41 protein-coding genes, 1 tRNA gene and 1 pseudogene are annotated in these 52243 nt (G+C 65.4%); 24 read left to right on the top strand and 19 right to left on the bottom strand.

From position 1 onward, the window contains the following. Positions 1–212 (top strand): annotated as a pseudogene (locus tag VRZ08_RS22790) (IS481 family transposase); the annotation flags it as partial. A gap of 43 nt (positions 213–255) precedes the next feature. On the opposite strand, the gene VRZ08_RS22785 reads toward VRZ08_RS22790, so the two are convergent. Beyond that, positions 256–345, bottom strand: a tRNA-Ser gene (locus VRZ08_RS22785). Between the two features lie 12 nt (positions 346–357). On the opposite strand from VRZ08_RS22785, the gene VRZ08_RS22780 reads away from it, so the two are divergent. Next, positions 358–486: a hypothetical protein gene (locus VRZ08_RS22780; protein ID WP_414533990.1), complete on the top strand. Its 129-nt coding sequence runs from the start codon at positions 358–360 to the stop codon at positions 484–486. 59 nt (positions 487–545) lie between these two features. Here VRZ08_RS22780 and otsA read toward each other — a convergent pair whose 3' ends face one another. The 5 genes from otsA to VRZ08_RS22755 form a co-directional block, all read right to left on the bottom strand. Then, positions 546–2039 (bottom strand): alpha,alpha-trehalose-phosphate synthase (UDP-forming), encoded by a 1494-nt coding sequence (gene otsA / locus VRZ08_RS22775; RefSeq protein WP_414533989.1) that lies wholly within the window; start codon positions 2037–2039, stop codon positions 546–548. Positions 2040–2195: 156 nt separating this feature from the next. Beyond that, positions 2196–2993 carry a trehalose-phosphatase gene (otsB, locus tag VRZ08_RS22770; RefSeq protein ID WP_263989892.1) on the bottom strand — a complete coding sequence of 266 codons (798 nt, stop codon included), beginning with the start codon at positions 2991–2993 and terminating at the stop codon, positions 2196–2198. After that, positions 2993–4483, bottom strand: a complete 1491-nt coding sequence (locus tag VRZ08_RS22765; protein WP_414533988.1) for an MFS transporter — start codon at positions 4481–4483, stop codon at positions 2993–2995. Before VRZ08_RS22765 ends, otsB begins: the two co-directional genes overlap by 1 nt. A gap of 177 nt (positions 4484–4660) precedes the next feature. Then, positions 4661–6703 carry a methyl-accepting chemotaxis protein gene (locus tag VRZ08_RS22760; RefSeq protein ID WP_414533987.1) on the bottom strand — a complete coding sequence of 681 codons (2043 nt, stop codon included), beginning with the start codon at positions 6701–6703 and terminating at the stop codon, positions 4661–4663. A 97-nt stretch (positions 6704–6800) separates the two neighbouring features. Further along, positions 6801–7568, bottom strand: coding sequence for an AraC family transcriptional regulator (locus VRZ08_RS22755; protein ID WP_414533986.1), 768 nt, complete (start codon positions 7566–7568; stop codon positions 6801–6803). 336 nt (positions 7569–7904) lie between these two features. Here VRZ08_RS22755 and leuA point away from each other — a divergent pair, with 336 nt between their 5' ends. From leuA to VRZ08_RS22730, 5 genes are all read left to right on the top strand, one after another. Further along, positions 7905–9566 carry a 2-isopropylmalate synthase gene (gene leuA, locus VRZ08_RS22750; RefSeq protein WP_414533985.1) on the top strand — a complete coding sequence of 554 codons (1662 nt, stop codon included), beginning with the start codon at positions 7905–7907 and terminating at the stop codon, positions 9564–9566. Positions 9567–9863: 297 nt separating this feature from the next. After that, positions 9864–10349: a (2Fe-2S)-binding protein gene (locus VRZ08_RS22745; RefSeq protein ID WP_012497796.1), complete on the top strand. Its 486-nt coding sequence runs from the start codon at positions 9864–9866 to the stop codon at positions 10347–10349. Between the two features lie 110 nt (positions 10350–10459). Continuing rightward, positions 10460–12814 (top strand): xanthine dehydrogenase family protein molybdopterin-binding subunit, encoded by a 2355-nt coding sequence (locus VRZ08_RS22740; protein ID WP_107357135.1) that lies wholly within the window; start codon positions 10460–10462, stop codon positions 12812–12814. A gap of 173 nt (positions 12815–12987) precedes the next feature. Then, positions 12988–13788 carry an FAD binding domain-containing protein gene (locus VRZ08_RS22735; RefSeq protein WP_114356765.1) on the top strand — a complete coding sequence of 267 codons (801 nt, stop codon included), beginning with the start codon at positions 12988–12990 and terminating at the stop codon, positions 13786–13788. A gap of 185 nt (positions 13789–13973) precedes the next feature. Continuing rightward, positions 13974–15089, top strand: a complete 1116-nt coding sequence (locus VRZ08_RS22730; protein ID WP_414533984.1) for a CaiB/BaiF CoA transferase family protein — start codon at positions 13974–13976, stop codon at positions 15087–15089. Between the two features lie 57 nt (positions 15090–15146). On the opposite strand, the gene VRZ08_RS22725 is transcribed toward VRZ08_RS22730, so the two are convergent. From VRZ08_RS22725 to VRZ08_RS22695, 7 genes are all read right to left on the bottom strand, one after another. After that, positions 15147–16106 carry an IS110 family transposase gene (locus tag VRZ08_RS22725; protein ID WP_142884215.1) on the bottom strand — a complete coding sequence of 320 codons (960 nt, stop codon included), beginning with the start codon at positions 16104–16106 and terminating at the stop codon, positions 15147–15149. A gap of 247 nt (positions 16107–16353) precedes the next feature. After that, complete coding sequence (gene fahA, locus VRZ08_RS22720) at positions 16354–17622, bottom strand: fumarylacetoacetase (RefSeq protein ID WP_414533983.1); 1269 nt, start codon at positions 17620–17622, stop codon at positions 16354–16356. A gap of 144 nt (positions 17623–17766) precedes the next feature. Continuing rightward, positions 17767–18423: a maleylacetoacetate isomerase gene (gene maiA, locus VRZ08_RS22715; protein WP_414533982.1), complete on the bottom strand. Its 657-nt coding sequence runs from the start codon at positions 18421–18423 to the stop codon at positions 17767–17769. After that, complete coding sequence (gene hmgA, locus VRZ08_RS22710) at positions 18420–19766, bottom strand: homogentisate 1,2-dioxygenase (protein WP_414533981.1); 1347 nt, start codon at positions 19764–19766, stop codon at positions 18420–18422. Before hmgA ends, maiA begins: the two co-directional genes overlap by 4 nt. A 57-nt stretch (positions 19767–19823) precedes the next feature. Then, a complete protein-coding gene (locus tag VRZ08_RS22705; RefSeq protein ID WP_414533980.1) occupies positions 19824–20777 on the bottom strand; it encodes an MBL fold metallo-hydrolase in 954 nt (317 codons plus the stop codon). A gap of 227 nt (positions 20778–21004) precedes the next feature. Continuing rightward, entirely contained in the window at positions 21005–21220 is a 216-nt protein-coding gene (locus VRZ08_RS22700) for a DUF2783 domain-containing protein (RefSeq protein ID WP_414533979.1), read from the bottom strand. Beyond that, positions 21217–22833, bottom strand: a complete 1617-nt coding sequence (locus VRZ08_RS22695; protein ID WP_414533978.1) for an FAD-dependent oxidoreductase — start codon at positions 22831–22833, stop codon at positions 21217–21219. The genes VRZ08_RS22700 and VRZ08_RS22695 overlap by 4 nt, the downstream gene beginning before the upstream one ends. A 126-nt stretch (positions 22834–22959) precedes the next feature. Here VRZ08_RS22695 and VRZ08_RS22690 point away from each other — a divergent pair, with 126 nt between their 5' ends. From VRZ08_RS22690 to VRZ08_RS22660, 7 genes are all read left to right on the top strand, one after another. Beyond that, entirely contained in the window at positions 22960–23457 is a 498-nt protein-coding gene (locus VRZ08_RS22690; RefSeq protein WP_107357144.1) for a MarR family winged helix-turn-helix transcriptional regulator, read from the top strand. A 170-nt stretch (positions 23458–23627) separates the two neighbouring features. After that, entirely contained in the window at positions 23628–25049 is a 1422-nt protein-coding gene (locus tag VRZ08_RS22685; protein ID WP_414533977.1) for a caspase family protein, read from the top strand. 124 nt (positions 25050–25173) lie between these two features. Then, positions 25174–25824: an OmpA family protein gene (locus tag VRZ08_RS22680; protein WP_414533976.1), complete on the top strand. Its 651-nt coding sequence runs from the start codon at positions 25174–25176 to the stop codon at positions 25822–25824. A 159-nt stretch (positions 25825–25983) separates the two neighbouring features. Next, a complete protein-coding gene (locus tag VRZ08_RS22675; RefSeq protein ID WP_414533975.1) occupies positions 25984–26871 on the top strand; it encodes an efflux RND transporter periplasmic adaptor subunit in 888 nt (295 codons plus the stop codon). Beyond that, positions 26871–30020 (top strand): efflux RND transporter permease subunit, encoded by a 3150-nt coding sequence (locus VRZ08_RS22670; protein WP_414533974.1) that lies wholly within the window; start codon positions 26871–26873, stop codon positions 30018–30020. The genes VRZ08_RS22675 and VRZ08_RS22670 overlap by 1 nt, the downstream gene beginning before the upstream one ends. A gap of 69 nt (positions 30021–30089) precedes the next feature. After that, positions 30090–31880 (top strand): AsmA family protein, encoded by a 1791-nt coding sequence (locus VRZ08_RS22665; RefSeq protein ID WP_414533973.1) that lies wholly within the window; start codon positions 30090–30092, stop codon positions 31878–31880. An 81-nt stretch (positions 31881–31961) separates the two neighbouring features. Further along, positions 31962–32858, top strand: a complete 897-nt coding sequence (locus VRZ08_RS22660) for an efflux RND transporter periplasmic adaptor subunit (RefSeq protein WP_414533972.1) — start codon at positions 31962–31964, stop codon at positions 32856–32858. Between the two features lie 62 nt (positions 32859–32920). Here the strand turns inward: VRZ08_RS22660 and VRZ08_RS22655 are convergent, their stop codons facing one another. After that, positions 32921–33175 (bottom strand): superinfection immunity protein, encoded by a 255-nt coding sequence (locus tag VRZ08_RS22655; RefSeq protein ID WP_414533971.1) that lies wholly within the window; start codon positions 33173–33175, stop codon positions 32921–32923. A 554-nt stretch (positions 33176–33729) separates the two neighbouring features. Between VRZ08_RS22655 and VRZ08_RS22650 the strand changes: the two genes are divergently transcribed. Further along, positions 33730–35409: a methyl-accepting chemotaxis protein gene (locus VRZ08_RS22650; protein ID WP_414533970.1), complete on the top strand. Its 1680-nt coding sequence runs from the start codon at positions 33730–33732 to the stop codon at positions 35407–35409. A 40-nt stretch (positions 35410–35449) separates the two neighbouring features. Here the strand turns inward: VRZ08_RS22650 and VRZ08_RS22645 are convergent, their stop codons facing one another. Continuing rightward, positions 35450–37087 (bottom strand): lysine--tRNA ligase, encoded by a 1638-nt coding sequence (locus VRZ08_RS22645; protein ID WP_414533969.1) that lies wholly within the window; start codon positions 37085–37087, stop codon positions 35450–35452. A 33-nt stretch (positions 37088–37120) separates the two neighbouring features. Next, on the bottom strand, positions 37121–38077 hold the full coding sequence (locus VRZ08_RS22640) for a transporter substrate-binding domain-containing protein (protein ID WP_414533968.1): 957 nt from the start codon (positions 38075–38077) through the stop codon (positions 37121–37123). A gap of 40 nt (positions 38078–38117) precedes the next feature. Between VRZ08_RS22640 and VRZ08_RS22635 the strand changes: the two genes are divergently transcribed. Beyond that, complete coding sequence (locus VRZ08_RS22635) at positions 38118–40169, top strand: glycosyltransferase (RefSeq protein WP_414533967.1); 2052 nt, start codon at positions 38118–38120, stop codon at positions 40167–40169. Position 40170: 1 nt separating this feature from the next. Here the strand turns inward: VRZ08_RS22635 and VRZ08_RS22630 are convergent, their stop codons facing one another. Next, on the bottom strand, positions 40171–40770 hold the full coding sequence (locus VRZ08_RS22630) for an SCO family protein (RefSeq protein WP_107346223.1): 600 nt from the start codon (positions 40768–40770) through the stop codon (positions 40171–40173). A 175-nt stretch (positions 40771–40945) separates the two neighbouring features. Further along, positions 40946–41404: a hypothetical protein gene (locus VRZ08_RS22625; protein WP_107357156.1), complete on the bottom strand. Its 459-nt coding sequence runs from the start codon at positions 41402–41404 to the stop codon at positions 40946–40948. 734 nt (positions 41405–42138) lie between these two features. On the opposite strand from VRZ08_RS22625, the gene VRZ08_RS22620 reads away from it, so the two are divergent. Then, positions 42139–44109: a methyl-accepting chemotaxis protein gene (locus VRZ08_RS22620; protein WP_414533966.1), complete on the top strand. Its 1971-nt coding sequence runs from the start codon at positions 42139–42141 to the stop codon at positions 44107–44109. Between the two features lie 148 nt (positions 44110–44257). Further along, on the top strand, positions 44258–44635 hold the full coding sequence (locus VRZ08_RS22615; protein WP_107346226.1) for a hypothetical protein: 378 nt from the start codon (positions 44258–44260) through the stop codon (positions 44633–44635). Between the two features lie 189 nt (positions 44636–44824). On the opposite strand, the gene VRZ08_RS22610 is transcribed toward VRZ08_RS22615, so the two are convergent. Further along, on the bottom strand, positions 44825–45988 hold the full coding sequence (locus VRZ08_RS22610; RefSeq protein ID WP_164573811.1) for an NADH:flavin oxidoreductase/NADH oxidase: 1164 nt from the start codon (positions 45986–45988) through the stop codon (positions 44825–44827). A gap of 228 nt (positions 45989–46216) precedes the next feature. On the opposite strand from VRZ08_RS22610, the gene VRZ08_RS22605 reads away from it, so the two are divergent. The 6 genes from VRZ08_RS22605 (at position 46217) to VRZ08_RS22580 (ending at position 52189) form a co-directional block, all read left to right on the top strand. After that, the gene (locus VRZ08_RS22605; RefSeq protein WP_414533965.1) at positions 46217–47152 is read left to right on the top strand and encodes a tripartite tricarboxylate transporter substrate binding protein; all 936 of its coding nucleotides are present in this window, start codon (positions 46217–46219) and stop codon (positions 47150–47152) included. A 21-nt stretch (positions 47153–47173) separates the two neighbouring features. Next, the gene (locus tag VRZ08_RS22600) at positions 47174–48076 is read left to right on the top strand and encodes a LysR substrate-binding domain-containing protein (RefSeq protein ID WP_414533964.1); all 903 of its coding nucleotides are present in this window, start codon (positions 47174–47176) and stop codon (positions 48074–48076) included. 127 nt (positions 48077–48203) lie between these two features. Further along, on the top strand, positions 48204–49361 hold the full coding sequence (locus VRZ08_RS22595; protein ID WP_414533963.1) for a 4-oxalomesaconate tautomerase: 1158 nt from the start codon (positions 48204–48206) through the stop codon (positions 49359–49361). A 166-nt stretch (positions 49362–49527) separates the two neighbouring features. Further along, a complete protein-coding gene (locus VRZ08_RS22590; RefSeq protein ID WP_414533962.1) occupies positions 49528–50556 on the top strand; it encodes an amidohydrolase family protein in 1029 nt (342 codons plus the stop codon). Positions 50557–50558: 2 nt separating this feature from the next. Then, positions 50559–51254: a 4-carboxy-4-hydroxy-2-oxoadipate aldolase/oxaloacetate decarboxylase gene (gene ligK, locus VRZ08_RS22585; protein ID WP_414533961.1), complete on the top strand. Its 696-nt coding sequence runs from the start codon at positions 50559–50561 to the stop codon at positions 51252–51254. After that, positions 51254–52189, top strand: coding sequence for a DUF1932 domain-containing protein (locus tag VRZ08_RS22580; RefSeq protein ID WP_414533960.1), 936 nt, complete (start codon positions 51254–51256; stop codon positions 52187–52189). The genes ligK and VRZ08_RS22580 overlap by 1 nt, the downstream gene beginning before the upstream one ends. Positions 52190–52243: the final 54 nt, after the last annotated feature.

The following is a 52243-nucleotide window of genomic DNA, read 5'->3' as shown; positions in this document are numbered from 1 at the left end:
TCGTCACCGCCTGCGGCCGGATCTGCATGCATCGCAAGAAGATCAACATCTCAACCGTGATGGCCGGTCAGCGGCTCGGCATCAAGGAAGTCGACGACGGCATTTGGCTGGTCAGCTTCATGCAATATGATCTGGGATACATCGACCTGGAACAGAAAACCTTGCAGACCATCGACAACCCGTTCGGCACGAGGTTGTCACCCATGTCTTAGGAACGTTCTGTCACCGATGTCTCAGGTCCGGACAGGGCCGAAATGGCGGAGAGAGAGGGATTCGAACCCTCGATACAGTTTCCCGTATACACGCGTTCCAGGCGTGCGCCTTCAACCACTCGGCCACCTCTCCGGGTGCCCTCTCATGACCGCGCCGCGCGGATTTGGCAAGCGGTTGCGCCAACCGGCGGCGGATTTCACGTCAAATATTGCCGGAAATGGCCCTGACCAGATGGCCGACGACCGCCCGAGCGAGGCCCGCCGGTTCGGTTGACCGGCGGCGGTGACGGCCGGATCCGCCTCGCCCCTCGGGCGGACGCCCCACGCGCTCCCCTATTGGAGCACAGCGCCGCCGACGGCCCGGGGCGTGCGACGCGACCAGCCGCCTGCCATCATGATCGAGGACGGCTGCGCCGGGGGCGCCAGCGGAATCGGTCCGGCGCTGCGGTTGGCGGCGTGCGCGCCTTCCAGCGAGGTGACGAAATCCGAGAACCAGCGGCGGATGCTGTTGTCGCGCAGCTTGGCCATCATCGCCTCCCAGCGCAGCCGCCGCTCGGTCAGCGGCATCGCCAGCGCGGTGGCGATCACGCGCGACATTCCGTCGATGTCGTGCGGGTTCACCTGCAGGGCCGTATCGAGTTCGTTGGCGGCGCCGGCGAATTTCGACAGCACCAGCACGCCGGGATCGATCGGGTTCTGCGCGGCGACGTATTCCTTGGCCACCAGGTTCATGCCGTCCTGCAGCGGCGTGACCAGTCCGACATGAGCCGAGCGATAGAGGCCAGCCAGCACGCTCTGGCGATACCCTTTGTTGAGATAGCGGATCGGGGTCCAGTCGACCTCGCCGAGCCGGCCGTTGACGTCGCTGACCAGCTTGGCGAGATCGCCCTGCAGATTGCCATAGGCCTCGATCGTGCCGCGGGACGGAGTCGCGATCTGCAGCAGCGACACCGCCCGCTGTAACGCAGGCCGGTCGCTCAGCATCTTGTCGAACGCTTTGACGCGGTTGATCAGCCCCTTCGAGTAGTCGAGACGATCGACACCAATCACCAGCTTCTCGCCGTGCAGGCTCTTGCGGAGGCGGGAGACTTCTGGGTGAGTCATCGCCTTCTGCGCCTGGGTGGCGAATGCGTCGGCGTCGATGCTGATCGCGAACACGTCGCAGCGCGTGGTGCCGTGTGCGGTTGTCACAACGCCGCCTGTTACCTTCAGGCCGAGCTCGGAGGCGACATAGCCGAGGAAATTGCCGCGATCTTCTTCGGTTTGGAACCCGATCAGATCGTACGCCAGCATCGCCTCGATCAGTTCGCGGTGATGCGGCACGCAGCCGATGGTCGCCCGCGACGGCCACGGCGTATGCAGAAAGAACCCGATCGGATGCTGGACGCCGAGCTGGCGCAGTTCCGCGCCGAGCGCGAGGAAGTGGTAATCCTGGATCCAGAACGCCGCGTCCGGCTTGCGAAAGCGCAGCAGCGCCCGCGCCATGAAGGCGTTCACTTCGCGGTAGGATCGATAATCATCATGGGAAACCCGGATCAGATCCGGGCGGGAGTGCAGCGCCGGCCACAACGCCGAATTGGCAAAGCCTTCGTAGTAACCGCCGTAATGCGCGGCGGGCAGATCGAGCATCGCCAGAGCGCCAGTGCCGAGCGGCTCGATCTCGGCGAAAGGTTCGCGATGAACACCATCACGAACCCGACCGCTGGAGCCGACCCAGATCGCTCCGGATTTTTCCACCACCGGCAGCAGCGCTGCTGCCAACCCTCCCGTCATCGGCTCGTTTCCCGACGCTCGGGCAACTCGGTTCGAAACCACGACCAGGTTCACGTTTCCCTCCGACTCCCCAACTGTCTGGTGCGTCTATGCGACGCTGCGGAGATTAACATCCATTCATCGTGATCGTTCCATGGCAAGTCTGGAACTTTTCTGAGAACTAAGCGTTTTACGATGTTTTTTGGTCCGGAACCGTACTCAACGCGCGAACTAACTGCTCGGTTCGAGCAGACGTGCGAGCCAATTGCGCACATCTCGCGGCTCGTCGAAGTGACCCGCGGTGAGTTCGCTGTGACGTCCGACTGAAAATGCGAGGCCGTCGAGTTCCGGCATGATTGCGAATACCGTCTCGTCGGTGACGTCATCACCAATGAAAATCGGCCGGCGGCCTTTGAATGGCGCGTATTTCATCAGTTCCAGCACGCCGGTTGCCTTGGTGAAGCCTGAATGTTTGATCTCGCACACAGCCTTGCCAGGCAGCACTTCGAGCGGCGCATCGGGATTCTCAGCGCGAATCGCCGCAACTGATTCGTAGATCGCTTTCTCAGTGTGCGGTGCGAGACGATAATGCAGCGCCAATGAGTAGCCCTTGTCCTCCAACAAGATACCAGGACTGATCCGCGCAATCGCAGCGAGCCGGCTCTTGAGTTCCGGATCGAGCGGCGGTGCTTGCGTCGCCACCGCGTCGCCATTGCCCGACAGTCGCATTTCCGCACCATGACCGCCGACCGCCGGCAGTCGCATCGGCGCGAAAATCAAGTCGATGTCGTTGATCGAGCGGCCACTGACCAAAGCCAACGCCCCCGACGTTCTGGCGAGCAGATTTTTCAGCGTCTGCTCCAGTTCCGGCGGCACCCAGACTTCGCGCGGTGTCGGCGCCAGGTCCAGTAGCGTACCGTCGATATCGAGCAACAACGCACACTTATCGAGATGCGGGACCAAGGCGCCCGGAACCGGAACCTGATCCGAGGTGGCCGGCTTGGACGGTTGTTCGATCTTCGTCGTCATCAAGTATCCTCTGTAGCGGCCAGCGGCCGCGCAACCTGTTCGAGGGAGCGGCGCTCAGCCGCGATAGCATAGCGCCAGCCGATGACGGCTGCGCCCATCATCAGCACAGAACCGAACAAATAGCCGGCGAATACGCTGGCGCGCGAACCTGTGTCGATCAGCGCACCAAATAGCGCCGGCCCCGCGACGCCGCCGATGCCGGTGCCGATCGCGTAGAAAATTGCGATCGCCAGCGCACGGACTTCGAGCGGAAACGTCTCGCTGACGGTGAGATAGGCGGCACTCGCCGCCGGCGAGGCGAAGAAGAAGATCACCATCCAGGCAATCGTCTGGCTCTGCGCGCTGAGTGCGCCGATCGAAAACAGATAGCCTGACACGGCGAGCAGAATCGCCGACACGCCGTAAGTGAAGCCGATCATGGTGCGGCGGCCGAGCGTATCGAACAGCCGGCCGAGCAACAGCGGCCCGAGGAAGTTACCTGCCGCGAATGGCAGGATGTACCAGCCGACGTGATTGGCCGAGATGCCGAAGAAGTCGGTCAGGATCAGCGCGTAGGTGAAGAAGATCGCGTTGTAGAAAAACGCCTGCGCGGCCATCAGCACCAGCCCAACCAGCGAACGCTGCCGATAGGTCGAAAACAGCGTCCGCGCGACTTCGAGGATCGGCGTGTGCGTGCGCATCCGTAGCCTGATAGTCGGCAGCACGCGCGGCCGATCGGGTGCGTGGCGTGCATGCCGTTCGATATCGGCAACGATCGCTTCGGCGCGTTCGGGCTGACCGTGGATCATCAGCCAGCGCGGACTCTCCGGAATCCACCAGCGCATCGCGAACACCACGAGGCCGATGATCGCGCCAGTGAGATAAGCCAGCCGCCAGCCATAATCGGGATCGATCACCACAGGGTCGAGCAGCACGATGGCACAGACCGCGCCGATTGCAGCGCCGATCCAGAAGCTGCCGTTGATCACCAGATCGGTCCAGCCGCGATAGCGCGCCGGCACCAGCTCCTGGATGGTGGAATTGATCGCGGTGTATTCGCCGCCGATGCCGGCACCGGTGAGAAACCGGAACAGCGCGTAGCTCATCACGTCCCACGATGTCGCCGTCGCCGCGGTTGCGGCGAGGTACAAAGCCAGCGTGATGAAGAACAGCTTCTTGCGTCCGATCCGGTCGGTCAGCCAGCCGAACCCGATCGCGCCGATCACCGCACCGGCCAGATAAGCGCTGTTGGCCAGCCCGATATCGAGATTGGAGAAGCGCAGGCTCGGGCTGTCCTTGAGCGCGCCCGCCAGTGCTCCGGCGAGCGTGACTTCGAGACCGTCGAGGATCCAGGTGATTCCAAGCGCGCCGACCACCCGGGTATGAAAGCCGCTCCAGAGCAGACCATCGAGCCGGGCCGGGATATCGGTGTCGATCACCCGGCCGTCGGCGGTCGCCAGGACCGGAGCCTGCGGCGGCTCGTTGATCGCGGCACTGACGCTGTCGGCCATACACTCCCACTCCGGCTGCGGTGTGCCACGCCGCCAGCGCCGAACGTGGCGATCCACCGGCAAGCGATGGACCGATTTGCTCCGGGTCAACGGGAGAGCGCCGGATCGGTTCCAATGCACGCGCCGAACCTGCGGCGGCCTGCCGCAAGTTCAGGAGGCTGCGCGGAATGGAAGCGATCAGGCAGCGCGGATGTTCGCCATGAATCGGTCGAGTTCGGTGCGCAGCCGAGCACTTTCGGACGACAGGCTGCGCGCGGATTGCAGCACCTGGGCGGAGGCCGCCCCGGTTTCGGCGGCGCCGCGATTGACCTCGGCGATATTGCCGGCGACGCGCTGGGTTCCCTGGGCCACGCCCTGAACGCTGCTGGCGATCTCCCGCGTCGCGGCGTCCTGCTGAGTGACGGCGCTGGCGATCGACGCGGAGATCGTCGAGATCTCGGCGATCGTGCTGCCGATCTTCTGGATCGACGTCACCGAATCGCGGGTCGCTTCCTGCATCTCGGCGACCTGCGAGGAAATCTCGTCGGTCGCCTTCGCGGTTTGGGTGGCGAGCGACTTCACTTCGGCCGCCACGACCGCGAAACCACGCCCGGCTTCGCCGGCCCGCGCGGCTTCGATGGTCGCATTGAGGGCCAACAGATTGGTCTGCTCGGCGATCGTGGTGATCAGCTGCATCACCTCGCCGATCTGCTGCGCCGCCTGCGTCAGCTTGCCGATGCGGTCGTCGGTCTCGTGCGCCTGCGCCACCGCCGCTTCGGCGATCGCGCTCGACTGTCCGACCCGGCGACCGATCTCGCCGACTGAGGCCGACAGCTCTTCGGTCGCCGAAGCCACCGCCTGCATGCCGGACGACGCCTGCTGGGAATCGCCGGCGACCTGGCCGGAGAGTGACTGGGTGGTTTCGGCGGTGCGGGTCAGCGTCGCCGCGGCGCTTTCGAGCTGGGCTGCAGCATCGGAAACATGCGCCACGATCGCTCCGACAGCGCTTTCGAATTCACTGGCAAAGCCGATCAGTTCGGCACGGCGGGCTTCGCGGCCCGCCTCCGCCTCGCGCTCGCGGGCAATCGCGTCCTGCTCGGCCTTGCGGCCCGCCTGAACTTTGAATTCCTCCACTGCGGCCGCCATCTCGCCGATTTCGTCGCGGCGGCCGAGCCCCGGCAGCACCACGTTGAAGTCGCCGCCGGCGAGCCGGCGCATCGCCGCGCACATCGCCTGCATCGGACGCGATATGCCGCGGCCGAGCAGCACCGCCAGCACCGCACCAAGCAGGAAGCCGCCGATACCGAGCATCGCCACCATCCGTTCGGTAGTGGTGACGGTTGCGTCGGACTCCCGCTCGAGCCGCTGCTGATCGGCGAGCAGGTCGGCCTTGATCGCTTCGGCAGCGCGGATGATCTCCGCGGCGGAGCCGACCATGGTGGCGCCCTTGGCGTCGATCGCCTTGGCGTTGTCGGAGAGCTTGACCAACGCCTGGCGGTACTCGCCCAGCATGGTAAAGATCTCATTCACGGCTGCGGCGATCTCGCCGTCGGCCTTGACGATGTTCAGCGAGTTTTCGACGAATTTCAGCCGCGCCAGCGCGTTGTCGGCGACCGGAATGCTGGAATTGATCGTGAACGTATTCGCCAGCGTCATTGCGCCGGCATATTGCTCGGCGGCGCGCTTGGCGCCGAGTTCGGCGCTGGAATCTTCACGGTCGCTGGCCGCGCTCACCAGATCGTCGAATTTATAGCGCAGGTTCAGGCCGCCGCGGGTCACCCCGTTCTGAATTACCAGGGCGCTATCGGTCTTCAGCGCGACGATGTCGGCGAACAGTTTGGTGAAGGTGGAGAACTCAGTGGAGAGACGGGTCAGCGCCTCGCGCTGCGCCGGTTTGGTCGCGCCCTGCAGCGACGCGGCGATGGCGTCTTTGAGACGGGCTTCGGCGGCCAGCGCCGCTTTGGCATCGTCTTCCTTGCCGGTCAGCACGTAGTAGCGCGCACGCGCCTCATAGCCGACCATCTCGCGATCGATGTTGCGGGCAAGATCCGACTGCCGAACGCCGTCGCGGTAGGCGACGACACCGTCCGAAACTCGTTCGAACCCGAGGTAGGCCAGCCCCATGCTGATGGCGGTAATACCGAGCACCACCGCGAAGCCCAGCGTCACCTTGCCACGAAAGCGCAAAGCCGGCAGCGCAAAGGATTGATCCCGCGCTCCGGCGGCTGTCGTACCACTCACTTGATTACCTCGTCGAAAGCGCCCTACCCCGGAACCGTACCGGGTACTCCGAAACTACGCGGCATTGTCTAAGGCTGCGTAAATCGAGGCCCGAGGCTCAAGACATCGACTTTAGTTCAACGGGGTCGAAGTACTCACTTGGTGATTTCCCGAGGACTCGCCGGAACATCGCCGAGAAAGCGCTCGGACTATCATAGCCGCAGGCCAGCGCCACGTTCAGGATCGATTGTCCTTCGGCGAGCAACGACAAGGCGTGCAACAAGCGCGCCTGCTGCCGCCAGCGCAGAAAGCTCATCCCCGTCTCGCGCTGAAACAACCGCATGAAGCTTGCCCGGCTCATATGCAGCGCACCGGCGGCTTGTTCGAGTGACACAGCAGCAGCAGGCTCGTCGCGGATCTGCTCACAAAACCGAGCGAGCTGTACATGCTGAGGCCGCGGAAGACTGAGCGGCTCGACCGGCAGACTTGCGAGTTCCATCAGCAGGAGCTGAGTGACAACGTCCCTGAGTTCCACGCGCCCGGGCGCCTCCGCAACGGCGACAAGCCGCAGGATCAATTCGCGCAGCAAGGGCGTCACTTCGATTGCGGTGCAGACGACCGGCAGTCCCGCAACCTCCGCCGGGTCGATCAGCAGCGAGCGGAACTGGACGGCCGAATGACTTCTGGTGTCGTGTTCGACACCGGCCGGCACCCACACGGCGCGGCTCGGCGGCACAACCCAGGTGCCATCGGCGGTGGTGACCGAGACGACGCCGGTGATGGCGTAGATCAGCTGCGCCTGCGGATGGGAATGACGGCGGCTGGAGAAGCGCGGCGCATCCTGGCTGACGACGGCAACATGATCGGTGACCGCCTGCGCGCGCATCGTCCACCTGATCCTTTCGCGACGATCATTGATCTTTCCGCGCGAGATTATCACAAGTGTCTTGATTTAAGTAAGGGGACAGTCCCACAGAGGTCCGTGGATACCCCCGTGTTCTCGATCGCTCCTATCGTCCCCAGCCTTGCCCGACCGCCTTACGCGGTGTCGGCGGCTGTCGAGACGTGCGGTCCGAGCACCCGCGCCCTCCCGGCTCACCACGACCAGCTTCTGTCCGTTGCGCTTCGACTTACTGGCGGTCGCCGGGACTGACGGCAGCCTGGCGGCCGTATCCAGCCGTGCCCGCTTTGACCTTTCCTCCGCGCGCAACGGATATCGATCATGTTGAAGAATCCCGAAACCAAATACCGCCCCTTTGTCACGCCGGTCGGCCTGCCGGACCGGCAATGGCCGTCCCGTCGTTTGACGTCGGCGCCGCGCTGGCTGTCCACCGACCTGCGCGACGGCAATCAGTCGCTGGCCAATCCCATGGGGGTCGAGCGCAAGCAGCGCTTCTACGACATGCTGATCGCGATCGGCTTCAAGGAGATCGAGGTGGCGTTTCCGTCGGCCTCGCAGACCGAATTCGATTTCGTCCGCAGCCTGATCAGCGACGACCGGATTCCCGACGACGTCACGATCCAGGTTCTCACCCAATCGCGCACCGACCTGATCGCCCGGACCTTCGAGTCGCTGGAGGGGGCGCAGCGCGCGATCGTGCACCTGTACAATGCCACAGCGCCGCTGTTCCGGCGCGTGGTGTTCGGCATGGAGCGGCGCGACGTCGTCGATCTGGCGATCACTGGCGTCACGGCGATGCTCGATGAGAGCCTGAAACGCACCGGCACCGACTGGACCTTCGAGTATTCGCCCGAAACCTTCTGCTTCACCGAGCCGGACTTTGCGTTGGAGATCTGCGAGCGCGTGCTCGACGTCTGGCAGCCGACCCCGGAGCGCCCGGCGATCCTGAACCTGCCGGCGACCGTCGAAGTCGCGATGCCGAACGTCTATGCCGACCAGATCGAGTGGTTCTGCCGCCATATCTCGCGGCGGGATTCCGTGGTCATCAGCCTGCATCCGCATAACGACCGGGGCACCGGGGTTGCGGCCGCCGAGCTGGGCCTGCTCGCCGGGGCGGATCGGGTCGAGGGCTGCCTTTTCGGGAATGGGGAGCGCACCGGCAACGTCGATCTCGTGACCTTGGCGCTGAACCTCTACACCCAGGGGATCGATCCCGGGTTGTCGTTCCCGGCGATGCGCGAGGTGGTGAATACAGTCGAGCACTGCACCGAACTGCCGGTCCATCCGCGGCATCCCTACGCCGGCGAGCTGGTGCATACGGCCTTTTCCGGCTCGCATCAGGACGCCATCCGCAAGGGCTTCGCGGCGCATGCGCAGCGCAATGACGGTCTGTGGGAGATGCCGTATCTGCCGATCGATCCGGCCGACATCGGCGAGACCTACGAGGCCGTCATCCGGGTCAATTCGCAATCCGGCAAGGGCGGCGTCGCCTGGGTGCTGGAGCAGGACAAGGGATTGAAGCTGCCGAAGCGGATGCAGGCGGATTTCAGCACGCACGTCCAGAAACTGGCGGACGATCTCGGCCGCGAGCTGAATACCTCGGACATCTGGCAGTGCTTTGCCGGCTGCTATTTGCAGCGCCCGACCGACCGGTTCGTGCTGGTGGACTACGAAGAGACTGGACCGGTAGGACGACGGACCTTCGTCGGCCATATCGCGATCGATGGCGAGGTCCGTTCGCTGTCGGGCCGCGGCAACGGCCTGATCTCCGGCGTGGTGGCGGCGCTGCAAGACGCCGGCGGGCCGGTGCTCGACGTCGCGGACTACCAGGAGCACGCGATCGGCTCCGGTGCCTCAGCCCAGGCCGCTGCCTATGTCGAATGCCGCACCTCCGATGGCCGCACGGTGTTCGGCACAGGGATCGATCCGGACGTCGCCACAGCTTCGGTGCGTGCGCTTTTGCACGCGGCTAACAACGCCTGATTAACTGCGCCTAAGCTCACATGCACCGGCTGAAATCTCAGCCGGTGCATCGCACAGTTCCTTTCGCTGCACCGCAACGTAAGCCGTCCAGACTCGAAGTTCCTGTTCCAGCTAACAGCAAGCTGCCGCCACCGGGTCCATCCGGCATGGCGACCGACCGCTTAGTTTGCTGCGGTCACCAAACCGTCACCGATGGTTGACGCTCGCGCCACTCCGAGCAGCGAAAATCCCAGTTGCAAAGTCCGGCTGCCGCGCTTCTAATTGGAACAATTAAAAATTCATCGGGAGGACTGACGCGTGTCCAAAGTCTCAATGACCGTCAACGGCAAGCTCGTGACGGCGGATGTCGAGGATCGAACGCTCCTCGTGCATCTGCTGCGCGATCACCTCGGCCTGACCGGCACCCATGTCGGCTGCGATACCAGCCAGTGCGGCTGCTGCGTGGTGCATATCGACGGCCGTGCAGTGAAGTCGTGCACGACGCTGGTCGGCCAGGTCGACGGCGCCAACATCACCACCATCGAAGGCATCTCCAAAGGCGACGAACTGCATCCGATGCAGGCGGCGTTCCGCGACAATCACGGTTTGCAGTGCGGTTACTGCACGCCCGGCATGATCATGTCGGCGATCGACATCGTCCACCGCTACGGCGGCAATCTCGACGAAGAGACCGTGCGCCACGAGCTCGAAGGCAACATCTGCCGGTGCACCGGCTATCATAACATCGTCAAGTCGGTGCTCGACGCCGCCTCCCGCATGAATGTGGCGCAGGCCGCCGAATAGGCCGCCTGCCCGCCTGCCGTTTCGTCGCCGACCACACGTTCGAATGATGGCTGCGACCCGCGACGTTCCGAATCCGCGCGGCCAAAGCAGTCGAAGGGAGAGAATTGCACATGGGCATCGAGGGTATCGGCGCGCGCGTCGCGCGCAAAGAAGACCGCCGCTTCATCACCGGCCGCGGCCGCTATGTCGACGACATCAAGCTGCAGGGCATGACCTACGCGCATTTCGTGCGAAGCCCGCACGCCCACGCCAAGATCACCGGCATCGAGCTCGACGCCGCTAAGGCGATGCCGGGCGTGATCGACGTGCTCACCGGCCAGCAGATCGTCGACGACAAGGTCGGCAACCTGATCTGCGGCTGGGCGATCCACTCCAAGGATGGCTCGGCGATGAAGATGGGCGCGTGGCCGGCGATGGCGCCGGAGACGGTGCGCTTCGTCGGCCAGGCAGTCGCGGTGGTGATCGCCGAAAGCAAGAACCTCGCCCGCGACGCCGCCGAGGCCGTGGTGGTGCATTACGAAGAACTGCCCGCGGTCGCCAACATCAAGGCGGCGATTGCCGATGGTGCAGCGCAGCTTCACCCCGAAGCCCCGGGCAACATCGTGTACGACTGGGAGATCGGCGACCAGAAGGCGACCGACGAAGCGTTCAGCAAGGCCGCCAACGTCGTCTCGATCGAGCTCACCAACAACCGGCTGGTGCCGAACGCGATGGAGCCGCGCGCGGCGGTCGCCGAGTACAATCCGGCCGAAGAGCACTTCACGCTCTACACCACCTCGCAGAACCCGCATGTCGCGCGCCTGGTGCTGTCGGCGTTCTACAACATCGCTCCCGAGCACAAGCTGCGGGTGGTGGCGCCCGATGTCGGCGGCGGCTTCGGCTCCAAGATCTTCATCTATCCGGAAGAGATGGTGGCGCTGTGGGCCTCGAAGAAGACCGGCCGCCCGGTGAAGTGGACCGGTGACCGCAACGAAGCCTTCGTCACCGACGCGCACGGCCGCGATCATCTGTCGAAAGCCGAGATGGCGTTCGATGCCGACAACAAGATGCTCGGCCTGCGGGTGAAGACCTACGCCAATTTCGGCGCCTACATGTCGCTGTTCTCATCGTCGGTGCCGACGTATCTGTACGCGACGCTGCTGAGCGGCCAGTACAACATCCCGGCGATCTACACCGAAGTGGTGGGCGTCTACACCAACACCACGCCGGTCGACGCCTATCGCGGCGCCGGGCGGCCCGAAGCGTGCTACCTGCTGGAACGTCTGGTCGAGACCGCGGCGCGGCAGCTCAAGGTCGATCCGGCCGAACTGCGGCGCAAGAACTTCATCACCCAGTTCCCGCATCAGACCCCGGTGATCATGGCGTACGACACCGGCGACTTCAACGCGTCGCTCGATGCGGCGCTGAAGGCGATCGACTACGCCGGCTTCGCAGGCCGCAAGGCCAAGGCCAAGAGCGAAGGCAAGCTGCGCGGCATCGGCCTGTCCTGCTACATCGAGGCCTGCGGCATCGCGCCGTCGAAGGCGGTCGGCTCGCTCGGCGCCGGCGTCGGCCTGTGGGAGTCGGCCGAAGTCCGCGTCAACCCGGTCGGCACCATCGAGATCCTGACCGGCTCGCACAGCCACGGCCAGGGCCACGAGACCACCTTCGCGCAGCTCGTCGCGGACCGTCTCGGCATCCCGATCGGCCAGGTGTCGATCGTGCACGGCGACACCGACAAGGTGCAGTTCGGCATGGGCACCTACGGGTCGCGCTCGGCCGCGGTCGGCATGTCGGCGATCTTCAAGGCGATGGAGAAGGTCGAAGCCAAGGCCAAGAAGATCGCGGCACATCAGCTCGAAGCCTCCGAGAACGACATCGTCATCGAGAACGGCGAGTTCAAAGTCACCGGCACCGACAAGGCGATCGCGCTGCCGATGGTCGCGCTCGCCGCCTACACCGCGCACAACCTGCCGGACGGCATGGAGCCGGGCCTGAAGGAAAGTGCGTTCTACGATCCGACCAACTTCACCTTCCCGGCCGGCTCCTACATCTGCGAAGTCGAGGTCGATCCTGGCACCGGCAAGACCTCGTTCGTCAACTTCGTCGCGGTCGACGACTTCGGCAGGCTGATCAACCCGATGATCGTCGAGGGCCAGGTGCATGGCGGCCTGGTGCAGGGCATCGGCCAGGCGATCCTGGAGAACGCGATCTACGACGACAGCGGCCAGCTCGTGACCGCGTCGTTCATGGACTACGCGATGCCGCGCGCCGACGACGTGCCGTCGTTCCAGATCTCGCACACCACGACGCTGTGTCCGGGCAATCCGCTCGGCGTCAAGGGCTGCGGCGAGGCCGGCGCGATCGGCGCATCCGCGGCGGTGATCAACGCCATCACCGACGCGATCGGCAACAACCGGCTGGAAATGCCGGCGACGCCCGACCGGGTGTGGCACGCGATGCAACTGCAACAGGCGGCGGAGTGACGATGGTCGTCATTGCGAGCACCCGGATCCGCGCGTCGCGCGGTCCGGGCACAGGCTCCGCGAAGCAATCCAGATCTACGCAATAAGCTGGATTGCTTCGTCGGCTTCGCCTCCTCGCAATGACGGAGAGGTTTGCGATCAAACAACCAATTGATCTCTGTCAGGAGATACCCATGTATTCCACCAACTATCACCGTGCCTCTTCGGTCGACGAAGCCGTGGCGCTGATCGCCAAGGGCAGCGACGCCAAATTCCTTGCCGGCGGCCACACGCTGCTGCCGGTGATGAAGCAGCGGCTCGCGGCACCGGGCGATCTCGTCGACATCGCCAAGATCCCGGCGCTGATCGGGATCGAGGCCAGCGGCGACACGCTGACCATCAAGGCGGCGACCACCTATTACGACATCATGCATAATGCCGACGTGAAGCGGCTGATCCCGGCGATCGCGCATCTCACCTCGGTGCTGGGCGATCCGGCGGTGCGCTATCGCGGCACCATCGGCGGTTCGGTCGCCACCAACGATCCGGCCGCGGACTATCCGGCCGCGATCCTGGCGCTGAACGCCACGGTGAAGACCAACAAGCGCGAGATCCCGGCCGATCAGTTCTTCAAGGGGCTGTTCATGACGGCGCTCGAGGACAACGAGATGATCACCGCGATCTCGTTCCCGGTGCCGGAGAAGGCCGGCTACGCCAAGATGCGCAATCCGGCGTCGCGCTTCGCGCTGACCGGCGTGTTCGTCGCCAAGCTGAAGAGCGGCGAGATCCGCGCCGCCGCGACCGGCGCCTCGCAGGACGGCGTGATGCGGGTACCGGTGATCGAAGACGCGCTGAAGGCGAATTGGTCGGCGTCGGCGCTCGACGGCATCAAGGTCTCCGACGATGGTCTGATCGAGGACATCCACGGCACCTCCGACTACCGGGCCAACCTGATCAAGGTGATGGCACAGCGCGCGGTCCAGGCCGCAGGCTGACTAATTCCACTCCACGGCAAGCGGCGCGCTGGTGGCGCGCCGCTTTGTTTTTGTGCGGTGCCGCAGCATGGCGGCATGCGGCGCTGGGACGAAAAGTCACTTGCCCGGAGCACACCGGGCATGATGATTGATCCTGACAACAACCGCTCCGCGCCGCGCGCGGACAACAACAATGGACACCCAAGGTGCAAGACACAGTGACCGCCTCCCCCAAGCCGACCACGAAAGCCAACGTCAGCGGCCCGCTCTCCGGCACCCGCATCGTCGAATTCGCCGGCATCGGGCCCGGCCCGTTCGGCTCGATGCTGCTCGCCGACATGGGCGCCGAGGTGATCACGCTGGTGCGCGCCGGCCAGAAGCCGCAGGGCGCCGCCGCGCGCGGCCGCACCGTCGTCACCGTCGATCTGAAGGACAAAGCCTCAGTCGCCGAGGTGCTGAATTTGCTCGACGGCGCTGACGCGCTGATCGAAGGCTATCGCCCCGGCGTGATGGAGCGCCTCGGCCTCGGCCCCGACGTGGTGATGGCGCGCAATCCGAAGCTGGTCTATGCGCGGATGACCGGCTGGGGCCAGACCGGCCCGCTGGCGCAGGCTGCCGGCCACGACATCAACTACATCTCGATCACCGGCGCGCTCGCCGCGATCGGCCCGAAGGAGCGGCCGGTGCCGCCGCTCAACCTGGTCGGCGATTTCGGCGGCGGCTCACTGTATCTCGTCGTCGGCATCCTCGCCGGGCTGCTCGAAGCGTCGAAGTCCGGCAAGGGCCAGGTGGTGGATGCTGCGATGTGCGACGGCGCCGCGTCGCTGATCACGATGTTCTTCGACATGACCGCGGCAGGCCGCTGGAAGGAAGGCCGCGAGAGCAACATGCTCGATGGCGGCGCGCACTTCTACGGCACCTACGCATGCGCCGACGGCCAGTTCATCTCGATCGGCTCGATCGAACCGCAGTTCTACGCGCTGCTGCGCCAGATCGCCGGGCTGACCGACGCCGACTACGACGCCCAGATGGACATCAAGCAATGGCCGGCGCTGAAGCAGAAGCTCGCCGCGGTGTTCAAGACCAAGAGCCGCGACGAATGGTGCAAGCTGATGGAAGGCACCGACGTCTGCTTCGCACCCGTACTGACGATGTCCGAAGCCACCAAGCATCCGCACATGGTGGCGCGCGAGGTGTTCATCAATCACGAGGGTCACACCCAGCCGGCCCCCGCCCCGCGCTTCTCACGCACCCCCTCGGCCGCCCGCCCGCCGGTGCAGGCGCAGATCGGCGACGTGGTGAAGGCCTGGGGCGGGAAGTAACTGCCGCGACTCGTCATTCCGGGGCGCTGACGAACGTGAGCGAACCCGGCGACTGTCTCATGTGTCAAGGGTCTTACCTTGATATGGCGTGTCGGCCTTGACGAGTGCGTTGGCTGTGACGAGCAGTTTTCGGGCGATTGCGATGAGCGCAACCTTTCCGGGTTTTCCTTGCAGGCGAAGGGCGTTGTAGTCGTCGCGGAGCTTGGGGTGGTGGCGGGCGGCGACCAGGGCGGCCATGTAGAGCGCGGCGCGAACGCAAGGACGTCCGCCGGCGATGGCGGCGCGAGGCGGTGCTGCGCCGGATTGGCTGACGTGGGGCGCGAGCCCTGCGAGGCTGGCGATGGCCTTGCGATCGCGCTGGCCGAGTTCGGGTAGGTCGGTGATGAGGAGCGTAGCCACCCGTTCGCCGATGCCGGGGATCGATTTGAGGATGTGAAGGACGCGGCGGAGTTCGGCGTCGTCGCCGATGCGCCTGGCGAGTTCGGCCTCGATGGCTTGGCACTGCGCCGACAACGCGGCGATCGCGGCCCGATGACTATCGAGCAGGAGCGTGCCGCGGACCTGCTTCATCCGGGTCTTCTCCATCGCGATCATCTCGGTGAGCTGGCGGCGTCGCAGCGACAACGCCTTCAGCTCGAGTTGGGTGTCGGTGGGCAGGGGGCGCAGGGTCTCGGGCATAGTCAGAGCGAAGCGCGCAATCAGCCGCGCGTCCAGCCTGTCGGTCTTGGCGCGCCCGCCTTCGGCCTCGCGGAACGCCTTGATCCGGCGCGGATTGACGATACCGACTTCGAAGCCGGCGACCGAAAGCGCTTTGACCAGCGGTTCGGCATAGGGGCCGATCGCCTCCAGAACCACCCGCCTGACGCCGGAGCGTTCGAGGCGGGCGATGATCTCGGCGATGCCCTCGGCCAGATTAGGCATCCGGAAGGTCTGGCCCGACGGAGCCAGCGCGACATCGAGGAAACGTTGACCGGCATCGACGCCGGCCGCAACCGCAAGCGGCACTGCAATCGTCATGGGCATCGGTCCTGTATGCGGGCGATCACCGCAACGGCAATGCCCGTGCGACTGTTCGATCAAGCAACACCGACAGAGGCGCCCGCACCGGGTTACGGCGAGATGATCGGCCGGGAATCCACCGGGCAGCCTCCGTCGTGCTGACTATGCACCAGCACCTCGCAGATACAGGAATCCAGACATTATGATCACTTCGAGATTCCGGGTTCGCGCCTGGCGGCGCGCCCCGGAATGACGCCGCAAGGAACTACTCGCTCGCCGCCAGCACCGTGCCCTCGACCTCGCCGAAGCCGACGCGGTAGCCGTCGCCCTGGCACCAGCCGCGCATCACGAGGCTGTCGCCGTCTTCGAGGAAGCTGCGGCTCTCGCCACCCGGCAGCTGCAACGGCTCTGCACCGTTCCAGCTCAATTCCAGCAGACTGCCGAGCTGGTCTTTCTCCGGGCCCGACACCGTGCCGGAGCCGAGCAGATCACCGACGCTCATCGCGCAGCCGCTGGAAGCATGGTGCACGAGCTGCTGCACCGACGACCAGTACATGTATTTGAAATTGGTGGCGCTGATCCGCGCCGGCTGCAGCATCGCCGGCGTCCGCAGGGAGACTTCCAGCGCCATGTCGTAATTGTTGGCGCCCTTCTGCTGCAGATACGGCAGCGGCGCCGGGTCCTGTACTGGCCCGGCCACACGAAACGGCTCCAGCGCCTCGCGGGTGACGATCCACGGGCTGATCGAGGTCGCGAACGCCTTGGCCTGGAACGGCCCGAGCGGCACGTACTCCCATTGCTGGATGTCGCGCGCGCTCCAGTCGTTAAGCAAAGTGAAGCCGAAGATCATCTCTTCGGCCTGCGCTTCGGTGAGCATCGAGCCCATTACCGAGGACTGCCCGACCACCACGCCGATCTCGAGTTCGAAATCGAGCCGCTTGCAAGGTCCGAAGCTCGGCAGGTCCGCCGACGGCGGCTTGAGCTGGCCTCGCGGGCGATGAATCTTCGTGCCGCTGACCACCACGGTCGAGGCGCGGCCGTTGTAGCCGATCGGGATGTGCAGCCAGTTTGGCAGCAGCGGATTGGTCTTGTCGCGGAACATGGTGCCGACATTGGTGGCGTGTTCCTTCGACGAGTAGAAGTCGGTGAAGCCCTCGACACGCAGCGGCAAATGCAGCTTCACCTGGTGCATCGGCAGCAGCGCCTTGGCGCGCAACTCCGCATTGTCGCGCAGTTCGGCATTGTCGTGCCGCAGCAGCGCACTGATCCGCGCCCGCGTGCTGCGCCAGACGTTCGGCCCGAGCGCCATGAACGCGTTGATCGACCCTTGCGCGAACACGCCCTCCGGCAGGTCGAGCAGCTTCGCAACCTGCAATGCTGCGAGGTCGAGCACATGATCACCGATCGCGACACCGACACGGGGCGATGGATGATCTGCGGTCGAGAACACCCCGTAAGGCAGGTTCTGGATCGGGAAGTCGGAGTCAGCCTTCACGTCGACGAAGGAGCGCAAGCGGGGATCATTGGGATGCATGAGCGATACTGAAGTCCTTATTGAAAGAGGGCGTTGTTCAGATCTCGCGTTCGTCATTGCGAGCGAAGCGAAGCAATCCAGGAGCTCCGTGCACCAGGCCTCTGGATTGCGTCGTCGCTTCGCTCCTCGCAATGACGGAACAAGCTACTCCGCATCTGGCTGCCGGCCTGGCTCGGCGGCGACGAAGGCGTCGAGCTTCATTGCTTCGGCTTCGATCTGGCGGATACGCTCGAACGGGGCGAGGTCGGCGTCGAAGCGGCGAGCGTTGAACACTTGCGGGACGATGCAGATGTCTGCGAGCGTCGGCCTTTGGCCGAATGCGAACGGCCCCGGCGTCTGCGCCAGCCGCGCCTCGATCGCCGCAAAGCCCTGCTCGATCCATTCTTTCGACCAACGGGCGCGGTCGACCTCGTCGACGCCGAGTTCGCTCAGCCGCTTCAGGATGCGCAGGTTTCCGATCGGATGGATGTCGCAGGCCACCGCATAGGCAATCTCGCGCACGATGGCGCGGGCCTTCGGATCTTTCGGCAGCAGCGGCGGCTCGGGGTGGGTCTCATCGAGATACTCGATGATCGCCAGCGATTGCCCGACGTTGAACTCACCCTCGCTCCAATACGGCACCAGGCCGGCCGGATTGATCCAGCGGAACGCCTCGAGATTCTGCTCGCCGTTGCGCAGGTGGACGTAGCGCTGCGCCACCACGATGTTCTTCAAGTTGAGCGCAATCCGCACCCGATACGCCGCGGAGGAGCGGAAATAGCCGTACAGCACCGCGGCGTCGTGATCCTGAGCTTTGGTCATGGCCGGTTCGGATCGAAGCGCTTTTCGAGGCCGTTCCAGCAGTCGGCGTAGTCGTCCTGCAACAGACCGGAGGTCGCGGCATATTCGGTGACGCGCTGCGGATAGCGGGTCTCGAACATGAACGCCATCGTGCCGGTCAGCTTCACCGGCTTCAATTCGCCATTGCTGGCATGGTCGAACGCCTCGCGGTCCGGCCCGTGCGGCAGCATCATGTTGTGCAGCGACGCGCCGCCCGGAACGAAGCCCTGCGGCTTGGCGTCGTAGACGCCGTAGATCAGCCCCATGAACTCCGACATGATGTTCATGTGATACCACGGCGGCCTAAACGTGTTCTCCGCCACCATCCAGCGCTCGGGGAAGATCACGAAGTCGATGTTGGCGGTACCCGGCGTCTCGGACGGCGAGGTCAGCACGGTGAAGATCGATGGATCGGGATGGTCGAAGCCGATCGCACCGACCGGCGAATAGGTCCGTAGGTCGTATTTGTACGGCGCGTAATTGCCGTGCCAGGCGACGACGTCGATCGGCGAGTGCGGCAGCTTGGTCACGTACAGCGAGCCGCCCCATTTCACATACAGTTCGGTCGGCGTGTCCCTATCTTCATAGGCGGCGACCGGCGTCAGGAAGTCGCGCGAATTGGCGAGGCAATTGGCGCCGATCGGGCCACGCTCCGGCAGCGTGAACGCGCCGCCATAGTTCTCGCACAGATAACCTCGCGCTGGGCCGTCGACCAACTCGACCCGAAACTTGACGCCGCGCGGGATCACGGCAATCTCGGCCGACTCGATGGTGATGATTCCGAACTCGGTGACAAGACGCAGGCTGCCCTGCTGCGGCACGAACATCATCTCGCCGTCGGCATTGTAGAAGTGCTGATCGACCATCGACTGGGTGATCAGATAAAGATGCGTCGCCATACCGGCCTGGGTGTTGACGTCGCCGGCCGTCGTCATGGTGCGCACGCCCTGCAGGAAAGTCAGCTTGTCCTGTGGCATTGGCGGCGGGTCCCAACGCAGCTGCGCGATCGGCAAATCGTGCTCGAAGCACGGCGCCGAACGCCACAACCCCATATCGGCCTTGGCGAAGCGGCCGGAGTGCTTCACCGAGGGACGAATCCGATACAGCCACGATCGCTCGTTGGCGCCGCGCGGCGCCGTGAACGGCGATCCGGACAATTGCTCGGCGTAGAGACCATAGGCGCAGCGCTGCGGCGAATTGCGTCCCACCGGCAGCGCGCCGGGCAGCGCCTCGGTCTCGAACGAATTGCCGAAGCCAGACATATAGCCGGTCGTGATGCCTTGCGATGAGCCACCGAGGATCTGCGGCGCGGCATTGATGTTCATGGTCGTCCTCCGATCGGTTGGCGAGGGACGCGGCCGAAGCCGCGCTCGCGGTTCGGACTAACCGCCCTGCAGGGCGGCCCACATTTCGCGATCGCGCTCGGCAGTCCAGATCACCGGATCGTCGATGCCCGAGGCTTCGTCGAACGCGCGCGAGACGTTGAACGGCAGGCAGTGCTCATAGATGGCGAAGGACGCGAACTTCGGGTCCATCACCTCTCGGGTGGCGTCCCAGGTTTCTTTCAGGCTGCGGCCTTTGGCGACCGAGATCTCGGCGGCGCCGTATAGCGTGCCGACGAAATCGCGCGTCATCGCGATCGCCTCGCGCGTAGTCTCCAGCCCCTTCAGCGCGTCGCCGCGGCCGGGCGCGATCGCCTTCGGATTGAACTCACGGATCTCGTTCAGCGTCGCCGGCCACTCGCGCAAATATGCGTCGCCGCAATAGCAGGCCGAGTGATACTCGACGAGGTCGCCGGTGAACATCACCTGCGCGTCCGGCACCCAGGCGACGATGTCACCCGACGTATGGCCGGCGCCGAGCTGCATCAGCCGCACCTCACGCTTGCCGAGGAAGATCGACATCTCGCCATCGAACGCCAGTGTCGGCCAGGTCAACCCCGGAATGCTCTCGGCATCCTGGAACAGCCGCGGAAACCGGCCGTATTCCGAATCCCAATCCTGCTGACCGCGCTCCTCGATCAGCCGATAGGTTTCCTGCGACGCGATGATGCCTTGCGCCTGATAGGCCGACGCGCCGAGCACGCGCACCGCATGATAGTGCGACAGCACCACATATTTGATCGGCTTGTCGGTGACGCTGCGGACGCGCTCGATCACCTTACCCGCCATCGCCGGCGTCGCTTGCGCGTCGAACACCAGACAACCATCGTCGCCGACGATCACTGCCGAATTCGGATCACCCTCCGCCGTGAACGCGTACAGATCGAGCCCGATCTCGGAGAACGTCACCTTCTTCTCAGCGAGGTCGGTGGTGGAGGCGAAGCCTTTGGCCATGTGAGGTCCTTGTTAGTTGTCGACTCGTTCACGCGCTTGCGCGCTGATCGTTCCAGGTTCGTCATTCCGGGGCGCTCGCGCAGCGAGCGAACCCGGAATCCCGAGCTGTTCTGCGGCCGCCGCTTCGCACCATCACTTCGAGATTCCGGGTTCGCGCCTGGCGGCGCGCCCCGGAATGACGAAGCTTGGGGCGATGAGCTTGCGCCGCGCGGTTTCGTTGACGCCGCTCACTCCCGTTGCCCCTCCACCACGCTCCGCTTCGCCAGCGCTGTCGCCTCGCGCAGCAAATCGAGGTCACCAATGTGGTTGGCGAGGATCAGCACCAGCGCGGCGTCGAGTGAGGCGCTCTGGTCGTCGCTGAGGCCGCGATGCGCCTCGACGATCAGCCGATAGGCGGCATCGGGTTCGGCGAAATTGCTTTTGGTCGACAGCACGGCCCTCATGGCAGAGTCCTCCCACATGCCCGCGCCAGCGCTGCGTCGATTGCAGCCTGCGTCGGATGGCGGAACCGGGCGGCAACGTAGCCGTCGGGGCGGAGCAGATAGGCGGCACCGGGTGTCGCGTCGTAGCGCGCGGCGAGTACGCCGTCGTCGTCGCGCAGCGGCGAGTCACCGCCGATCCGAAGACTGCGGACGCCTTGCGGCACCGGCGCCGCGCTCCCGTTGGCGCGCTCCAGCAGCACGAAGCCGCCGCCGGCCTGCATGAAGGCTTCGGTCAGATAGATCGGCGCGCCGTCCGCCGTCTTCAGCGGCGCATCGCGCATCGCGGCTCCAGGCTCGGGCCCGCTGGTCCACACATCGGTGTCGCGGGTCGAGAGCGGCGAGTCGTAGACCGAGGGCGTCGACAACCGCCCGGCATTGACCATCCGCTTGGCGAATTCGACATCGTGCGCCAGCGCCAGCACCGCATCGCGCAGCCGGCGTTCCTGCTTGGAATGCGGCGCGATGAAATCGGTCGAACGGGTGGAGTGGCGAATGTTGTCGTCGGCCGCCTGGCTGCGCTCGACGTCGTAGCTGTCGAGCAGGCTCGCCGGCGCCTGCCCGCGCAATATCAGATCGAGCTTCCAGGCGAGGTTCTCGCCGTCCTCCAGACCCGAATTCGCGCCGCGCGCGCCGAACGGCGACACCTGATGCGCCGAGTCGCCGGCGAAGATCACGCGCTCGTGCAGAAAGCGTTGCATCCGCCGGCACTGGAACTTGTAGATCGAGATCCACTCGAAGCTGAAATCGCCGTGACCGAGCATTCGCTCGATCCGCGGCCGTACCCGCTCCGGCTGCCGCTCGACCGCGGCATCGGCCTCGGCGCCAATCTGCAGATCGATCCGCCAGACGTCGTCGGGCTGGCGATGCAGCAATGCCGACTGGCCGGAGTGGAACGGCGGATCGAACCAGAACCAGCGCTCGGTCGGAAACTCCGCCGTCATCTTCACGTCGGCGATCAGGAACTGGTCTTCGAAAACTTCCCCGGCGAACTCGGCGCCGACCATGCCGCGCAGGCTCGACCGCGCGCCGTCGCAGGCAACGACGTAATCGGCGGCGAGCCGATACGGCCCATCCGGCGTCTCGATCGTCAGCTCGGCATGGTCGTTGTGCTGGGCGAGCGCCGTCACCTTGTTACGCCAGCGCAGATCGATCTGCGGAAGTTGTTGCACGCGGCCGACCAGGAACGCCTCGGCGTAGTATTGCTGCAGATTGATGAAGGCCGGCATCTTATGGCCGGTCTCCGGCAGCAGGTCGAAGCGGTACACCATCTCGTCGCGGCGAAAGATCTTGCCGACCTGCCAGACCACGCCCTTCTCGACCATCTGCGCACCGACGCCGAGCCGGTCCCAGACTTCGAGCGCGCGTTTGGAGAAACAGATCGCGCGCGAGCCCTCGCCGATCCGGTCGGCATCGTCCAGCAGCACCACGTTTTGGCCGCGCTGCGCCAGATCGATCGCCAGCGATAGTCCGACCGGGCCGGCGCCGACCACCACGACCGGATGGCGCGCGGGGTCCTGACGATCCTGATCCGGGTGCCGGCGATAGCCGAACTGAAAATGCTCCTGATGGGCCATCGGCCTCAGCCCTGCCGACCCGTCCCGTGCAAAGCGCTGGTCAAGGCGTCCTCCTGCGTGATAGTTTCATTTGCAACTATCTAAGCCGCAGTCGTCGCGCCGCGCAACCCGGCCCCGGAGATTTTTTTGACGAAGCTCGATTTGTTCTCGTTCGTGCCGTTCCAGCTTAACCGGCTGGCCGCGGAAGTCAGCGCTGCGCTCTCGGAAGAGTATCAGCAGCGCTACGGGTTGGATATTCCCGGCTGGCGCATTCTCGCCACGCTCGGTTTTCGCAACGATGCCTGCACGGCGCAGTTCATTGCGCAGTGCACACGCACCCACAAATCGACCATCAGCCGTGCGGTAACCGGCTTGTTGGAGCGCGAACTGATCGAACGCGTCGAGAACGAGGACGACCGCCGCGAGTTTCGGCTGCGGCTCACCAAGAAGGGCCGCGCGCTGTATCACGAGCTGGTGCCGCGGCTAAAACGCAAGGAACAGGAGATCCTGTCCTGCCTGTCCGCGCGGGAGCGCGACCAGTTGGCCACAGCTCTCGGCAAGATCGAGCGGCATCTGAACCTGATCCAGGCCAGCCACGACCATTCCGAGACGGCGCCGGCAAAGCTGCCGGCTTCGGTCGGATAACGCTTCTCAGGTCAACGCGTCGCGATCTGGAAATACCGGGCTGCTACGACGATCGGAGCCGCCACCGGGGATGATTGACAGGCGCAGCGACGGCGGGGTGAGATGCGGTGCACAAATACTGAGTTAATCGCCTCGCCCACGCAGCCCCGCCTCTGCAGGTCCCGCATCGCATGAAGATCCGTCTCGGTTTGGTCGTGCTGATGGTCGCCGCAATCGTTGCAGTACCACGCTGCTTCGCCGCAGATAGTTCGGCGCCGCGGGTCGCGCTGGTGATCGGCAACAGCAAATATCCAGATGCCGATAAGCCGCTAAGCCAAGCAGTCAGCGATGCCCGCGAATTTGCAAATGAGCTGAAGCGTGCCGGCTTCGATGCCGAACTCGGGGAGGACCTGAGCGGCGATGCGATGCGACGCGCGTTCGACCGGTTGTATCAGCGGACAAAACCGGGCGCAGCCGCGCTGGTGTTCTTCAGTGGCTTCGGCATCCAGTCGGGCCGGCAGAGCTACCTGATCCCGGTCGATGCGCAGATCTGGACCGAGCCCGACGTGCGGCGGGACGGCATCGCCCTCGAGAGTGTTCTCAATGAGCTGAACAGTCGCGGCGCATCGGTCAAAATTGCACTGGTCGACGCCTCGCGCCGCAATCCGTTCGAGCGCCGCTTTCGCAGTTTCTCCGCCGGCCTCGCTCCGGTGATCGCTCCGAACGGATCGCTGGTGATGTACGCGGCCGCACTGAGCGCCGTCGTCACCGACAATGACAGCGTCCGCAGCCCGTTCGTCAGCGCATTGCGCGAGGAAATCCGCGTGCCGGCGCTCTCCGCCGAGGAGGCTTTCAATCGCACCCGGACAGCGGTTACCCGGGCCTCGCGCGGCGAGCAGGTGCCGTGGATCTCGTCCTCACTGGCTGACGATTTCGTCTTCGTCCCCGGCGCCGCGACGGCGGAGAAACCGACTGCAGAGAAACCGGCGGCCGCCACTGCGCCAGTGGAAGCCGCTAAGCCGGCACCAGCACCACTGGAGGCCAAGCCGCCGCAGGCCGCGGAAGCAAAGCCGGCCAGCAGCGGCGGTGACGACGACAAACTGGCGCTGGCGCTGGCCAGCGATCCGACGGTGAAATCGCTGACCGCGCAGATTGCGGACAAGCCGTCCGACGGCAATGCGTATTACCGGCGCGGTCAGGTCTATGCCAGCAAGGGCGCCTACCGGACCGCCATCAAGGACTTCGACGAAGCGATCCGGCTGAACGGCAAGGACGTCGAAGCCTACAACAACCGCTGCTGGGTGCGGACCGTGATCGGCGAACTCGAGACCGCGATCGCCGACTGCGACCAGGCGCTGCTGCTGCGTCCGAACTTCGTTGATGCGCTGGATAGCCGCGGCCTGTTGCATCTGAAGAGCGGACGCGACAAGGCCGCGATCGCCGACTTCGACGCCGCGCTCAAGGTCAATCCAAGGCTGACCTCGTCGCTGTACGGCCGCGGGCTGGCGCGCAAGCGGATCGGGCTGGCCTCCGAAGGCGAGATTGACCTGACCACCGCCAAAAAGCTCGATCCCAACATCGGCAAGGAGTTCGCCGGCTACGGTGTGAAGTAAGCGTGACAGTTTCGCTTCACTGTCTCCCGGCGTTGAACCTGCCGCCGCGATGGCGCGACGATCAGGAACAACGCGATCCAGATCCTCCGCCAGCGAACGCCCGCCAATCGCAGGAGACCGAACGATGACCAGGAAGACCGCAGCCCGACACCGCGCCCTGCTCGGCGCTTTCATGCTCGGTCTCGGTGCAGCTCTCCCGTTCGGCGCCGCATCGGCCGGAGAGGTGACGTCGGACCAGATCGTGCGGGCGCTGACGCCGAACAAGCCGCTGACCCGCAGCCTGTCGGCCGCACAGCCGGCCGCCGCAACCGCCGACCCAGCTCAGATCAAGTTCGTCGACGGCCTGCGCAACCGGCCGACACGATCGCTGTCGTCCGCCGAACGGACTCAGATCGCCGAGATCACCAAGGACAAGCCGAACATCGATCTCGAAATCACCTTCGACTACAACTCCGCCACGATCAGCCGTCAGGCAGCGCCGGCGGTCGAAGCACTCGGCAAGGCGCTGTCCAGCGCCGATCTGAAGGGCGCAACCTTCGTGGTCGCCGGCCATACCGACAGCGTCGGCAGTGACACGTTCAATCAGGACCTGTCGGAACGTCGCGCCGATACCATCAAGCGGGTGCTGGTCGAGAAGTACGGCATCGCGGGCGCCGACCTGGTCACCGTCGGTTACGGCGAGAGCCGGCTTAAAGATCAGGCGCATCCCGACAGCGGCGTCAATCGCCGGGTGCAGGTGGTCAACATGTCGGATCAGAGCGCCGCGGCCAAATGAGCAGCGTTCCAGCTGATACCGGCGTCGCTTCAAGGCGTTCCGCTGCCGCGGGACGCCTTCGCTGTTTTGTCACTATTGGTCGGTGTATAGAGGGCCCGGCGCGCCCGTGCGTGAAACCGGACTAACGCCAGGCCAGTCGAAAGTTCGCCGAGTACCAAGATGATCAATGCGTGGATCCGCCCGAACCTGTCGCCGGCACGCGCTGCGATCGCCGCCGGCCTGCTGTGTGGCCTGGTCACGATAGCTCGTGCGGATCAGCCTGACGGCAATGCCGGTGTGCAGGTCGTCGTCGCCAAGGCAACCAGCGCCTGCTTTTCCGACAAGGTTCGGGTCACCGGCTTCGTGGTGCCGCGCAAGGAAGCGGTGGTGATCGCCGATAGCGACGGCCGCGTCACCGACGTGCTGGTGCGCGAGGGCGATGTCGTGACCGACAATCAGGATGTCGTTCGAGTGACCGGCCCCGGCGGCAACAGGACGCTGAAGGCGCCGGCCGCCGGCCTGATCACCGAGGTGCGGACGATCGCCGGCGCACCCGCTTCGCCGCTCGCAGGACCGATGCTGCGGATCGCGGTCGGCAACGACCTCGAAATCGATGCCGAGGTGCCGAGCATTCACGCCCTCAAGGTCGGCCCCGGTGCCACCGCACGGATCAGCCGCGACGACGGCACCGAACTCACCGGCACGGTGCGGCTCGCCGCGCCGCAGATCGACCGCAAGACTCAATTCGGCCAGGTGCGGATTGCGCTCGCCGCCTCGCCTGCCCTCAACGTCGGGATGTTCGTGCGCGTCACCATCGATGCGCGACGAAGCTGCGGCGTCGCGATCCCGCGCTCGGCGATCGACCACGCCACCGTACAGGTGGTGAAGGACAACGTCGTCGAAACCCGCGCAGTCAAGGTCGGCCTGACCTCCGATCATGCGATCGAGATCATCGACGGGGTCCGCGAAGGCGAGATTGTGGTGGCCGACGCCGGCACCTCGCTGCACGACGGCGACCGCATCAAGCCGATCTTCACCGACGATTCCGAGCGACCGAAAGCGCGCTGATGGGCCTCAACGTTTCCTCCTGGTCGATCCGGCACCCGCTGCCCTCGATCGTGTTCTCGATCATCCTGCTGGCGCTGGGCTGGATCAGCTTCACCAAGCTGGCGGTGACGCGGCTGCCGAGCGCCGACATCCCGGTGATTTCGGTTGCGGTGTCGCAGTTCGGCGCGGCTCCGGCCGAGCTGGAAGCGCAGGTCACCAAGACGATCGAGGACGGCGTCTCCGGCGTCGAAGGCGTCCGCCATATCGCCTCGTCGATCACCGACGGCCTGTCGGTGACGACGATCCAGTTCGCGCTGGAAACCAACACCGACCGCGCGCTCAACGACGTCAAAGACGCGGTGACGCGGGTCCGCGCCAACCTGCCGCAGAACATCAACGAGCCGCTGATCCAGCGCGTCGACGTGATCGGCCTGCCGATCGTCACCTACGCGGCGATTTCGCCCGGCAAGACGCCGGAGCAACTGTCCTGGTTCGTCGACGACGTCGTCAAACGCGCGCTGCAGGGCGTGCGCGGCGTCGCCCAAGTGGAGCGCATCGGCGGCGTCGAACGCGAAATCCTGGTGTCGCTCGATCCCGACCGGCTCAAAGCCGCAGGGCTGACTGCGCTCGACGTGTCGCGCCGGCTGCGCGGCACCAATGTCGATCTCGCCGGCGGCCGCGCCGAGATCGGTAACAACGATCAGGCGATCCGCACCCTCGCCGGCGCCCGCACGCTCAACGATCTCGCCGGCACCATGATCAGCCTGAATGCCGGCGGCGAAGTGCGGCTCGACGATCTCGGCACCGTCACCGACACCATCGCGGCGCGCCACACCTTTGCGCGCTTCAACGGCGAGCCGGTGGTGGCGCTCGGCATCAAGCGCTCCAAGGGCGCCAGCGACGTCGTGGTCGCCGAGGCGGTGCAGAAGCGGATCGACGCGCTGAAGGCGCAATATCCCGACGTCGAGCTGAAGCTGATCGACACCTCGGTCGACTACACCAAAGGCAATTACGAGGCGGCGATCTCGACGCTGTTCGAGGGCGCGATCCTCGCCGTGATCGTGGTGTTCCTGTTCCTGCGCGACTTCCGCGCCACCGTCATCGCCGCGATCTCGCTGCCGCTGTCGATCTTCCCGGCGTTCTGGGCGATGGACATGCTGGGGTTCTCACTGAACCTCGTCAGCTTCCTTGCGATTACGCTGTCGACCGGCATCCTGGTCGACGACGCCATCGTCGAGATCGAGAACATCGTCCGCCACATGCGGATGGGCAAGTCGCCGTATCAGGCAGCGATCGAGGCCGCCGACGAGATCGGCCTCGCGGTGATCGCGATCTCGCTGACCATCATCGCGATCTTTGCGCCGGCCAGCTTCATGTCGGGCATCGCCGGACAGTTCTTCAAGCAGTTCGGCATCACCGTCTCGGTGCAGGTGTTCTTCTCGCTGCTGGCGGCCCGGTTCGTCACACCGGTGCTGGCGGCGTATTTCCTGAAGGATCATCCGCACGTCGAGAAGCCGCCGGGCCGCGTACTACGCGCCTATACGCGCGTCGTCACCTGGTCGGTGCAGCATTATTACATCACGGTGCTGATCGGGCTCGGCATCTTCGCCGCTTCGATCTGGAGCATCGTGCTGCTGCCGCAAGGCTTCCTGCCGGCGCAGGACACCGCGCGCTCGGTGCTGGCGATGCAACTGCCGCCCGGCACCCAGATCGGCACCACCGAGAAGACCACCGAGGCGATCGTCAAGCTGCTGCGCGAGCGGCCCGAGGTGAAGAGCGTGTTCGTCGATGGCGGCCGGGTGCCGCCCGGCATCCAGGAAGTGCGCCGCGCCTCGCTGATCATCAACTACACGCCGAAGCACGACCGCTCGATCACCCAGCGCGACCTCGAACACGCGATCAGCAGGCAGCTCGATCAGGTGCCGGACATCCGCTACTGGTTCCTCGACGAGAACGGCCTGCGCGCGATCTCGCTGGTGGTGACCGGCGACGACAGCGCCGTGGTCAACAACGTCGCCCAGGAACTCGCGTCGCAGATGAAGCGGATTCCGCTGATCTCCAACGTCATCTCCGAGACCGCGCTGGATCGGCCCGAATTGCGGATCCGCCCCCGCGCCGATCTCGCCGCCCGGCTCGGCGTCTCGACCGAGAGCCTGTCCGAGACCATCCGGGTTGCGACCATCGGCGATGTCGGCCCGGCGCTCGCCAAATTCGACGCCGGCGACCGGCTGGTGCCGATCCGGGTGCAGCTCGAAGATTCGGCGCGCGGCGAGCTCGCCACGCTCGAACAGCTTCAGGTGCCGATCTATGGCGGCCGCGGCGCGGTGCCGCTGTCGGTCGTCGCCGACGTCAAATTCGATCAGGGCCCGACCAGCATCAACCGCTATGACCGGCTGCGCCAGGCCACCGTCGCGGCCGACCTGGCCGGCAATTCCGCGCTCGGCGACGCCACCAAGCAGATCAAGGAACTGCCGGTGATGAAATCGCTGCCGAAGGGCGTCAAAGTCAGCCCCTCGGGCGATGCCGAGAACCTCGCCGAACTGTCGGACGGCTTCGCCACGGCGATCAGCGGCGGCTTGATGATGGTCTATGCGGTGCTGGTGCTGCTGTTCGGCACCTTCCTGCAGCCGATCACCATCCTGTTCTCGCTGCCGCTGTCGATCGGCGGCGCGATCGGGGCGCTGCTGCTGACCGGCAAACAGCTTACCACGCCGGTGTGGATCGGCATCCTGATGCTGATGGGCATCGTCACCAAGAACGCCATCATGCTGATCGAATTCGCCATGGAGGCGATGCGTGACGGCAAGAGCCGCGACGCCGCGATCATCGACGCCGGCCAAAAGCGCGCCCGCCCGATCGTGATGACCACGATCGCGATGGTGGCCGGCATGATGCCGAGCGCACTGGCATTCGGCGCCGGCGGCGAATTCCGCTCGCCGATGGCGCTGGCGGTGATCGGTGGCCTGATCTTCTCCACGGTGCTGTCGCTGATCTTCGTGCCCGCGGTGTTCATGATGATGGATGACGTCGGCCGCGGCTTCTGGGCGGTCGGCAAGCGACTGCTCAGCGGCAGCGCGCGCGACGCGGCCGAAGCCGTGCCGGCGGCGACACCACCCGCCAGTGCCGAGCCGGCGCCGACGGCCAAGAAGCCGTCGTTCTGGCGTGGCTAGGGTCGACGGATCAGCGGGCAGCCGGATGCGTAAGGAGCCGAGATGAAACCGATCAGGATCGTAGGCGCCATGGCGGCTCTGCTCCTCGTCGCGGCCACGCTGCTGATCGCGATCGGGATTCCGGCCGGCGCGCTGACCGGCGCGATCCAGAGCCGGATCGAGCGCGACACCGGCTACCGGGTGACGATCGCCGGGGCCGGTACCGTCCGGCTGTTTCCGGCGGTCGCGCTGACCTTGCACGATGTCAGTGCCGAATTGCCGGGCGGCCGCACCACCGATCCGCGGCTGAAGATCGCGACCGTCCGCGCCGAACTGCCGCTGATCAGCCTGATCTCGGCGACGCCGCGGCTCACCGAGCTGACCCTGATCAGTCCCGAACTCTATCTGCCGCTGCTGCGCCGGCGCGATGAGGCCGGCGCCACGCCAGCGCCCGCGCGCAAAAGTAGCGCCGAGCTCGCCGACATCGAGCGCATCGTGGTTCAGGACGGCGTCGTGGTGATGACCAGCACGGCCGACCGCGTCGAACGCCGCATTGCCGGCATTCAGGCCGACATCGAACGTGAGGATAACGAGGGGCCGATCACCGCCAGCGGCTCGGCCACGCTCGGCCGCTCGCCGGTGTCGTTCGAACTCACCGCCACGCCGCCGGCGGACGACAAGCAGCCGATGCTGATCGATCTCACGCTCGACGCTCCGGGGTTGCTGACGTCGCGGCTCAGCGCCAAAGCGGAAGCGCGGCTGCGCGGCACCACGCTGGCGATCAACGGCGTCAGCGGCAGACTGGGCGACGCACCGTTCAACGGCTGGGCCTCGGTCGACGTCGCCGGCAAGCCGCTGGTCAAGCTCGACCTCGACTTTCAGCGGCTCGATCTCGTCGCCATCACTCGGACCGCGCCTCCCGGGTCACCGTGGAGCGAAACGCCGCTCGATTTCGCCGGCCTGAATTACGTCGATGCCGAACTGCGGCTGTCCGCCACCGAGCTGAACATCGGTCCGGCCCGGATCGCACCGGCCTCGGCCGACGCCAAGCTCGCCGGCGGCGTGCTGGCGGTGCAAGCGAGCCGTCTGGCCGCCTATGGCGGACAAGCGACCGGGACGCTGGCGATCGACGCCTCCGGTGCGGTGCCGACATTCGACCTGCAGGGCGATCTCAGCGGCGTGCATGCGCTGCCGCTGCTCGACGGGCTGGCCGATTTCGACCGGCTCGACGGCCGGCTGCAGGCCAAGCTGGCGCTGCGCAGCAGCGGGAGCAGTGCGCGCGCGATCGCATCCGGCCTCAACGGCAGCGCCGCAGTCGGACTTCGCGACGGCGCGATCCGCGGCATCGACGTCACCCGGATCATCCGCAATCTGACTGCGCATACCCAGGACGGCTGGCAGATCGCCCCGACCGATGCCACCGATCTCAGCGAATTCGCCGCCTCGTTCCGGATCGCCCAAGGCAAGGCCGAGACCTCCGATCTGAAGCTCGCCGGTCCGCTGGTGCGGATGACCGGCGCCGGGGCGATCGACCTGCCGACCAAAACGCTGGCGCTCAAAGTAGAGCCCAAGCTGGTGCTGACGACGCAGGGACAGAGCGCGTTGGAGCGAAGTGTTGCGCCCGCCCCCGAGCCGATCGGCTTCGGCATTCCGGTCAGGATCGAGGGACCGTGGATCGCGCCGCGCATCTTTCCCGACATCGCCGGCGTGCTCGACGACCCGGATGCGGCGTATCAGCGTTTGCGCGAGATCGGCAGCGGTCTGTTCGGCCTGCTCGGCAGCAGCCGCGGCGATCGCAACAACTCTGGCGACGCCAGCCGCCCTGACGACGATCACGGTGCGGCGGTGGACGCGATCATCAAGCAGCTGTTCGGACGGTGACGATCGATGCGAACCGGCAAGATCACGACGAGCGGAACTCGCGAGTGCAAAGCTTGGATGGCATCGAGGCAAGGACCCAACATGACCAGGCTGATCGGTGATCCCCTCCGTTTGGGGCCTGATCTTCAGCGTGCAGCGCTGCTGGCTCTCGCGATCACCTGCGCGCTCGTATCTCCGGTCCGCGCTCAGGGAAGTGAAGCCGCCGCGCAGACTGTCACTGTCTTTCCAGCCGCCAAGGCCTGCTTTCCGGCGGTGGTCGAGGGGTCCGGATTCCTAGTCCCGCGCGACGAAGTCTCGGTGCGACCGGACCGGCCCGGCGCCAAGATCAGCGACGTGCTGGTCGACCCCGGTGAGACCGTCACCCAGGGTCAACGCCTGGCGAAGCTCGACGGCGGCGGCACGGTTCAGGCGCCGGTCGCCGGCCTGGTGTCGGCCTCGACCGCTTTGATCGGCGCGCCGGCGTCCCCAAAGGGCGAAGCGCTGTTCACCATCGTCAGCCGCGGCGAGTTCGATCTGGTTGGACAGGTGCCGACCCGCGACATGCCGCGGCTGTCGGTCGGCCAGACCGCGACCGTGAAGGTGGTCGGCGACAAAAACGAGCTACAGGGCAAGGTCCGCCGCGTCTCCGCGACGGTGGAGCCGAAGACCCAGCTCGGCAATGTGTTCGTCGGCATCAGCTCGGACAAGCGACTGCTCGCCAACGCGTCCGGCCGCGCCACCATCAAGACCGGCGAGAGCTGCAACATCTCGGTGCCGCTCACCGCGGTGATCTACAGTCCGGTCGGAACCATCGTGCAGGTCGTGCGGCGTCAGGTGGTCGAAACCCGCCGGGTCGAAATCGGCCTGATGAATGGCGGCAACGTCGAAATCCGCGAGGGTCTGAAGGAAGGCGACATCGTGGTCGAACGCGCAGGCGCGCTGCTCCGCGAAGGCGATGCGGTGCGCTCGGTGCTGGCCGCCGGCGCCTCGGCGAAATAGCACCGAGGCGCCTGACGGCTTCGGCCGCGACCGATCCGCCGCAAAACGGTTACGGCAACGAGCTATCGAACCAGAGACAAGCGAGGCTGGGGCACCCGCTCCTTGTCGGCGAACACCGCATAGTACAACGCGTAGGCCCAGCCGATGCCGGTCCAGCCGAGCAGCAGATTGCCGACGTAGAGTCCCCATTTGTATTCGACGTTGCGCGCGAACGCGATCAGCATCGGCGCGCAGTACAACGCAGCAGCAACGAGATACATCGACCAGACGATCGCCGGCATGTTGGCGTCGTAGGGCAGTCCAGCCAGTGCAGACATTGTCTTCCTCCATGAGACCTGATGAGAAACGGCACTGTCTTTCCCTTTGGAGCTGACGAGCAAACTGACGGGGCCGCTCCAGCGGCAACCCGACGAGGGATTATCGTTGTGTCGACTGTGCGAAAGACGCAACGCAGCAAACTTTGTTTGAAATCAAAACTGCGACGCGAAAGACTGCGTCACTTCAACGCGGCAACAGGCCTGTGATACCAGATCAAGGCATACGGCAGGTATCAGCGCGCCATTCACGACTGATATCAGGAATAACAGTCAACAAAATCGCCGCACCCGAGACGCACCACACCTATTGCACCCTACTGCGCTTCTTCTCGTAACTCCGCCCCGAATCGCATCACCGGCGCGAGAGGCGACCACGTAGTTCGCACAGGGCCGTCCCTCTCATCGGCATTTGCCGCTTTGGTAGTCCCACGAGTAACGCAACCGGTGCGCCGTGGGGTATCTAGGAACTCGTTCATTGAACCGAGACGCCGCTCCGGGATTCCAAAATCTCCCGCGGGTGAGTGATTTACGCGGCTTCGACCTGAGAGGCTTAGATGCGACTTTCAATCACCCGAGCGGTTCTGATGTTCGGCCTCATCATCGGCACAGGCCTGGCGGCGATTTTCGGGGCGAGCCTGTACGGCCTTTCCCAGCTCAAGGTCGGCGGGCCGCTGTATGAGCAGATCAAGCTCGGCAACGATCTGGTGGCCGATATCCTGCCGCCGCCCGCCTATGTGATCGAAGCCTATCTGGAAGCGACGTTGGCGCTGGAAGACCCCGGCTCTTCCGCGCTTCACCGCGAGCGGCTCGACCGCCTCAAGAAGGAGTACCAGGACCGTCACGCCTTCTGGCGCAAGGCGCCGCTCGAGCCGGCCATCAAGGCGCGGCTGATTGATGATTCCGACCGCGAGGTGCAGAAATTCTGGCGCATCATCGATGCGAGCCTGGTTCCGGCGATCGAGGCCAAGGATCCGGATGCCGCGATGCAGGCCTATAAGGATTTGACCGCCGCCTACACGGCGCATCGCGCCATCATCGACGACATCGTCAAGCGCACCAACGATCTCAACGCAGCCACCGAAGCCGCGACGGCGGTCCGCGTGACCGACCTTAATTATCTGCTGTGGGGCGTATCCGGCATCGTGTTCCTGCTGTTCGTGGCGGGGCTGACGGCGATCGTGAAACGGGTGATCGTGCCGATCACCGGGATGACCGAAGTGATGCGGCGGCTGGCGAGCGGCGATCGGGCCGTGGGTATTCCGGCGATCGAGCGCGGCGACGAGGTCGGCGCGATGGCACGCGCCGTTCAGGTGTTCAAGGACAACGCGCTGCGGGTCGAAGCCATGGAGTCCGAGCAGGGCCTCAAGGCGCGAGCCGACGCCGATCGCCGCGCCGAGATGCACAAGATGGCCGACGACCTGGATCGTGCCATCGGCCGCATCGTTCAGACCGTGACCTCCACCTCCGCCGACATGGAAGCGGCCGCCAGACAGCTCGAGAGCGGGGCCGAGACCACGCAGCACCTGGCAACAACGGTGGCGGCGGCTTCGCAGCAATCCTGTGCAACGGCGCAGTCGGCGTCCGTGTCCTGCAACGAGGTAGCCTCATCGGCCTCGCAGATCGGTCAGCAGGTCCGGCAATCGCAGAACATTTCCCAGGCCGCCGTCCGGCAGGCGCAGGAAACCAACGCGCGGATCGCCGAGCTGTCGAAGGCGGCCGGGCGCATTGGCGATGTGGTGGATCTGATCAACGCGGTCGCGTCGCAGACCAACCTGCTGGCGCTCAACGCCACCATCGAGGCGGCGCGTGCCGGCGAGGCCGGCCGCGGCTTCGCCGTGGTGGCCGCCGAGGTGAAGGCGCTGGCGGCGCAGACCGCGCGCGCGACCGACGAGATCACTGAACAGATCGCCCAGATGAAGGCCGCGACCGAATCCTCGGTGTCGGCGATCGAGGCGATCGGCAACACCATCCTGCAGATCTCGGAGATTTCGGATTCGACCGCCTCGGCTGTCGACCACCAGGGCGCCGCGATGCGCGAGATCGCCAGCACGGTGCGGCAGTCGGCGGATGCGGCGACGGAAGTCTCGGGGACGATCGAGGCGGTCCGCGAGGGCGCCGAGAAAACCGGCGCGGCCTCCACGCATGTGCACGATCTCGCCGCCGCGCTGCTGGCGGAAAGCCGCCATCTCAAGACCGAGGTCGACCGCTTCTCGGCCGCAGTGCGAGCGGCCTGATCGCGGAGCGCGGCGCTGTCCGGCGCCGCGCCTGTTGATCTTACGCGCTGCGCGCCAGCGCGCCGTCGATCATCGCCACCGCGTTGTTGACGCCGTAAACGGCGACGAACGAGCCGAACCGCGGCCCCTTCTCCTGGCCGAGCAGCACCTGGTACAGCATGTTGAACCAGTCGAGCGACACGCCCGGCTTGCCGTCCTTGGCGGTCTTCTTGTGATCGAGGAACGGCTCGCGGCGGCCGATCTCGTACACCACGTCCTGGATCGCCTCGGCGGTTGCGTCCGCCGGCAGCTGGGACAGCGCATCGCGCAAGTCCTGCAGCGCGGCGCGCTCGGCGTCGGTCGGATCGCGGAACACCTTGGTGGGCGCCACGAAGTCGCGGTAGTAATTGATCGCGTAGCCGACCATCGCGTCGAGCTTGGGATGGCTCTGCGGCGTCACGCCCGGCCGGTAGCGGCCAATGAAGCCCCACAGCGTATCGGCGTTTTCGGCATTGGACGACGACACCAGCGTCAACAGCAGCTGGAACGTCACCGGCATGTCGGCTTGCGGCGGATTGCCGGAATGGATGTGCCAGACCGGATTGGCGAGCCGCTGCTTCAGATCCTGCCGCGCGTAACCATCGAGGAACTGCTGATACTCGTCGACATTGCGCGGGATCACGTCGAAATACAGCCGCTTTGCCGCCTTCGGCTCGCGGTACATGAACAGCGACAGCGATTCCGGCGACGCGTAGCGCAGCCATTCTTCGATCGTGAGGCCGTTGCCTTTCGACTTCGAGATCTTCTGGCCCTTGTCGTCGAGGAACAGCTCGTAGTTGAAGCCTTCCGGCGGCGTGCCGCCGATCGCCTGGGCGATCTTGCCGGACAGCTTCACAGAATCGATCAGGTCCTTGCCGGCCATCTCGTAGTCGACGCCGAGCGCGGTCCAACGCATCGCCCAATCCGGCTTCCATTGCAGCTTGCAGTGGCCGCCGGTGACCGGAACGGTGATGCGCTCATTGGTTTCCGGATCGTCGTAGGAAATCGTGCCCGCCTTGACGTCGTGCGCGACGATCGGCACCTGCAGCACCACGCCGGTGCGCGGGCAAATGGGGAGGAACGGCGAGTAACTGGCGGCGCGCTCCTCGCGGAGCGACGGCAGCATGATCGCCATCACCTTCTCGAGCCGCTCCAGCACCTTCAGCAGCGTCGCATCGAACCGGCCCGACTTGTAGTAATCGGTCGCCGAGGCGAACTCGTAGTCGAAACCGAATGTGTCGAGGAAGGCGCGCAGCCGCGCGTTGTTGTGGGCGCCGAACGAATCATGGGTGCCGAACGGATCCGGCACACTGGTCAGCGACTTGCCGAGATTCTTCTCCAGCAGCTCCTTGTTCGGCACATTGTCCGGCACCTTGCGCAGGCCGTCCATGTCATCCGAGAACGCCAGCAGCTTGGTCTTGATCTTGTCGTCGGTCAGCACACGGAAGGCATGGCGGACCATCGTGGTGCGCGCGACCTCGCCGAACGTGCCGATATGCGGCAACCCCGACGGACCGTAACCGGTCTCGAACAACACCTCGTCCTTCGGATGCTTTTTCAGCCGGTTCACCAGCGCGCGCGCCTGCTCGAACGGCCAGGCGTTGGATTGTTCGGCGAGGGTGCGCAGCTCGGAAGCGCTCGGAAGGTCGATCGTCGTCATTCAGGTCTCCAGCCGCCCTTGAAGGCGGGTCTTTCAAAACGGGCTGACGGAAAAATACCGGAGCCACAAGTCGGTGTACTGGCCCTTTTCCCAAACCCGGAACAGCGCCCAATTCAGCGCCTGGCGCAACGTATCGTTGCCCTTGCGCACCGCGATGCCGACACCCTCGCCGAAATAGCGGCTCTCCAGGAACGGAGCGCCGGAGAATGCGCAGCAATTCTCCGAGTCGGTGCCGTTGATCCAGAACGCCAGCGAGATCGCATCGCCGAAGATGAAATCGACTTCGCCCCGCTTCAGCGCGGTCCGCAGCGCCTCGGCATTCGGATAGGAATGCAGCTCGGCGTCGGTGAACATCGCCTTCAGATAGGCCTCATGCGCCGAGCCGGCGACCGCGCCGACCTTACGGCCTTCGAGATATTCCGGCCGCATCTCCGGCATCACCGCATCCTTGCGGGCGACGAAACGCGCCGGCGTGCGATAGTAGGGATCGGTGAAATCCAGCTTGGTGCGGGTCTGCGGCGTCACCGCCAGCGACGCGATGATGGCATCGCCGCGATTGCCGGCGAGCGCGTCGAGCAGGGTCTCGAACTTCCGCATCTGCACCGTGCAGGTGATCTTGATCTCGTCGCACAGCGCGCGGGCCAGATCGACGTTGAACCCTGCCGGATTGCCGTCGGCCCCGGTGAAGTTGAACGGCGGATAATCGACCTCGGTCAGGAACCGGATCATCGTCAGGCGCGACATGTCCGGCCGCTCCGGACGCCGCCGTGGATCCCAAAACCCTGGCACCGCATGCGCGGTCGCGTCCGCAATCGCCTTCGCCTCGGGCGCGGTGTCCGCAGCCCGCGCGGCGACAGGCGTCAGCAGCGTGGTCGCGGCGAGCGCCAGCGCCGCCACGGCTGCGCGCCAGACGGCCGGTCGGCCATTGATCAATATCGCAATCTGTGGTTGCATAGTCAGGGGTTCCGCACCGGCGGTCTTATAGACCATCCGACGCGAGACGCGAGTATCGTTTGCGTAAGAGCGTGCCATGGTCGGGACCGACCACGCCGGACTGCACGAGACGATGACCGACGGGCGCGGCGATGGTGAGGCAATCGCCCCATGGCCCGGGCCGCCCCGCTTTCTCGCCGCCCGGCCTGCCCACGTCAGCAACGACAATCATCCGGACGAGCAATGCCGCGAGGCTGCGGACCGACAATCCGAAGCGATCGCAGCGCCGGAACTGAATTGCTTGCGCGGCGTGCTGTCGCCGGCACTGCTGCAGGCCGCCGCGCGGCGCGCCAGAGACCTCGACATCGGTGCCGACCGCGTCCTGATTCAGCAGGGGCTGATCGAGGAGGAAGCGTATCTCCGCTATCTCGCCCGCTGGCTTCGCCTCGGCTTCGAAGACTTCGGCGCGTTCGGCCGCGCCGACTGTCCGCTGGAGGACGCGCAAATCTTGTCTGCCACTGCGACCGGAATTGTGCCGCTCCGGGTCGATGGCGAATTGATCTGGGTGGTGGCGCCGCGACATCTTGCGAGCCATCGACTGTGCAGGCTGCTGGACGACTATCCGGACACACGCCCGCGGCTGCGATTGGCCTCGACGGCGAATCTGGAGACCTTTCTGGCGCGGCAGGGCGAGCGCGCACTGGCCGACATCGCCAGCTCCGATCTGCACCAGCGGCACCCGATGCTGTCGGCGGCGCCGCGCCGGCCCGGTCCGGTGTGGCGGCAGCGCCTGAAGCGCGGGGTTTGTGTGGCGGTCCTGCTCGCGCTGCCGTTCTATCTCTATCCCGACGCCACGACGACGCTGCTGGCAGCCTGGTTCATCGGCTTTGCCGGATTGCGATTGCTGGCCTGCTTGTGGCCGCGCCCGACCTTGCCACCGCCGCCGCGAAAGCCGGACGCCGAATTGCCGATCTACACGGTGGTGGCGGCGCTGTATCGCGAGGCCGACTCGGTGGGAACGTTGGTCGAGGCCCTGGACGCGCTCGATTACCCACGCGAGAAGCTCGACCTGATCCTGGTGATCGAGCCCGACGACCTTGCCACCCGCGCGGCACTGGCACGGATCAAACAGCGGCCGCACCTGCGGGTACTGATCGCACCGGCGGTCGAGCCGAGAACCAAGCCGAAGGCGCTGAACTACGCCCTCGCCTTCGCGCGCGGCAGCTTCATTGCGGTGTACGATGCCGAAGACCGGCCCGACCCGGACCAGCTGCGGGCGGCGTTGGCAGCGTTCGATACCGCGAGCCCCGACACCGCCTGCGTCCAGGCCAGCCTGTGCATCGACAATCTCACCCATAGCTGGCTGTCGCGGACATTCCTGGCCGAATATGCCGGCCAGTTCGATCTGTTTCTGCCAGGCCTGGCCGCGCTCGGCCTGCCGCTGCCGCTCGGCGGCACATCCAACCATTTCCGCACCGATGTGCTCCGCGCGATCGGCGGCTGGGATCCGCACAACGTCACCGAAGACGCCGACCTCGGCTTCCGGCTGGCCCGGTTCGGCCACCGCTGCGTCACCATTGCTTCGGCCACCTACGAGGAAGCTCCGATCGCGTTTGGCAACTGGCTGCCGCAGCGCGCACGCTGGATGAAGGGCTGGATCCAGACCTGGGAGGTGCATATGCGGCAGCCGATCCGGCTGTGGCGCGAGATCGGCTGGCGTGGCGTGGTCGGCCTCAACCTGGTGGTCGGCGGCAATGTGCTGTCGGCGCTGGCCTATCCATTATTAGTCTGGCTCGCCCTGGCGGCGGCAATCGATTGGCCGGAGCAGTTGCCGGTGTGGCTCGGCGGCTGGCTGGAGCCCGCGGCGCCGAGCGCGCTGCACTGGCTGACGATCGCATCCGGCGTTGCGTCGACATTGGTGGTCGGCCTGCTCGGCCTCGCCCGGCGGCGGCAGTTACGGCACGCCGGGGCATTGGCGCTGACGCCGCTCTATTGGCTGTGCCTATCGGCGGCGGCGTGGCGCGCGCTGGCGCAATTCGTCTGGTGTCCGTACCGCTGGGACAAGACTCAGCACGGCGTTGCCCGCCGTCCGCATCCGCTGGCGCCGAAGCCAAAAGCCCGGCGGTCGCGATGGCGGCTGTCGGCGTAAGCTACAGATACCGCTTCAGATCGGCCGCAGCCTCCTCGGGCTTGCGCTTGATGTTGAACGGCGAGACGAAATTGCCCGACTTGTCCATCAGATAGATCAGCGCGGTGTGATCCATCGTGTAGTCGCCGTCCTTCAGCGGGACCTTCTTGGCGTAGACCCGGTAGGCCTTCTCGATCTTCTCGGTGGCTTCCGGGGTTCCGACCAGCCCCTTCAGATGCGGATCGAAGCTCGACAGATAGTCCTTCATCGACTGCGGAGTGTCGCGCTCGGGATCCACCGAGACGAAATAGGCATTGATGCGGTCGGCATCGGGGCCCATCGCGCCGAGCACCTGCGACAACTCGAACAGCGAGGTCGGGCAGACGTCCGGGCAGCGGGTGAAGCCGAAGAAGATCAGGGTCGGCTTTCCCTTCATGCTCTGTTCGGTGATGACCTGGCCGTTCTGGTCGGTGAGACGGAACGGACCACCGATCGTCGCCGGTGCCGAGATCTTCTGCAGACCGCCGAGCAGCCACAGCACGACCACGAGGCCGACGATCAGGCTGCCGGCAAACGCGGCGATCACGACCAGCGGGCGGATGGATTTGGCTTGTGCAGACATCGGCAGACACCTCGCAACCTTCGGAGCGGCTGGTTCGACGCTATTTCAGCCCGGCCGCTGCGATGTGCGGCAATCGCCACACGGTTGCCCCCAATAGAGCCAGCGGCGGCGCCCGGCAAGCCGCGACGCCGTCGCACTGATCACGTGATCCGGAGGATGGATCGTGGGCGCGGAATCAGCGGCCGGCCTGAGCCTGCGCGTCCATGTAACAGGGACGGTACATCGACATCAGCTGCTTGCCGCGCAGAAAGATCATGTGACGGGTCAAGCCACCGCGCTTGGCGATCCAGCGGCGGATGCTGGTCGGGTACATCGTGTACAGCATCTGCGTGGCTTCGGTATTGGTGATGACGTTGCCATTGGAGCCGAGATCCCAGGCGGCGTGGAAGCCGAGATTGGCCCGGGAGGTGACGCAGATCTTATCGTGCGGGACCGCACCCAGCACGATGGTGCAGGCCGAGGCGCACAGGCCGTCGATCATCACGGTTTCGCCGGAGCTGCGCAGCGACTGGTAGCGGTCCACATAGGTTCCGATCCGGCCGCCACGATCGTCGGCGATCCGCACCATCGCCTGGCTCGACGCCACGCTGGCGACCAGCAGCATGGCCGCGAGCATCCCCGTGAACAGTCTCATGGCTCCCCCAACGATCCCCGTCGCGAAGCCGCAGATCGTGCGCCCTCGAAACAGCGTCAGGGTGATTTCCGATCAAGGCTTTGTCCAGATCGACGGCCGGCCTCGGACCAATTTCAAATCGAGTGTTGCCCGCAGGATGCACTGCGGTTGGTGGGGTCCCAAACTGAAACAGGACGGTTCGATACGTCGTGGAGGAACGCCGATTCGGTTCCATGACGGATGCCCGCCGGCACCCGCGGCCGATGCCTGGACGCAGACCGCACGAGGGAGGTCCGTCGCCAGCCACGGGACCCGTGAGATGCGCTGACGTGCGTCACTACGACCGATCGAGTCGAGCGCAATCTCTCGACACCGCACGAGAACGCCGAACCGGATTCTATCGCTCGCGCCTCTGTTAGTAATCGATCGCCTTCGATCCGGCGTCTGCCTGAAATTTCCCAGCGATCGTCATCGAAGCGTCATCCCCGTCTTGCGAAAGCTTCGCGACAACTAATCAATTCGATCCGGACAAGTACCAGGATTTCAACATCGCGGGAGATCTTAAGGCAAACTTAGCACCGGCTCGTCCAAGCTTAGTTATTACGTCAAGATTCGAATCTGGAGCCTCATCGGACCAGCGATCGACTACGTCGCAGATTGCTCAGTGTTTGTGCAGATTGCCTGCCTCACCAACAAGCACGTCCACAACTCACACGTCATCGTTCAAGCGAATCGTCTGAAACTCGGGATCTCCCATGTCTCTTCGTCTCGGCCTCACGTCCAAGATCAATTCCATCGCTCTGGTCGGCATCATCGGCGTTCTCGCCTTTGGCGCGCTGTATATGATCGGAACATCGTCACAAGACGCAGCGAGGCTGATTGACGAACGAGCCCGCACACTCGGCGACAGCAACGCAAAATTGCAAATCGCCCTGCTCGAGCAGCGCCGCGCCGAGAAAAACTTCATGCTGCGCAAGGACGAGCAATATCTCGGCATGTTTCAGCAGAGCGGACGAGTGGCAGCCGAGACGCTCACGGACATGATCCGGCAGACCGAGGCATCCGGTCAGACTGAACTCACCCGCAGTTTGAAGTCGGTGCAGGACGGCTTTGAAAACTACCAGCGCCAATTCGGCAGGTTCAGTGAGGCCACCGTGAAGCTCGGCCTCAAGGAAGATCTTGGGCTCGAAGGCAGCCTGCGAGCGTCGGTGCACGATGTCGAAAAGACGATCAGCAGCTTCGACTCCCCGCCCCTGATGGTGCAGATGCTGATGATGCGCCGGCACGAGAAGGACTTCATGCTCCGCCGTCATCCGAAATACGGCGACGAGATGAAAAAGCAATCCGCCGAATTCGCCAAGCTGCTCGCCGCCTCCGATCTTCCGCCAACGGCCAAGTCCGAAATCACGCAAAAGCTCGCCGCCTATCAGCGCGACTTCTCCGCCTGGATGGAGAATGCCCTGGCGCTGGATCGTGCCGAAAAAGACATGGTGACGACCTACCGGGCACTGCAGCCCGCGCTCGACGAACTCTCCAGCACGGTGCGTCAGCAGGCAGAGCTCGCCAAGACGATGGCCGGCACCGCGCGGCGCGCCACTGAGCAGCGCATGCAGATCGCGATCATTGCCATCATCCTGACCGTGATGGTGCTCGGCATTTGGATCGCGCGGTCGATCACCAAGCCGCTCAGCGGGCTGAACACCGGCATCCGCCGCCTCGGCGACGGCGAACTCGATCTAGTGCTGCCGGGCCTGCAGCGCAGCGACGAGATCGGCGACATGGCGCGGGCGGTGGAGTCCTGCAAGCTGAAGGCCGAGGAGCGCGCCGCAGCAGAAGCCGCCGCCAAGGCGGAGCATGACCGGCTGGCCACGCAGCAGCGCAAGGGCGAGATGATCGCTCTCGCCGCCAAATTCGAAGACGCGGTCGGCGAGATCGTCGAGACCGTGTCGTCGGCCTCGACCGAGCTGGAAGCTTCGGCGACCACCCTGACCTCGACCGCCGATCACGCCCAGCAGTTCACCACCCTGGTCGCCGCAGCTTCCGAGGAGGCGTCCACCAATGTGCAGTCGGTGGCGTCGGCCAGCGAAGAGATGTCATCCTCGGTCAACGAAATCAGCCGCCAGGTGCAGGAGTCGGCGCGGATTGCCAGCGAGGCGGTGACGCAGGCGCAGGCCACCAATGAGCGCGTCAGCCACCTGTCCGAAGCCGCATCGCGGATCGGTGACGTGGTCGAACTGATCAACACCATCGCGGCCCAGACCAACCTGCTGGCGCTGAATGCCACGATCGAGGCGGCGCGTGCCGGCGAAGCCGGCCGCGGCTTCGCCGTGGTGGCGGCCGAAGTGAAGCAGCTCGCCGAACAGACCGCCAAGGCCACCGACCAGATCAGCCAGCAGGTCGGCGGCATCCAGACCGCCACCGACCAGTCGGTGAGCGCGATCCGGCAGATCGGCGAGACCATCGCGCGGATGTCGGAGATCGCCGCGACGATCGCTTCCGCAGTGGAAGAACAGGGCGCCGCAACCCAGGAGATCTCGCGCAACGTGCACCATGCCGCCGAAGGTGCGCACCAGGTCTCGGTGAACATCGTCGAGGTTCAGCGCGGCGCCTCGGCGACCGGCTCGGCTTCGGCGCAGGTGCTGTCCGCGGCGCAGTCGCTGGCGCATGACAGCACCAGGCTGAAGGACGAGGTCGCCCGCTTCCTCCGAACGGTGCGGGCGGCTTAGTTCGCGGCGCGCGGCGGATTGATGACCAAGTGGTTACCAAGCCGCGCCGTTAATGATCTTCGTAAAGGTTGATTCTGCTCGATCGTTGACGGACGTCGTGATCACAACCAAACATGCGGCGATATTTCATTGGCGCTGAGGATCGTCCATGTCTCGTTTGTCCGCCGCTTTGCTCGCTTCCGCCGTCGTCGCCGGCGCGGCCGTCGCGCTGCCGACCGCAGCTTCCGCTTGTTACGGCTGCGCCCCGCCGCCGTGCTACACCTGCTATCAGCAGCAATACGTTGCTCCGGAATACCGCACCGTCGAGGAGACGGTGATGGTCAACCCGGGCCGCGTGGTCGCCCACCGCGTTCCGCCGCAGTATCGCACCGTGATGGTGCCGAAGACCGTGATGGTCTCTCCCGGCGGAGTTGAATACGAGCGCATCCCGCCGCAATACGCCACCCGCGAGCGCGTCGAGATGGTGTCGCCGGGCTACAGCTACTACGCGCCGGTCCGCCCGCGCTGCGGCGGCTGCGGCTGGTAACGACTCGTTAACGTCTTAGGATTGGGGGAGTTTGTCCGCCCCCCATCCTGATGCGCCGACCGTTTCGATGGGTTTCGCTGTACGCTCAACCCATCCTACCGACTTCGCTCTAATTTGCGTCTACACCAACGTCGTGATGGCCGGGCTTCGTCCCGGCCATCCGCGTTTTCAGACGGCGCGGTTGATCTCTCAGCTCCGCCGGAACGGCAGCTTCGGCCCGTCGAGTTTGCGTAGCCCCGACTCGCGGCGCTCCAGCCACCAGCCATATTGCTTCGGCCAGTCGGCGAACACCTCATCGCCTTCGGTGAGTTCGAGCTGTGCGTGTAGCGCCCAGTTCGGATCGAACAGCGCCTCGCGGCCGATCGCGATCAGATCGGCCTGCCCCTGCTCGACGATCTTCTCGGCCTGATCGGGATGGATGATCAGCCCGACCGCGATGGTCGGGATCTCGGCTTCGGTGCGGATGGTTTCGGCGAACGGCACCTGGAAGCCGTAACCGCGCGGAATCCGGTTGGCGGTGGCCGATCCGAGCAGTCCGCCCGACGAACAATCGATGATGTCGGCACCGCGCGCCTTGGCCTCGCGCGCGAACACCACCGAGTCGGCAAGCTCGATGCCGCCATCGACGCCATCGACCGCCGATACCCGCACCGCCAGCGGCAGTGTGTCGGGCCAGGCGGCGCGCACCGTCTCGATCACCTCCAACGGAAACCGCATCCGCCCGGCGCGGTCGCCACCATAGGCGTCGGTGCGCTTGTTCGACAGCGGCGACAGGAACGAGTGCAGCAGATAGCCGTGGGCGCAGTGCACTTCGAGCATCTCGAACCCGGCTTCGACCGCGCGCAGCGTCGCGCTGCGCCAAGCCTCGAGCAGATGATCGAGGTCGTCGTCGGTCAGTTCCTGCGGCGTCAGCCAACCTTCGTCCATCGGGATCGCGCTCGGCGCGACGATGTCCCACGGCTGATCACCGCGGGCGATGTCCTCCGCGGTCAGCGCGGCGTTGCCGTACCAAGGCCGCTGCATGCTCGCCTTGCGGCCGGCGTGGGCGAGCTGAATCGCTGGCACCGCACCATTGTCGCGCAGAAAGGCGGCGATCCGCTCCAGCGGCCGGATCTGGTCGTCGTTCCAGAGTCCGAGATCGCCATGAGTGATGCGGCCGTTGGCGGTTACCGCGGTCGCTTCGACCATCACGATGCCGGTGCCGCCCTGGGCGAATTTGCCGAGATGCACCAGGTGCCAGTCGTTGGCCACGCCATCGACCGCGGAATACTGGCACATCGGCGAGATCAGGATGCGGTTCTTGGCGGTGATGCCGCGCAGGGTGAACGGGCGAAACAGCGGCGGCTGTGACATCGGGACTCCACAACGTTCCTCGGAAAGACTTCTTCAGTCGGGCGGACAGCTCGGCGCAGGCGCCAGCCCCTCCCGTTCGTTACGCACGATTCTGACGGTCTGGCCGCATCAGGTCAATTGCAGCGGTCGCTGTGAAATCCGGTTCAGTTGGACTATCGTCGCGCCATGAGCTTGATCCGACGTATTGTTTTGTCTCGCCGGGCCGTCCTGACCACCGCTGCCGCAGCCTTGGCGACGGCGAGGATTCCGTCGCCCGCACGGGCGCAGGGCCTGTATCCGACCCGCCCGGTGCGGATCGTGCTGCCGTTCGCGGCCGGCGGGGTCGCCGACATCACAGCGCGGCTGATCGCCGATCAGCTCGGCACCAAACTCGGCCAGCGTTTCTATGTCGAGAACCAGCCGGGCGCCGGCGGCATCGCCGCGGCGCGCACGGTGATCTCGTCGCCGCCGGACGGCACCACGCTGGCGCTGTTGTCGAACGGCACCGCGATCAGCGTATCGCTGTTCAAGAAGCTGCCGTTCGATCCGGTAAAGGATTTCGCGCCGATCTCCAGCCTCGGCACCTTCGACTTCCTGTTCGCGGTGCGCGCCGAGTCCAAGTTCAAGACGCTGGAAGACATCATCAAGGCGGCGAAGCAGAAGCCAGGCGCGCTCAATGTCGGCACCATCAACACCGGCAGCACGCAGAACCTCGCCGCGGCGTTGTTCAAGACTGCGGCCGGCGTCGACTTCGTGATTGTTCCGTTTCGCGGAACGCCGGAAGTGCTGGTGGCGCTGCTGCAGGACAGCGTCGATCTGACGATCGACAGCTATTCGGCGCTGAAGGGAAATCTCGCCGACGGCAAGATCCGGGCGCTGGCAGCGACCGGGCCGCTGCGCTCGAAGATCACGCCCGACATTCCCACTCTGCGTGAGAGCGGCATCGAAGCCAGCATCGAATCCTGGAACGGGTTGTTCGCACCGGCCGGCACGCCACCCGGCGTGATCGGCGCCTTGAACACGGCGCTGCAGGAGATCCTCGCAGATCCCGCGCTGAAGAAGAAGATGCTTGAACTCGGCATCGATGCCAAACCGTCGACGCCAGACCAGTTGGCGGCACGGCTGCGCGGCGACATCGAGAAATGGCGCGCCGTGATCGAGCAGTCCGGCATCGAGCGGCAATAGCGGCGGGCCCGCGATCAGGCGATGAACCTCAAGCAGCTCGAATATTTCATGCATGTCGCCGAGCTCGGCTCGTTCAGCAAGGCCGCGATGGTGCTGGATGTCGCCCAGCCGGCGCTAAGCCGGCAGGTGCGCGGGCTGGAGACCGAACTGCGCCAGCAATTGTTCCTGCGCAACGGCCGCGGCGTGGCGCTGACCGAGGCCGGGCGGCGGCTGTTCGATCACTCCGTCGCCATCATGCAGATGGTCGCGCATGCCCGCGAGGATCTCGGCGCCAGCCGCGACGCGCCGGTCGGCCGCGTCACCATCGGGTTGCCGCCGTCGATTGCGCGGCAATTGACGCTTCCGCTGATCGACCATTTCAAGCGCACCTTGCCGTCGGCACGGCTGGCGATCGTCGAGGGCCTGTCGTCACACATCATCGAATGGGTCACCACCGGCCGCGCCGATGTCGGCCTGGTCTACAATCCGGACGCGCAGTCCGGCATCGAGATCACGCCGCTGCTGCAGGAACCGCTCGGACTGGTGAGCCACGCACCCGCCGGCAAGCGTCGCACCGCCGCGGCACCGCTGCCGTTCAAAGAGCTGTCGAAATATCCGCTGATCGTGCCCGAACGGGTGCACGCGATGCGCCGGCTGCTGGAGAACGAGGCGGCGCTGGCCGGCGTCAAGCTCGACATCGCCTGGGAAGTCTCGAGCGTGCCGTCGATCATCGAATTGGTTTGCGCCGGCTACGGCCACGCGGTGCTGACGCGCAGCGGGGTGGCAGCTTCGCCGCGGGCGGCCGAGTTGGTGATGCGTCCGCTGATCGAACCCGCACCGGCGAGTGCTCTTTGCCTCGTGGTGTCCGCGACGCGGCGGCCGACACCGCTGGCGCAGCACAGCATGCGGATCCTGACCGACCTGGTGAACACGCTGCCGACCTGATTCCGGCTTACGGTTTTTCGGCGCGGGCGCTTGCCATGCCGGAAGCCGATAGCTGTTATAGACCACCCGCCGTGGCGCCGGTCAGGCCGCCCGGCCAAAATAGCAATAACAATCCGGAAGGAAACGAATGCAAACCGCCATTCCCTGCCTGTTCATGCGCGGCGGGACCTCACGCGGCCCCTTCTTCAATGCAGCCGACCTGCCGAGCGACATCGCCACCCGCGACAAGGTGCTGCTCGCGGTGATGGGCTCGCCCGACCGCCGCCAGATCGACGGCCTCGGCGGCGCGCATCCGCTCACCAGCAAGGTCGGCATCGTTTCCAAAGGATCGAAGCCCGGCGTCGACCTCGATTTCTTGTTCGCCCAGCTCCAGCCTGACAAAGACACGGTCGATACCACGCCGAACTGCGGCAACATGCTGGCTGCGGTCGTGCCGTTCGCGCTGGAAACCGGGCTGGTGAAGCCGCAAGGGCCGACCACCACGCTGCGGGTGCTGACGCTGAACACCGATATGCAGTGCGACATCACGGTGCAGACGCCGAATGGCCATGTCGATTACGAAGGCGACGCGCGGATCGACGGCGCGCCCGGCACCTCGGCGCCGATCAAGATCAACTTCCTCGATACTGCGGGTTCGGTGGCGCCCGGCCTGCTGCCAACCGGCAACGTCCGCGATATCATCGACGGCGTCGAGGTGACCTGCATCGACAACGGCATGCCGCTGGTGATGTTTCGCGCCGAGGCGGTCGGCCGCACCGGCTATGAGGGCGTCGCCCAGCTCAACGCCGACACCGAGCTGAAAGCGCGCCTGGAGAAGCTGCGGATCGCCTGCGGCCATGCGATGCAGCTCGGCGACGTCACCTCGAAGAACTATCCGAAGATGACGCTGATCTCGGCGCCGCGCGCCGGCGGCAGCATCTCGACCCGCAGCTTCATCCCGCATGTCTGCCACGACGCCATCGGCGTGCTCGCCGCAGTGACCGTTGCGACCGCTTGCGTGCTGAAGGGCAGCGTCACCGAAGGCATCGCGCAGGTGCCGGACGGCACCGTCAAGCAGATCTCGGTGGAGCATCCGACCGGCGAATTCTCGGTCGAAATCGAGGTCGACCCGCAGAACCCGCAAAACGTCACCCGCGCCGCCCTGCTGCGCACCGCCCGCCTGATCATGCGCGGCGAAGCGATGGTGCCGGACTCGGTGTGGGACGGGAATCAGACCAACGACGCAGCGCTGCGGCGCGCGGGGCGAAACAACGACGAAACTGGAACGCGTATCGACGCTCGCTGAGTTAGTGAGCGGGTCATAAACAACAGGCGTCATGCGCGGGCTTGACCCGCGCATCCATCTTCAGAAGGGCGATGGATTGCCGGGCCTACGCCGCGCCGGAGGGGCTTCGGCCCCGCAGGCGGGTCAAGCCCGGCAATGACGAAGAACAAGAAGTTAGGGACACCCGATGATCATCGACATTCACGGCCACTACACCACCGCGCCGAAGGCGCTGGAGGATTGGCGCAACCGGCAGATCGCCGGCATCAAGGATCCGTCCGTGATGCCGAAAGTGTCCGAGCTGAAGATTTCGGATGACGAACTGCGCGCCTCGATCATCGAGAACCAGCTCAAGAAGATGCAGGAGCGCGGCAGCGACCTGACGGTGTTTAGCCCGCGCGCCTCGTTCATGGCGCACCACATCGGTGACTTCAACGTGTCGTCGACCTGGGCGGCGATCTGCAACGAGCTGTGCGCCCGCGTGGCACAGCTGTTCCCCGACAACTTCATCGGTGCCGCGATGCTGCCGCAGTCGCCGGGCGTCGATCCGAAGACCTGCATTCCCGAGCTGGAGAAGTGCGTCAAGGACTACGGCTTCGTCGCCATCAACCTCAATCCCGATCCGTCGGGCGGGCACTGGACCTCGCCGCCGCTGACCGACCGAGTCTGGTATCCGATCTACGAGAAGATGGTCGAGCTGCAGATCCCGGCGATGATCCACGTCTCGACCAGCTGCAACGCCTGCTTCCACACCACCGGCGCGCATTATCTCAACGCCGACACCACCGCGTTCATGCAGTGCGTCGCCGGCGATCTGTTCAAGGACTTTCCGGAGCTGAAATTCATCATCCCGCATGGCGGCGGCGCGGTGCCGTATCACTGGGGCCGGTTCCGCGGTCTGGCGCAGGAGATGAAGAAGCCGCTGCTCGAGGACCATGTGCTGAACAACATCTTCTTCGACACCTGCGTGTACCACCAGCCGGGCATCGACCTGCTCAACACCGTGATTCCGGTCGACAACGTGCTGTTCGCTTCGGAGATGATCGGCGCGGTACGCGGCGTCGATCCCAGGACCGGGTTCTACTACGACGACACCAAGCGCTACATCGAGGCGTCGACCATCCTGACCCCGGAAGAGAAGCAGCAGATCTACGAAGGCAACGCCCGCCGCGTCTATCCGCGGCTCGATGCCGCGCTCAAGGCGAAGGGTAAGTAATCATGACCGTGCGGATGAACGATCTCGGCATCGTCAAGCGCAACATCGGCCGCGCCGACAAGGCTGCCGTCGAGAAGCTGTCGCGGTTCGGCGTCGCCACCGTGCACGAGGCGATGGGCCGCGTCGGCCTGATGGCGCCGTATATGCGGCCGATCTATCCCGGCGCGCATATCTGCGGCACCGCCGTCACCGTGCTGCTGCAGCCGGGCGACAACTGGATGATGCATGTGGTCGCCGAGCAAATTCAGCCCGGCGACGTCGTGGTCGCGGCCTGCACCGCCGACTCCACCGACGGCTTCTTCGGCGACCTGCTCGCCAGCAGCTTTCGTGCTCGCGGCGCGCTCGGCCTGATCATCGACGCCGGCGTCCGCGACGTCCGCGATCTCACCGAGATGAAGTTTCCGGTGTGGTCCAAGGCGATCCACGCCAAGGGCACGGTGAAAGCGACGCTCGGCTCGGTCAACATCCCGGTGGTCGCCGCCAGCGCCCAAATCACGCCCGGCGACGTGGTGATTGCCGATGACGACGGCGTCGTGGTGGTGCCCGCCGCAGTCGCTCAGATGGCGGCCGATGCGGCCGAGGCCCGGGAGGCCAACGAGGCCGAGAAGCGCGCCAAGTTGGCGAGCGGCGTGCTCGGCCTCGACATGTACAAGATGCGCGAGCCGCTGGAAAAAGCCGGCCTGAAGTACATCGACTGATGAGCAGCGCGGCGAAACAATGGCAGGTCGGGATCGTCGGCTATGGTGAGGTCGGCAAGATCCTCGCCGAGGATCTGCGCGCCCAGAGCGTCAAGGTCACGGCCTATGACGTCAAGCTCGCCGATGATCGCGGCGGGCCGCTGCGCGAGCATGCCAGCCGCCACGGCGTGGCGCTGACGACATCGCATGCCGAGCTCGCAGCGCGCAGCGATTTCATCATCTCAGCGGTGACGGCGAGCCAAACTGTCGCAGTCGCCGAGGCCTGCGCCGGCGCGATCAATCAAGGCACCTGGTTTCTCGACTTCAACTCCGCCTCGCCCGGCGCCAAACAGCGCGCCGCCTCCCTGATCGACGGCGCTGAGGGGCGCTATGTCGAAGGCGCGGTGATGACCTCGGTGCCGCCATATCGCATCAAGGTGCCGCTGCTGCTCGGCGGCGCGCACGCAGCCGAATTGGCACCGCTGATCAATACGCTCGGCTTCGCCGCCAAGCCGGCCAGCGACTGTCTCGGCGTCGCCTCGGCCACCAAGATGTGCCGCAGCATCATGATCAAGGGGCTGGAGGCGATGGTGATCGAGAGCTTCACCACCGCGCGGGCCTACGGCGTCGAGGACGCGGTAATCGCCTCGCTGCAGGAGACGTTTCCGTCGATCGATTGGGAGAAGCAGGGCGCCTATTTCTTCCAGCGCGTGATCGAACACGGCCGGCGCCGCGCCGAAGAAGTCCGCGAAGTCGCCGAGACGGTGCGCGAAGCCGGCCTGACACCGTGGTCGGCGCAAGGCACCGCGGAGCGGCAAGCCTGGGTGGCGGATCTGGCAGACGAGGGCCTGTTCGGCACCCGCGGCGCATCCGGCTTCGCGCGGAGTTCGGATTGGCGGACCGAGGCTGATCGGATTCTGGCGAAGGTGAAGGACGACCAAGAACGGAAGTCTTGACCTGAATTTGTAGCCGCGGCGCCCATGGCACCCCTCCCCCTTGCGGGGAGGGTC

This window comes from Rhodopseudomonas sp. G2_2311, from assembly GCF_047501505.1.
Classification (GTDB): domain Bacteria; phylum Pseudomonadota; class Alphaproteobacteria; order Rhizobiales; family Xanthobacteraceae; genus Rhodopseudomonas; species Rhodopseudomonas palustris_H.
The sequence above is the reverse complement of the archived record's forward strand: the minus strand, read 5'-3'. Positions and strand labels throughout refer to the sequence as shown.

Bases quoted from the DNA above. Each gene is read 5' to 3' on its own strand.
- VRZ08_RS22705 (WP_414533980.1), bottom strand. From the start codon at position 20,777: ATGGCCAAAGGCTTCGCCTCCACCACCGACCTCGCTGAGAAGAAGGTG.
- VRZ08_RS22680 (WP_414533976.1), top strand. From the start codon at position 25,174: ATGACCAGGAAGACCGCAGCCCGACACCGCGCCCTGCTCGGCGCTTTC.
- VRZ08_RS22765 (WP_414533988.1), bottom strand. From the start codon at position 4,483: ATGGCCGACAGCGTCAGTGCCGCGATCAACGAGCCGCCGCAGGCTCCG.
- VRZ08_RS22755 (WP_414533986.1), bottom strand. From the start codon at position 7,568: ATGCGCGCGCAGGCGGTCACCGATCATGTTGCCGTCGTCAGCCAGGAT.
- VRZ08_RS22630 (WP_107346223.1), bottom strand. From the start codon at position 40,770: ATGTCTGCACAAGCCAAATCCATCCGCCCGCTGGTCGTGATCGCCGCG.
- VRZ08_RS22735 (WP_114356765.1), top strand. From the start codon at position 12,988: ATGTATTCCACCAACTATCACCGTGCCTCTTCGGTCGACGAAGCCGTG.
- VRZ08_RS22640 (WP_414533968.1), bottom strand. From the start codon at position 38,077: ATGGTCTATAAGACCGCCGGTGCGGAACCCCTGACTATGCAACCACAG.
- maiA (WP_414533982.1), bottom strand. From the start codon at position 18,423: ATGACCAAAGCTCAGGATCACGACGCCGCGGTGCTGTACGGCTATTTC.
- VRZ08_RS22695 (WP_414533978.1), bottom strand. From the start codon at position 22,833: ATGGCCCATCAGGAGCATTTTCAGTTCGGCTATCGCCGGCACCCGGAT.
- VRZ08_RS22670 (WP_414533974.1), top strand. From the start codon at position 26,871: ATGGGCCTCAACGTTTCCTCCTGGTCGATCCGGCACCCGCTGCCCTCG.
- VRZ08_RS22675 (WP_414533975.1), top strand. From the start codon at position 25,984: ATGATCAATGCGTGGATCCGCCCGAACCTGTCGCCGGCACGCGCTGCG.
- VRZ08_RS22610 (WP_164573811.1), bottom strand. From the start codon at position 45,988: ATGTCACAGCCGCCGCTGTTTCGCCCGTTCACCCTGCGCGGCATCACC.
- VRZ08_RS22645 (WP_414533969.1), bottom strand. From the start codon at position 37,087: ATGACGACGATCGACCTTCCGAGCGCTTCCGAGCTGCGCACCCTCGCC.
- VRZ08_RS22655 (WP_414533971.1), bottom strand. From the start codon at position 33,175: ATGTCTGCACTGGCTGGACTGCCCTACGACGCCAACATGCCGGCGATC.
- VRZ08_RS22615 (WP_107346226.1), top strand. From the start codon at position 44,258: ATGTCTCGTTTGTCCGCCGCTTTGCTCGCTTCCGCCGTCGTCGCCGGC.
- VRZ08_RS22625 (WP_107357156.1), bottom strand. From the start codon at position 41,404: ATGAGACTGTTCACGGGGATGCTCGCGGCCATGCTGCTGGTCGCCAGC.
- VRZ08_RS22650 (WP_414533970.1), top strand. From the start codon at position 33,730: ATGCGACTTTCAATCACCCGAGCGGTTCTGATGTTCGGCCTCATCATC.
- VRZ08_RS22660 (WP_414533972.1), top strand. From the start codon at position 31,962: ATGACCAGGCTGATCGGTGATCCCCTCCGTTTGGGGCCTGATCTTCAG.
- ligK (WP_414533961.1), top strand. From the start codon at position 50,559: ATGACCGTGCGGATGAACGATCTCGGCATCGTCAAGCGCAACATCGGC.
- VRZ08_RS22700 (WP_414533979.1), bottom strand. From the start codon at position 21,220: ATGAGGGCCGTGCTGTCGACCAAAAGCAATTTCGCCGAACCCGATGCC.
- hmgA (WP_414533981.1), bottom strand. From the start codon at position 19,766: ATGAACATCAATGCCGCGCCGCAGATCCTCGGTGGCTCATCGCAAGGC.
- VRZ08_RS22635 (WP_414533967.1), top strand. From the start codon at position 38,118: ATGGTCGGGACCGACCACGCCGGACTGCACGAGACGATGACCGACGGG.
- VRZ08_RS22725 (WP_142884215.1), bottom strand. From the start codon at position 16,106: ATGACGATTGCAGTGCCGCTTGCGGTTGCGGCCGGCGTCGATGCCGGT.
- leuA (WP_414533985.1), top strand. From the start codon at position 7,905: ATGTTGAAGAATCCCGAAACCAAATACCGCCCCTTTGTCACGCCGGTC.
- VRZ08_RS22600 (WP_414533964.1), top strand. From the start codon at position 47,174: ATGAACCTCAAGCAGCTCGAATATTTCATGCATGTCGCCGAGCTCGGC.
- VRZ08_RS22590 (WP_414533962.1), top strand. From the start codon at position 49,528: ATGATCATCGACATTCACGGCCACTACACCACCGCGCCGAAGGCGCTG.
- VRZ08_RS22580 (WP_414533960.1), top strand. From the start codon at position 51,254: ATGAGCAGCGCGGCGAAACAATGGCAGGTCGGGATCGTCGGCTATGGT.
- VRZ08_RS22665 (WP_414533973.1), top strand. From the start codon at position 30,090: ATGGCGGCTCTGCTCCTCGTCGCGGCCACGCTGCTGATCGCGATCGGG.
- fahA (WP_414533983.1), bottom strand. From the start codon at position 17,622: ATGCATCCCAATGATCCCCGCTTGCGCTCCTTCGTCGACGTGAAGGCT.
- otsB (WP_263989892.1), bottom strand. From the start codon at position 2,993: ATGACGACGAAGATCGAACAACCGTCCAAGCCGGCCACCTCGGATCAG.
- VRZ08_RS22740 (WP_107357135.1), top strand. From the start codon at position 10,460: ATGGGCATCGAGGGTATCGGCGCGCGCGTCGCGCGCAAAGAAGACCGC.
- VRZ08_RS22620 (WP_414533966.1), top strand. From the start codon at position 42,139: ATGTCTCTTCGTCTCGGCCTCACGTCCAAGATCAATTCCATCGCTCTG.
- VRZ08_RS22780 (WP_414533990.1), top strand. From the start codon at position 358: ATGACCGCGCCGCGCGGATTTGGCAAGCGGTTGCGCCAACCGGCGGCG.
- VRZ08_RS22685 (WP_414533977.1), top strand. From the start codon at position 23,628: ATGAAGATCCGTCTCGGTTTGGTCGTGCTGATGGTCGCCGCAATCGTT.
- VRZ08_RS22595 (WP_414533963.1), top strand. From the start codon at position 48,204: ATGCAAACCGCCATTCCCTGCCTGTTCATGCGCGGCGGGACCTCACGC.